The sequence below is a fragment of the Streptomyces sp. NPDC033131 genome, assembly GCF_055578365.1.
Genome location: NZ_JBVIPA010000059.1, coordinates 1 through 40,493 on the forward strand (window position 1 = coordinate 1; position 40,493 = coordinate 40,493).

Consider the following 40,493-nt stretch of genomic DNA (forward strand, 5'->3'; position numbering starts at 1 on the left):
ACAGTGGCTCCACACCTACAATCACCACCGCGGACACACCGCGCTCAAAGGCCAACCACCCGCCAGCCGCGTCCACAACCTCACGGGTCAGTACAACTAGGGCCTCTCGTCGGGAGACCCCGGCTCACCGGTCGGGCATCGGCGTGAGCAGCATGCGTCCCGCCAGGCCCACCGCCGCGTCCAGGCGTTCGGTGAACTCCTCGGCGACGTCGGGCAGCCGGCGCAGCACCCACAGGGCCCGCGCCGCGGTCCACGTCGCCTCCCGGGCGCGCTCCAGGCTCCACGCGCCGAGCAGGTGGGTGAGCGGGTCGGCGATCTGGAAGAGGTCGGGGCCCGGCATCAGCTCTTCGCGGATGCGCTCCTCCAGCGAGACGAGGAGATCGCCCACGCGGTCGAACTCGTCCTCCACGTCGACGGGTTCGCAGCCGAGCGTACGACAGGTGTCCACGACGGCGAGCGCCAGGTCGTGCCCGATGTGCGCATTGATGCCCGCGAGGGCGAACTGCAACGGGCGTACGCCGGGGTGACGGCGGAACTGGAACAGGGGCCGCCAGCAGGCCGGCGGACGCCGCCCGTCGGCCACCGCCTCGACGGCGTCCAGGTAGCGCTCCGCGAACCGCACGTCCAGCGTGATCGCGGCCCGCGCGTCCCCCAACTGCCCCGTGTCGATACGCCGGTCGACCGCCTCGGTGACAGCGAGGTAGACGCGGTTGAAGACCGCCAGGCCGTCGCGCGGCGGCAGGGTCGCGTCGAGCGCGCGCATACGGGAGATGACGCCGTCTACGGGAGTGACGACCCGGTCGAGGGGAGGAGTGAGCCGCTCCTTGGGGGTGGTGACTTGTTCGCATTGCACCATGTGGGCAGAGTCGCAGCTTTAGGCTGGCCCCGGTACCGGCAGGCCCGACGCTTCCCCAGAACGGGGGAACGAGCCCGCCGCGTAAGAGCGACAGGGGGGAACTGCACTGTGTCAGGCCAACGTGCCCAGCGCCTGGCCGCGCGCCGGGCCGAGCGCAGGCGGACCGCAGGGCGCGGCGCCATGGTGGCGGCGGCCTCCGTGGTGGTCGCGATATCGACGGCGACCGGAATGCTGTCCGCCCTCGGCGACCGGCCCGACTCCGACCAGGCGAAGCCCGAGGTGACCAGCTCGCCGTACTTCGAGCCGCTGCCCGCCCGGCCGACGCCGTCGGCCTCGCCCTCGGCGAGCGGTTCCGCCTCGCCGTCCCCGAAGAAGAAGGCCGGCCCCACGCCGTCCCGCACGAAGACGGAGACGCAGGCCAAGCGGCAGGCTCCCGCCACCTCCACCCGGCTCTACCGCTACCCCGAGTCCCAGGTGCTCGACTGGGTCCGCGCCAACGGCGGCGACCCACGCCACGCGGTCATAGAGTCCCGCATAGCCGACCAGCCCGCGGCGGTCTGGTTCGCCGACTTCACGCCGTCGACCATCACCAGCCGGGTCCGCGCGGTCACCTCCGGCGGCGGCGCGCAGGGCCGGGTCCCCGTCGTCGTGCCGTACGCCATCCCCGGCCGCGACTGCGGAGGCGCCTCGCAAGGCGGTGCCCCCGACCTCGACGCGTACGACGACTGGATCGACGCCTTCGCCGCCGGGCTCGGCTCCGACGAGGTCATCGTGATCCTGGAGCCGGACTCGGTCGCCCAGGCCGAGTGCCTCTCGTCGGACGAACGCAGCCGCCGCTTCGCCTCGCTGGCACGAGCGGGCCGCGTCCTCAAGGCCGCCAACCCCCAGGCACGGGTCTACTACGACGCCGGCCACTCCGGCTGGAACGACGCCGCGAAACAGGCCGGCCGACTGCGGCAGGCCGGCGCGGCCTCGGCCGCCTCCTCCGACGGCATCTTCAGCAACGTCTCCAACTTCCACCGCACGGCCGACGAGATCGCCTACGACCGGCAGATCCTCGACGCCATGGGCGGCCCGGCCGGACTCGGCGCCGTCATCGACACCAGCCGCAACGGCAACGGCGCCCCCGCCGACGGCGAGTGGTGCGACCCCGCCGGCCGCAAACTGGGCCGGACGCCCACCCTGAACACCGGGGAGGCGCGGATCGACGGCTACCTCTGGGTGAAACTGCCGGGGGAGTCGGACGGCTGCAAGGGAGCGCCGGGGACGTTCACGCCGTCGTACGCGTACGACCTGGCGCGCTGAGGAGGGCCTGCGCCCGGTCAGGACGTACGGCTTGATGCTCGGCCCGCCGCGCGGGCCGGTGCGGCCGGACGCGGGGACCCTGTGCCCCGCGCCCACTGGAGCGACGGTGTCAGGGCCGCGGGCCGGGAACTGCCGAGGGCCGCCGACCGACCTTCGGGCGATCGCGGTCGCCCGCGCGCAGCACGCCCGCGAACAGCACGAGACCGCACGCCAGCACCGTCACCAGACCGAACGACACCGTCAGGCTGGTCGCCTGAGCGATTCCGCCGATCGCGCTCGGCGCGACCAGCCCCGAGGTGTAGGTGATCGTCGCGACGCCGGCGATGGCCAGACTGGGGTTCGGTCCGCTGCGGCCCGCGGCGGCGAAGCACAGCGGAACCACGACGGCGATGCCGAGACCCATCAGCGCGAACCCGGCCATCGCCGCGGCCGGATGGCTCGCGAGGACGATGAGCAGTCCTCCGGCGGTGGCGAGGACTCCGCCGACGCGCACCGTGCGCACGGAGCCGTACCGGTCCACCACCTTGTCGCCGACGAGCCGGGCGATCGCCATGGTGAGCGTGAAGCCCGTGGTGCACGCGGCCGCCAGCCCCGGCGAGGCCTCCAGCCGGTCACGCAGGTACACCGCCGACCAGTCCAGGCTGGCGCCCTCAGCGAACACCGCGCAGAACCCGACCGCGCCGATGAGCAGCGCCGACCGGGGCGGCAGCGCGAACCGGGGCGGCGGCTGCTCGTCCTCGGCGGGCTGGAGGTCCAGCACCCACGCGCACGAGGCGACGCCGAGCGCGGTGAGGACCCCGGCCGCCAGCACGTGGTGTAGCCGGGCGTCCGCGCCGAGATGCGCGGCGAGGGTGCCGGCCGCCGACCCGATCAGGGCGCCCGCGCTCCACAGACCGTGCAGGCCGGACATGATCGACCGGCCCAGGCGGTTCTCGACGTCGACGCCGAGCGCGTTCATCGCCACGTCCGCCATGCCGGCGGTCGCGCCGTACACGAACAGGGCCAGGCAGAGAGTGAGGAGGTTCGGGGCGAGGGACGGCAGAACGAGGGACAGGCTCCACAGGGCGATCAGGCCGCGCAGGGCGTTCCGGGCGCCGAAGCGATGGCTGATACTGCCCGCGAGCGGCATCGCCAGCGACGCGCCGAGCGCGGGAAAGGCCAGGGCCAGGCCCAGTTGCCCCGCACTCACCGACGCGTGGTCCTGGATCCACGGGACCCGGGTCGCGAACGAACCGGTCACGGCCCCGTGCACCGCGAAGACGGCGGCCACGGCGTACCGGGCCCGCCTCACCTCGACCTCGTCGTAGACCACTTCACTCATTCTCCGGCCCCTTCAGGGTTCTCGGTCCCCACCCGCCGACCGCGTAAACTATCAGGAACCCTGCCTGATAGATAGCGGGGCAACAGGCCCCGCTGTACGGCCCCGCCGATCTGGAAGGATCCCGGCATGCCCGCATCCCCGAGCACCGCCCGGGCCATCAACGACGAAGTCGCCCTGCGTCTGCTCCAGCAGGAGGGCCCGTTGACGGCAGGGCAGTTGAAGCAGCTCACCGGCCTGTCCCGGCCGACCGTCGCCGACCTCGTCGAACGCCTCACCGACTCCGGCCTGATCACGGTGGTCGGGGAGTCGGGCGAGCAGCGGCGCGGGCCGAACGCCAGGCTGTACGGCATCGTCGCCGACCGCGCCCATCTGGCGGCCCTCGACGTCCGTACCGAGGGAGTCGCGGTCCTCGTCTCCGACCTCCTGGGCCGGGTGCTCGCCGAGGCATCCGTGCCGATCGGCGACGACACGGGCACCGGGTCCGCGGTGGAACAGGCGGTCACCCTCGTCGAGCGGGTGGCCAAGGAGGCCGGCGCCGACCGGCTGCACACCCTCGGCATCGGCGCGCCCGGCCTGATCGACCCGGCGAGCGGCGACCTCCACGACTCCTCGGGCCTGCCCGAATGGCACCGCCGGCTGGTGGCCGCGCTGCAGGAGCGCTTCCCGAAGGCCACGGTCAGCGTCGAGAACGAGACCAACCTCGCCGCCCTCGCCGAACAACGCGACGGCGCCGCCCGCGACCGGGACACCTTCGTGCTGCTCTGGCTCGGCGTGGGCATCGGCGCCGCGGTCGTCCTGGACGGAACACTGCGCCGGGGAGCCTCCGGCGGCGCGGGCGAGATCGGCTTCCTGCCCGTGCCGGGGACGGCCGGACTGCCGTCGGCGACCGGCTGCGACGGGGGTTTCCACTCCCTCGCGGGCGCCGACGCGATAGCCGACCTCGCGGCGGAGTACGGCGTCACCGCCACGTCCGCCCCCCACGAGCCACGGGCCGCGGCACTGGTCCGCGCGGCGGTGGAAGGGGTGACGGCCGGGGCGCCGGCGGCAGCGGACAGCCCGGAGAAGGGCCGGGCGGCCACGGTGGACCGCGCGCCCGGTGAAGCCTTCGCGCAGCACGGCCGCACCGCACCACGCACGCCCGCCGCCTCCGCCGACCGCTTCCTCGACGCCCTCGCCGATCGTGTCGCCCTCGGTGCCGCCGCTGTCATCGCCGTACTGGATCCCGGCTGCGTGGTGCTGGCGGGGGAGATCGGCCGGGCGGGTGGTGAGGTTCTGGCGCGTCGTGTCCAGGAACGTCTCGCCCGGTTGTCACCTCTGCCCACGGAGGTGCGGCCCAGCGCTCTGGGCGGGGGCGCGGTGCTGCGCGGGGCGCTGCTCACGGCGCGGGACCGGGCGCAGGACGAGTTGTTCGCGCCCTGGAGGGCCGGCTAGGTCCTGTCCGGCGGATCAAGTGGCAGGACATCCGCGGCGCCTCGTCGACGCAGGTGGGCGGGGCCTGGTGCGTCGAGCTACAAGGCGGAGGAGGGAGTCGGCAACCGACGACAACGCTGCAGATCGGCGTGCCAGGCCCCGCGTCCGCGGCATGATCCGCCGGACAGGCCCTAACCGAGGCGTACCGAGGTTCCGGGCGGGCGGTCACCTGACGCCGGAACGGGAGATGGGCGAGGGGACGTTCGAGGACTGCCCGGCCCGGAGGGGCCGCCCGCTTCCGGCCCGTCGCCCTCGGATACGCCCGGCCCGGCGACTCGAACGACCGCACCTCGGGCCCGCCCATGTCGTCGGCCCGTCCGTCCCACTGGCCCGCCCACCGCCAACCCGGCCGTCCGCTCCGCCACTTCGGCCACCTCGGTGGGCTGGTCCCGGACACCCGCGGGCAGCGGCAGGACCGGCGACTTGGCCAGTACCTGGAACACCTGCGCCGGCAGATCGTGGAACCGCGTGATCCGCAGCACGGTCCAGCCGATCTTGGGCGCCTCGATCTGCCGCTCCAGGCGAGCTTGGTCCGGTAGTGGCCGAACCGGCACCCGGACCACCCCGGCGATCGAGATGTGGACCAGGTGGAGCCCTTCCGCCCGCCGTGCCGCCCCGACCAGGTGCTCCGCCGCCCGCTCGCTGCAGCTTGTCGGGGTTCACTACGGCCCGTACCCGTGTGTCCCCGCCCAAGCGGTCGGCGCGCTCCTGCCGTTGGCCTCGCCCGCGATGTGCGCCCGATCCGTCGCGAGCCGCTCGAACGGGCCCGTCGCGCACCAACCGGGGAGACCCGGCGGCGGGCAAGGGCCGTCGTCACCGCCGCCGGGCCCGTCTGTGCGGGTATCCACGCAGGGCGACCCTAAAAAGGACTAGACCATTGCGTCAAGGGATGGGGACCAAGGTGAAACAGCCAAGGTCCGGCATCCGCAGCGCGGTTGAGGGCGTCACCGTCCGGCCCGAAAGTCCATCGGCGCGGCCTGTGAGCCACCCCACACCCTTCGCCCGTATGGACGTCGATCAGGCATGGCACACTGGCTCTGTACCAGAAGCAGCGCACTCCGGGGTCGGTGAAAGTCCGAACCGGCGGTTACAGTCCGCGACCCGGTCGCTTCCAGCGGCCGGTTGACCAGGTGAAATTCCTGGACCGACGGTTAAAGTCCGGATGGGAGGCAGTGCGCGGCGGGCGGGCATTCGTGCGCGCCGCCGAACCGGTTCGTCCATGGGGCGATCCCTGTCCGGCGTCGCCCCCGGTGTCCCTGCTCGTACGTGTCGTCGTCACCGACAGCCCCGGAGTCCGTGCCCGAAGAGGCAGGAGGACCCGGGAAGTGTTCACCGGAATCGTCGAAGAGCTGGGTGAGGTCACCGCCGTCGAGAACCTCGGCGACGCCTCCCGTTTTCGGCTGCGGGGCCCCGTCGTCACCGAGGGTGCGAAGCACGGCGACTCCATCGCCGTCAACGGCGTCTGTCTGACCGTCGTCGACCACGTGGGCGACGAGTTCACGGCCGACGTGATGGCCGAGACCCTGAACCGTTCCAGCCTGGGCGTCCTCGCCGTCGGCTCCCGCGTCAACCTCGAACGCCCCATGGCGCTCGGCGCCCGCCTCGGCGGCCACATCGTGCAGGGCCACGTCGACGGAACCGGCCACGTGCTGGAGCGCAAGCCGTCCGAGCACTGGGAGATCGTGAAGGTCTCCCTCCCCGCGGACCTCACGCGCTACGTCGTCGAGAAGGGCTCCATCACCGTCGACGGCATCAGTCTCACCGTCGTCGACGCCGGCCCCGACTACTTCACGGTGAGCCTCATCCCCACCACCCTCGGCCTGACCACGCTCGGCCACAAGCAGCCCGGCGACCCGGTCAACCTCGAAGTCGACGTCATCGCCAAGTACGTCGAGCGGCTGATGGGCAGTCAGGGGGCCACCCCGTGAACTGGCTGAACTCCGAGGCGTTCGTCCTGTTCGACCAGCACATCCTGTGGTCGGACATGGTCGGCAACATCCTCGGCCTGGTCGCCCTCGCCCTCGGCTGGCGCCGCTCCATCTGGAGCTGGCCCGTCCAGTTCCTGTCCGGCCTGGTCCTCTTCGGGGCCTTCTACGGCCACCTGACCGGCAGCGCCGGCAAGCAGGCCGTCGTCATGGCCGTCGCCGGGTACGGCTGGTGGCAGTGGAACCGGCACAAGGGGCAGTCCGGCGACGGCCAGATCACCCCGCGGTTCGCCACCTGGCGCGAGCGTGCGGCGATGGTGGCCGCCGCCGCCGTCGGCACCGTCGCGGTGGCCCTCCTCTTCAAGGCCTACCCGACCCTGTCCTGGGACCCCTGGCCGGACGCCTACATCTTCGTCGGCACCGTCGTCGCCATGTACGCCCAGGCCCGCGGCATGGTCGAGTTCTGGTTCGCCTGGCTGCTGGTCGACCTGGTCGGCGTCCCGCTGAACTTCGCCAACGGCTACGCCTTCTCCGGCTTCGTCTACGTCATCTACGGCGCGCTCGTCCTGTGGGGCATGCGCGACTGGTGGCTGCGCTCCCGCAAGGGACCGCAGCCCGCTCTGGAAGGAGCGCCGGCATGAGCGCGGCACCGATCCTGTACAGCACCGACGGTCTCGAGGACTTCACCCTCGACCCGATCGAGCAGGCCATCGCGGACATCGCGGCCGGCCGCCCGATCGTGGTCGTCGACGACGAGGACCGGGAGAACGAGGGCGACCTCGTCATCGCCGCCGAGAAGGCGACCCCCGAGATCGTCGCCTTCATGATGAGCGAGTGCCGTGGCCTGATCTGCGCCCCCATGGAGGGCGACGAACTGGAGCGGCTCCGGCTCCCGCAGATGGTCGACGACAACACCGAGTCGATGAAAACCGCGTTCACCGTCTCCGTGGACGCCTCCGCCGCTCACGGTGTGAGCACCGGCATCTCGGCCTCCGACCGCGCCACCACGCTGCAGCTGCTCGCGAGCGGCACGGCCGAGCCCACGGACCTCGTCCGCCCCGGCCACGTCTTCCCGCTCCGCGCCAAGCCCGGCGGCGTCCTCGTGCGCAACGGCCACACCGAGGCCGCCGTCGACCTCGCCCGCCTCGCGGGCCTGCGTCCGGCCGGCGCGATCGTCGAGATCGCCGGCGAGGACGGACGCATGCTGCGCCTGCCCGAACTGATCCCCTTCGCCCGCAAGCACGGCCTGACGATCATCTCCATCGAGGACCTGATCGCCTACCGCCGCAGCTCCGAGCCCACCGTCCGCCGCGAGGCCGAGACCCGACTGCCCACCGTCCACGGCACCTTCACCGCGTACGGCTACCGCTCCACCGTCGACGGCGTCGAGCACGTCGCCCTCGTCCACGGCGAGATCGGCGACGGCGAGGACGTCCTCGTCCGTGTCCACTCCGAATGCCTCACCGGCGACGTCTTCGGCTCCGCACGCTGCGACTGCGGTCCCCAGCTCGACGCCTCCCTGGAGCGCATCCAGACCGAGGGCAGGGGAGTGGTGGTCTACCTCCGCGGCCACGAAGGACGCGGCATCGGCCTGCTGTCGAAGCTGCGCGCGTACGAGCTCCAGGAACAGGGCCACGACACCCTCGACGCCAACCTGGAACTCGGCCTGCCCGCGGACGCCCGGGACTACGGCGCCGGCGCGCAGATCCTGGAGGACCTCGGGGTCCGCAGTGTGCGCCTGATGACGAACAATCCCGACAAGACCGACGCGCTCGTCCGCCACGGCCTCAAGGTCAACGGCCGCGAGCCGATGCCGGTACAGGCGGGCGAACACAACCTCCGCTACCTGCGCACCAAGCGGGACCGGATGGGGCACGACCTGCCCTGGCTGGACACGGCCCCCGTGTCCACCTGCGGCAACCAGTAAGCAGAAACCACGAGGAGACGCGAGACACGTGAGCGGCAAGGGTGCACCGGAACTGTCGGTACGCAACGTCGGAGACCTGCGGGTCGCCGTCATCGCGGCGCAGTGGCACGAGAAGGTGATGGACGGCCTGGTGGACGGCGCCCTGCGGGCCCTGCACGACCTGGGAATCGACGAGCCGACCCTGCTGAGGGTCCCCGGCAGCTGGGAGCTCCCGGTCGTCGCCAAGGTCCTCGCGGGCCGCGGCTACGACGCGATCGTCGCCCTCGGCGTCGTCATCCGCGGTGGCACCCCCCACTTCGAGTTCGTGTGCCAGGGCGTCACCCAGGGCCTCACCCAGGTCTCCGTCGAGACCGGCGTCCCCGTCGGTTTCGGCGTCCTGACCTGCGACACCGAGGAGCAGGCCCTGGACCGGGCCGGCATCGAGGGCTCCCGCGAGGACAAGGGGCACGAGGCGGTGACGGCGGCGGTGGCCACGGCTGCCACCCTCCGCTCAGTATCCGAACCGTGGCGCTAGCTCGGCCGGCACACGCGTAAAGTGGGCGGCACCATGTCCAATAAGACGTTTGAGGAGCTCTTCAGCGAGCTCCAGCACAAGGCCGCAACCGGCGACCCCGCCACCTCCCGCACCGCGGAGCTGGTCGGCAAGGGTGTCCATGCCATCGGCAAGAAGGTCGTCGAGGAGGCCGCCGAAGTCTGGATGGCCGCCGAGTACGAGGGCAAGGAGGCGGCTGCCGAGGAGATCTCGCAGCTGCTGTACCACGTCCAGGTGATGATGGTCGCCCGGGGCATCTCCCTGGACGACGTCTACGCCCATCTCTGAGCCGCGCCACCCACCCACTCATCGCCCCGCACGAACGAAGGAAGCCGACCTCATGCTGCGCATCGCCGTCCCCAACAAGGGTTCCCTGTCAGGACCTGCGGCGGAGATGCTGCATGAGGCCGGCTACCAGCAGCGCCGCGAGTCCAAGGAACTGCGGATCGTCGACCCGGAGAACGAGGTCGAGTTCTTCTACCTCCGCCCCCGCGACATCGCGATCTACGTCTCCTCCGGCAAGCTCGACATCGGCATCACCGGCCGCGACCTGCTGATCGACTCCGGCGCGAACGCCGAGGAGATCCTTCCGCTCGGCTTCGCCCGCTCCACCTTCCGCTACGCCACCAAGCCGGGCACGGCCAGCGGCGTGAAGGACCTGAACGGCATGACGGTCGCCACCTCCTACGAGGGAATCGTCGCCAAGCACCTCGCCGACCACGGCATCGACGCCTCCGTCGTCCACCTCGACGGCGCCGTCGAGACGGCCATAGAGCTGGGCGTCGCCGAGGTCATCGCCGACGTCGTCGAGACCGGCACCTCGCTGCGCAACGCGGGCCTGGAGGTCATCGGCGAGCCGATCATGAAGTCCGAGGCCGTCGTGATCCGCCGTGCCGGCGCGGAAGCCGATGAGACGGTCGAGCCGAAGGTGCAGCAGTTCCTGCGCCGCCTCCAGGGCGTCCTGGTGGCCCGGACGTACGTGATGATGGACTACGACTGCCGCGTCGAGCAGCTGGAGAAGGCCGTGGCGCTCACGCCGGGCCTGGAGTCCCCGACCGTCTCCCCGCTGCACAACGAGGGCTGGGTCGCGGTCCGCGCGATGGTCCCGTCCAAGGAAGCCCAGCGGATCATGGACGACCTGTACGACATCGGCGCCCGGGCCATCCTGACGACGGCCATCCACGCCTGCCGTCTCTGAGGAGCGTGGTCAGAATGTCTGAACTGCCCTCTCTTCCCGTCACATTCCGGCCAGGACGCACCCGTGCCGTGCTGCTGACCGCCGGCGTCGCGATCTTCGTGGTCATCACGACGGTCGCCATGCTGCTGGAACAGCTCAGCCCCGGCGAGCGCCTCAGCTTCGTCCTCACCGGCGCGCTCCTGTTCGGCGTGCTGTTCCAGCTGTCGCGGCCGAAGGTCGTCGCCGACGAGTCCGGCGTCACCGTCGTCAACATCGCCAGCAGGCGCCGCCTGGACTGGGCCGAGATCATCCAGGTGAACCTCCGGCCCGGCGACCCCTGGGTCTTCCTCAACCTCAGCGACGGCACCAGCCTGCCCGCGCTCGGCATCCAGCCGGGCATCGCCAAGCAGCGTGCCATCGCCGACGCGCGCACCCTGCGGGCGCTCGCCGAGGCCCACTCCACGGCCCGCCCCGAGGAAGATCAGAGCTGACTCGGGGCCGCCCACCCTGCCGCACATGCCCATGTCTTGATTAATCTGTTGGCGGAGGCGTTTTTCGCTGCGCCTCCGCCCCTGCGCGCCGCCCGGCGCCCAGGGGTTCCTGCTACGCGAGGAGTGACCCTCTCCGGCGATGGACGGATCGTCCTGTAGTACCTGCGCCGCCCCCTGCCGACATACCGCGGACTGCGATCTCGCAGACCGCGCGTACGCGGAGGCGGCGGCATCATGAGCACCCCCTTGCTGCTCCTCGGAGCCGCGTTCCTGCTGATCCTCGCCAACGGATTCTTCGTCGCGGCCGAGTTCGGCCTGGTGACGGTCGAGGCGACGGACGCCGAGAAGGCCGCCGCCGAGGGCGACCGACGGGCCCGTACGGTCGTCGAGTCCCTCAAGGAGCTGTCCTTCCAGCTCTCCGGCACCCAGCTCGGCATCACCATCACCTCCCTCGTCGTCGGCATGCTCGCCGAACCGGCGCTCGCCGAACTGCTGGACGGCCCCATCACCGCCACCGGCATCCCCACGGGTGCCGTCTCCGGTGTCGCCGTGGTCATCGGCATGCTGCTGGCCTCGGCCGTGCAGATGGTCATCGGCGAACTGGTGCCCAAGAACTGGGCGGTGTCCAAGCCCATGCAGGTCGCGCGCTTCGTCGCCGGCCCGCAGCACGCCTTCGCCCGCCTGTTCCACCCGGTGATCGCCGGGCTGAACGCGGTCGCCAACCGCCTGGTCCGTGCGATGGGCATCGAGCCCGCCGAGGAGCTGGCCTCCGCCCGTACCCCCGGCGAACTCGTCTCCCTGGCCCGGCACTCCGCGCGGGCCGGTGCCCTGGAGCAGGACACCGCGGACCTCTTCGTACGGACCCTGTCACTGGCCGAGCTGACCGCGCAGCATGTGATGACCCCGCGGGTGAAGGTCAGCGCCCTGCAGTCGACGGCCACCGCCGAGGACGTGGTCAACCTGACCCGCGCCACCGGCCTGTCCCGCTTCCCCGTCTACCGCGAGAAGATCGACGAGATCGTCGGCATGGTGCACCTCAAGGACGCCCTGGCCGTCCCCGTCACCGACCGGCTGCGCACCCCGGTACGGCGCATCGCCCGTCCGGCCCTGCTCGTGCCGGAGACCCTGCCCGTACGGCCGCTGCTCGCGCGGCTGCGCAGCGAACAGCCCATAGCCGTGGTCGTCGACGAGTACGGCGGCACGGCCGGCGTCGTCACCCTGGAGGACATCGTCGAGGAGATCGTCGGCGAGGTCCGCGACGAGCACGACGGCCAGGACCTGCCGGAACTCGCCGCCGCCCCGCCGGAGGACGGCAGGCCCGCCTGGGAGGCCGACGGCAGTTGCCGCGTCGACATCCTCCGGCGCATCGGCCTGGACGTGCCCGAGGGGCCGTACGAGACCGTCGCCGGCCTGGTCGCCGACCTGCTCGGCCGCATCCCGGCCGTCGGCGACACGACCGAACTTCCCGGCTGGCGCCTGTCCGTACGCCAGGTCGGGCACTACCGCGCCGAGCGGGTCCGCCTGGTACGGACGGCTCCCGTCGCGCTGGAGGCCGTGCGATGACCGTGCTCCAACTCCTGTTCGCCGCGCTGCTCGTGCTCGCCAACGGCTTCTTCGTCGGGGCCGAGTTCGCGCTCGTCTCCGTGCGCCGCAGCCAGATCGAACCGCTCGGCACCACCCGGGCCCGCCAGGTGCTGTACGGCCTGGAGCGGCTGCCGCAGATGATGGCGGCCGCCCAGTTCGGCATCACCGTCTGTTCGCTGACGCTGGGCGCGGTCGCCGAACCGACGGTCGCGCGCCTGCTGGAGCCCCTCTTCGAGTGGGTCCACCTGCCGCACGGCATGATCCACCCGCTCGGTTACGTCATCGCGCTCGCCGCGGTCGTCTTCTTCCACCTCGTCATCGGCGAGATGGTCCCGAAGAACCTCGCGATGGCCGCCCCGGAGAAGGCCGCGCTGTGGCTCAGCCCCGGCCTGGTCGCCTTCGCCCGCCTCTGCCGGCCGATCACCGTGGCCCTCGGCGCCTGCGCCGGGGGCATCCTGCGGCTCTTCGGCGTCGAGCCCAGGGACGAGATCGAGGCCGTGTTCACCAGCGAACAGCTCAACCGGCTGGTGGAGGACTCCGGCCAGGCCGGACTGCTCGACCCGGAGGAGCAGGAGCGCCTGGAGGACGCCCTGGAGCTGGGCTCCCGCCCGGTCACGGACGTGCTGCTGACGCGCGAGTCGCTGGTGACGGTCAGCCCCTCGGTCACCCCGGGCCAGATCGTCGAACTCACCGGGCACACCGGCTACTCCCGCTTTCCGGTGGCGGCGGAGACCGGCGCCTTCATGGGCTACCTGCATGTGAAGGACGTGCTCGACCTGGAGGACTCCGAGCGGGCGGTGCCGCAGCAGGTGTGGCGGCCGATGACCACGCTCAGGTCCGAACTGCCGCTCGACGACGCGCTCACGGTCATGCGCCGGGCCGCGACGCACCTCGCCCAGGTGGCGGACGCGTCCGGCAAGGTGCTGGGGCTCGTCGCGCTGGAGGACGTACTGGAGCTGCTGGTCGGCGAGGTGAGAGACCCGGCGCACCGGGAGGTGCCGGAGGTACGGGTCGCGGAGCCCCGGGTGAGCGGGGAGCCGGAGGAGGCACTGGCGAGCTGAGGCGCGCCGCCGCGGGCGGTCGTGCCGCTGGGGCTGATGAGGGAGGGTGGGCGCGGCGGCATGCCGTCAGTGCGGGGCCGTGCGACCCACCCCGCCCGCGCCGGCACCGGGCACCCACCCGGTCCGTCACATCGGCGACGGATCCTGCGGCCCCCGCCCCGACAGCACCTCGCCGTACGCCTGCATCAGATCCGGCAGCCGCAGCGTCGCGAGGTCGTCCCGCGTCAGCATCCCGGGATACGTCGACAGCCGAAGATCCCGGTACGCGCAGCTCTTCTCGTACAGCGTCCGCAGGAACCGCCCGTTCCCCAGTTCGTCGATCCACCCCTGATCGACCACGTGCCCGGCGATGGACCGCAGCTCGTCCAGTGCCTCCTCGTCCCACGCGTCACCGTTCTCCGTGGCCAACACCTCGCCGATGGAGGTGAGTTCGAGCGGACGGTAGGACGGGAAATCGACGCGGGTCGTGAAGCGGGACGACAGTCCGGGATTGGCGGCCAGCAGGCGGTCCATGCCCTCGGGGTAGCCGGCCAGGATCACCACGAGGTGGTCGCGGTTGTCCTCGGCGCGCTTCAGCAGCACCTGGAGCGCCTCGTCGCCGTACGCGTCCCCCTTGCCGTATCCGGAGTTGGACAGCGAATAGGCCTCGTCGACGAAGAGGACGCCGCCGAGCGCGGAGTCGATCAGCTCGTTGGCCTTCACGGCGGTCTGGCCGAGGTACTCACCGACCAGGTCGGCCCGCTGAGCCTCCACGAGATGGTCGCCGCCGAGGAGCCCGAGCGCGTAGAAGACGCGGCCGAGGATACGGGCCACCGTGGTCTTGCCGGTGCCGGAGGGACCCGAGAAGACGAAGTGCCGCTTGGGCGGCTGGACCGGCAGGCCCTGCCCGGTGCGCAGCCGAGCCATGTTCAACTGTGCGGACAGTGCCTTGACCTGGCGTTTCACCGGTTCCAGGCCCACCATGCGCTCCAGCTCGGCGAGCGCGTCCTCGAGTAACGCGGGATCGGTGGGTCCGGCGGGGAGCAACGGTGACACTGCGCCCTTCTCGCGCACCGTCGGGTCGGTGGCCGACGGCAGCGGACCGGCGGGCGGCAGGTCGGGCTCCGTGAGCCTGAGGTCGCGCCCTTCGGTGCCGAAGAGCGGGTCGAACCCGTCGGGGCCGTCCATGTCCTGCCCGGCCCCGGTGAGCGTGATCGCGGCAAGGTCGGTGGCCTCGTCGTACCCGTCGCCCTCGGAGATCGCGGCGAGCCGGGCCGAGGTGTCCATGAAGGCCGGGTCGACGCGGTGCACGGCGCGGTACAGGGGCAGGGCTGCCGCGCTGCGGCCGGTGCCCTCGTGGGCGCGTGCCAGCCAGTAGCGCAGTTCCTTGCGCTGGGGCTGCTCGCTGCGACAGCGCATCAGGGCCGCCGACAACAGCGGTTCGGCCTGCCCGTACATCTCGAGGCGGACCCGGGCCATACCGCCGAACAGTCCCGCCTCGATGCCCAGCATGGGGTCGTCGACCAGCGGGTCGGTGTGCCGGACGAGCTGTTCCCAGTCCTTGACGAGATAGGCGCGGCAGGCGTGCAGGAAGCGGACCTGGTGGTCGGCGTCGACCGGCGGCAGGCCCGCGAGGGCCCGGTCCAGCTCCGGGACGTGCCGGCCGTCCAGCCAGTGCGAGGCGTGGGCGAGGAGCAGGTCGCGCGGGCTTTCCAGCACGGGCTGCACCCACCAGCCCAGCCAGTACCAGGAGTTGAGGGTGCGCCGGTGCCGGGCGCGCTGTTCGCCGAAGCGGTCCCGGTGCCGGAACATCCTCAGCAGCGCGGTCGTCGTGTCCACGCGCAGTGCGTGCAGCCCGAGCCAGCCGTCGGCCATCCCGGGATCGATCCGCACCGCGGTGCGGAACTCCTCCTCCGCCTGCGGGTAGGCGCCCATCGTGTAGGCGTCCACCCCTCGCAGCCAGGCGAGGTCGGCCGGGGCCTCGGGGCCCTGCGTGCCGAAGTCCATCACGTCCCCCACAAACCGTGCCCCCGTTTGGTTGGCCGACGGGCCGGTGCCCGTCGACCGCTTGGTCCAACCGCTCTGCCGCGGACCGGAGTTGCAACGGTGCGCAGAGCAGCCGTCCAGGTCGCACCGAGGGCATCGTACCTGCGGTGGTGTCGCCCGCCGTAGGGTGCCGCACAGGCCGTTTGGCGAGGTGGGAGCGGAGGGGCGGACTCACGCATGGTCACCGAGCGTGAGTAAATCGTGCCTCGGGGCGTCCGAATTGGGGAGAGAGAGGGCAGAACGAAGCCCCCGATCACGGGGGAACAACCGGGGGCTTCGCGTCTGCGGGCGGCTTCGAATGGCCGCACATTCAGAACGTAAGACCTGTACGGCCCCTCGGTCAAGCCGAGTTGAAGCACTCCGGGAACTTCTCCAGCAAGGCCCTTCACAAGTTCAGCACACTGCCGACGGCCCGTCACCGTACGTGACATCCTGGTCCGAGCCAACCGTCCCGGCAGGCCCCTGAACCACCTCATATCCCTCCTGGCACTGCCGTACCAGAAGGTCGGCGAAGGGCCGCGAGGGGTCGTCGGCGAAGTGCCGTTGTTCCGCCCTGACCCACCCGGCCCAGAACTCCCGCTGTTCCTCCCCGTCCCGCGACCGCCCGCGCGCCCACGCCTCCTCGCGCGGCACCTCCATCCACAGCAGGTGGGCCAGGTGCGGACGCAGTGCCCGGCGGCCCGCACCGACGCCCTCGACCAGGATCACCGGAGCCGGCGGCAGGGCGCGCGGTGGTCCGAAGCGGCGGGTGTGCCAGTCGTAGGGCGTGTACCGGGCGCGCTCGCCGCGGCCGAGCGGTTCGATCACCTGGGACAGCAGCCGCCCGGTCCAGCCGAACAGTTCCTCGTGGCTGGCGATGTCGTCGAGGCGCAGCACCGGCGCGTCGCCCAGCTCCCGGGCCAACCGGCCGGCGAACGTGGACTTGCCGGAGCCGGCGTGCCCGTCGACGCCGATCAGGCGGACCGGCCCGCAGGACGGGGGCAGTCGGCGGAGCCGGGAGGCGAGGTCGCGGATGGCCGTTCCTCAAGGGAGCAGGGAGCGGAGGGCGGGGAGCAGGGGCGTAGGGGCGGCTTTTCTCCGTGCAGTCTAAATCGGCCAGGTCATGCCAGTGGAGGAGACCAATATTGCCGGGCGTGGCATGGCCCGAAGTGCTGGCAGGAGCATGCGGGCTGCTCCATAGTTGGCGCACAACCGTGCATTGGACCTGCCCCGACTCGAACACCTTGGGGGTCATTCCGCCCATGAGCAGAGCCGAACAGCCGTCCCGCAGAACCGTCCTGGCCGCCGCGGTCGCCGCCGCCGTGGCCGGCAGCGCGGGCCCGGCGTCCGCCGACACCGTGAGCAGTGCCGTGACCGACACAGCCGTCCGGGCCCGCCCGGTCGACAACCGTTTCTGGACCTCGTACACCGACTGGCGCGGCGGCGCCGCCAGGGGCACCCGGGCCGTCGCGGGCACCCGCCCGGGGCTCGTGATCGGCAGCCCCGTGGGCACCGTCGACTACACCGACCCGCACACCGGCAGGACGGCCGCCTGGGAGTACGCCACCTGGACGTCTCCCGTCCACGGTCTCGCCGTGCCCTCCACCGAGGTGATCGCCTCCTGGAACGCACGCACCCCGGGCGGAACCTGGATCCAGGTCGAGCTGAAGGGCACGTACTCCGACGGTACGGACACCCCCTGGTACGTGATGGGCCGCTGGGCGTCCGGCGACCAGGACATCAGGCGCAGCTCGGTCGACGACCAGAGCGACGACAAGAGCAGCATCTGGACGGACACCTTCGCGATCGACGACCCGGCCACGGGCCTGCGCCTGGTCTCGTACCGTCTGCGGCTCACCCTCCACCGCAAGCCCGGCGCGGAGGTCACGCCCACGGTCTGGCGGCTTGGCGCGATGGGCTCCGACGTCCCCGACCGTTTCACCGTCGCGGCCTCCGTCCCCGGCCTCGCGCAGGAACTGAGCGTGCCGCGCTACTCGCAGGAGATCCACGTCGGCCAGTACCCCGAGTACGACAACGGCGGCGAGGCCTGGTGCAGCCCCACCTCCTCGCAGATGATCATCGAGTACTGGGGCGGCCGGCTCTCCTCCGGGCAGCTGGCCTGGGTCGAGCCGGAGTACGCCGACCCGCAGGTGTGCCACGCGGCCCGCTTCACGTACGACTACCAGTACGCGGGCTGCGGCAACTGGCCGTTCAACGCCGCTTACGCCGCCACCTTCAAGGGCCTCCAGGGTGTGGTCACCCGGCTCGGCTCCCTCACCGACCTGGAGACGCTGATCGCGGCCGGCATCCCGGCCATAACGTCCCAGTCCTTCCTCAAGGAGGAGCTGACGGGGGCGGGTTACGGCACCTCCGGCCATCTGATGACGGTCATCGGCTTCACGGCGGCCGGCGACGTGATCGCCAACGACCCGGCCTCGCCGACCAACGAGGCCGTACGGCGCGTGTACAAGCGGCGGGAGTGGGAGAACATCTGGCTCCGTACCAAGCGGTACAACGCCAGTGGCAAGGTCGTCTCCGGTACCGGAGGCGTCTGCTACCTGTACTTCCCGGCGTCGCCGACCGCGCGCCAGCGCAAGGCGCTCGCGGCGGTGGGCGTGCGCTGAACCCGGTGCACGGACGGCCCCCGGAGCCACGGCGGGGGCCGTTCGCGTGTGACCAAGCTCTCGGCCCCGAAAGCCGCTTCCGGTGGCAAGGTGGACAGGCCGGTGGGGGGAGTCCACCCGTACGTCCGACCTCAGCGAGAAGCCATGACCGCACACTCGGCCACCGCCGCCCGCGCCCGTACCGGCGGTCCCCGCGACGACGGCCCGAAGGTCGTCGAGCACGTCATGGGCTGGACCCTCGTCGTGGTGATCGCGATGCTCGTCACCCAGCTCGGCCTGCTGTGACCTGTCACATACCGACCTGACATACTGCGGGTGTCCCGCCGCCCGTTGAGACCAGGGTTCAAATTGAATATCAGTCAACAGCGTGACGCCGCCCGTCCCCGAGCGCGCGGTACCGAGCGCTCGGTCGCACGCCGTGCCGAACTCATCGCCATCGGGCGGAAGCTGTTCGCCGACACGTCGTACGACGCACTCTCGATGGACGACATCGCCCGGCAGGCGCATGTCGCCAAGGGGCTGATCTACTACTACTTCCAGTCCAAGCGCGGCTACTACCTGGCGATCATCCAGGACTCCGTCGCCGACCTGGTCACCTTCGCGGCGAGCGGCCTCGAACTGGAGCCGGTGGACCGGGTCCACCGCACCGTCGACAGCTATCTGCGGTACGCGGAGCGCAATCAGGCCGCCTACCGCACCATCGTCAGCGGCGGCGTCGGCTTCGACGCCGAGGTGCACGCCATCCGGGACGGAGTGCGCGAGGCGATCGTCGCCACCATCGCCGAGGGGGCGTACGGCCGCGGCGACATCGCGCCGGTGCCGCGCATGGGCCTGCTCGCCTGGCTGTGCAGCGTCGAGGGCGCCACCCTCGCCTGGATCGACCGCCCCACGCTGTCCCGCGACACGATGCGCGAACTGCTGGTGAAGACGCTCGGCGGTTCGATGCGGGCCATCGAGGAGATGGAACCCGCCTATCCGGCCCCGGAGCCCGCCCGCCGCGACGACGGCTGACGGCTGAGAACCGACGACTGACGACCTGGGGCGAAGGCTCGTGGTCCTCCGCCCCAAGTCCTCGGTGTGCCGGGCTAGTTGATCGCCCTGATCAGCTCACCGTCTGTGGTGTCCCCGCTCAGCTCCCAGAAGAACGTGCCGCCCAGACTCTGCGCGTCCTTGTACTTCATCTTTCCCTTGATCGTCTTCGGGGTGTCGTAACTCCACCAGTCGCTGCCGCACTTGGCGTAGGCGGTGCCGCCGACGATCCCGGTGGGCGGGCACGAGGTCTTCAGCACCTTGTAGTCCTCGAAGCCGGCCTCGTACGTGCCCGCCGCCGGGCCGGTGGCCGTGCCGCCCGGCTTCGCCTGCGTGACGCCGGTCCAGCCGCGCCCGTAGAAGCCGATGCCGAGCAGCAGCTTCGAGGACGGGATGCCCAGGCTTTTGAGCTTGGCGATGGTGGCGGCGGTGTTGTAGCCCTCCTCGGGGATGCCCGGGTAGGACGTCAGCGGGGAGTGCGGCGCCGTCGGGCCGGCGGCGGCCCAGGTGCCGAAGTAGTCGTACGTCATGGGGTTGTACCAGTTGACGTACCGCGCCGCGCCCGCGTAGTCCGCCGCGTCGATCTTGCCCCCGGGGGTGGCGTCGGCGGTGATCGCCGCGGTGACCAGCTGCCGCTTGCCGAACTTGGCGCGCAGCGCGGCCATCACGTCCCGGAAAGAGTCCCGGCCGCTGGTGTCGCAGGTCAGGCCGCAGGCGTTCGGGTACTCCCAGTCGATGTCGATGCCGTCGAAGACGTCCGCCCACTTCGGGTTCTCGACCAGGTCGTGGCAGGACTGGGCGAAGGCCGCCGGGTCCTTGGCCGCCTCGCCGAAGCCGCCCGACCAGCTCCAGCCGCCGAACGACCAGATGATCTTGAGGTCGGGGTGGAGCTTCTTCAGCTTGAGCAGCTGGTTGAAGTTGCCGCTCAGCGGCTGGTCCGCGGTGTCGGCGACACCGTCGACGGACTCCTCGGCGGTGAACGGCTTGTCGGTGTCCGCCCAGGCGTCGCCGAGGGCGCACTTGCCGTCGGTGACGTTGCCGAAGGCGTAGTTGATGTGGGTGAGCTTGTCGGCCGAGCCGGAGGTCTCGATGTTCTTGACGAAGTACTGGCGGCCGTAGATGCCCCAGTCGGTGAAGTAGCCGACAACCTTCGAGCCGGCCGAGCCGGCCTCGGAAGCCTGGGCGGGGGCGGGCTCGTCGGCGGTGGCGGTGCCCGCACCGGCGAGCAGGGCGGCGCCGAGGGCGGCGCAGCACGAGGCGGACAGGAGTGCCCGGAACCGGGCGCGGTGGTGGAGCGGGGTGGGCATCGGGTGTCTCCTCGCAGGGGACAGGGAGGGGATCGCACGCCGATTGGCATGAACGCGGGGAAGCGTTGGAGCGAAACAGTAAGAGGACTAGACCATTCGGTCAATGGTTCGTACCAATTTTCGACAGACGTCGGACGTGCCGGAATTTCTTGAAGTAAGCGGTCGTTAACTGGTGACGGGGTGCGTCCGATCGGGCATACTCACAGCGCACAGCCGCTGGTCAGCAGCTTCCGCGACCCGGGAGTGCGAGCATCGGCCGGCACCAGTGAGACCCGGCGGAGCTGTCCCCACAACGGGCCTGTCCGCCCGTTCCCGACAGGGAGGAGAGCGTCGCCATGCCCGACCGCGCCCCGCAGCCGGTGGACCGGCAACTGCCCACGGACGAGGCCCGGGATCTGATCTCGCTCGTCCGCGACATCGCGCAGCGCGAGATCGCCCCGAGGGCGGCCGAGGAGGAGGACGCCGGACGCTTCCCGCGCGAGGTCTTCACCCTGCTCTCCGAGTCCGGACTGCTCGGCCTGCCGTACGACTCCGAGTACGGCGGCGGCGACCAGCCCTACGAGGTCTACCTCCAGGTCCTCGAAGAACTCGCCGCCGCCCGCCTGACCGTCGGCCTCGGCGTCAGCGTGCACACCCTGGCCTCGTACGCGCTCGCCGCCTACGGCACCAAGGAACAGCAGGTCGAGCACCTGCCCGCGATGCTCGGGGGCGGTCTGCTGGGCGCGTACTGCCTCTCGGAGCCGTCCTCCGGCTCGGACGCCGCCTCACTGCGGACGAAGGCGGTGCGCGACGGCCAGGACTGGGTGATCAGCGGAACCAAGGCGTGGATCACGCACGGCGGAATCGCCGACTTCTACACCGTCATGGCCCGCACGGGCGAGGAGGGCCCGCGTGGGATCACGGCCTTCCTGGTGCCCGCCGACGCGGCGGGTCTGAGCGCCGCGGCGCCGGAGAAGAAGATGGGCATGAAGGGCTCGCCGACCGCACAGGTCCACTTCGACGGGGTCCGCGTCCCCGACGACCGGCGTCTCGGCGACGAGGGCCAGGGCTTCGCGATCGCCCTGGCCGCGCTCGACTCCGGGCGGCTCGGCATCGCGGCCTGCGCGATCGGCCTGGCCCAGGCGGCGCTCGACGAGGCGGTGGCCTACGCGACCGGACGGCGCCAGTTCGGAAGGCCCATCGCCGACTTCCAGGGGCTGCGCTTCATGCTCGCCGACATGGCGACCCAGATCGAGGCCGGCCGGGCGCTGTACCTGGCGGCGGCGCGACTGCGGGACGCGGGCCGGCCGTTCGCCAAGCAGGCGGCCATGGCCAAGCTGCACTGCACCGACACGGCGATGAGGGTGGCCATCGACGCCGTCCAGGTCCTCGGCGGGTACGGCTACACCGCCGACTTCCCGGCCGAGCGGTACATGCGCGAGGCCAAAGTCCTGCAGATCGTCGAGGGCACCAACCAGATCCAGCGGATGGTCATCGCCCGTCATCTCGCGGGTCCTGAGACGCGCTGAACTGGCCCGACGTCACCTGGGGCGCCGCGAGCCTGGCCCACTCCGGGTCGTGGCGCCCCGGCAGGGTGCGGCCGCGGTCGGCCCAGGCGCGCATCAGATCGCGGTAGATGGGCGGGTCCTGGACCTGTGGCGGCGCCAGCGGAACCGATTTTGCGGATGCGGGAACCGGCGCCGGAACGAACATGCGGCGCTGACGCCCGGTCGCGCTGGGTGTGGGGGTCATACCAGGGCAACGCGGAGGCCCGCGGACAGGTCACCGGTCCCCGGATTCGGGCGTGAGTTCGCGACCGTCCGGGGAGGCGCGACTCCCTGACTCGACGGCACCCCGACACCCCCCGGTCCAGGCACACCGAACCGCGCCACGGCGCTCTGCGAGCCGTGGCGCGGCTCGGTCACGGGGCGGGATCGAGGCCGCTCAGGCGGCCTGGCGGCGCATGACGGGCACCCGGATGGGACGGGAGCCCGGTCCGCCGACGTGCGAGAAGGGCTGCGTCCGCCAGTCGAGTCCCTGAGGGAGCGTCAACAGCAGGGCGGTGTGCTGCTCCTGGGGCTCGGCCGACTCGTCCGCCGGGCGGGCGTCGGACGCCTTGCGGCCGGTGCCGGTGCAGACCGTGAGCCCGAACGGGTTCCACGGCGAGGCGCACAGCGCGTGCTCCGGCAGGACTTCCTCGTCCGCCAGCAGAGCGATGGGCTGCGCGCAGTCCGGGCAGACGACCCGGTACATCTCAAAGGTGTCGTAGGCGTCGAGTTCGTCGTCGAGTTCGTCGGGTTCGACGCCCTCCGGCTCGGGTTCGACGACCAGCTGCGGCCGCTTGGGTGCGGTACGACCAGGGCGCTTAAGACTCTGCATTGAATTCTCCCCCTCGGGCTGGGCCGTGAAGGCGCTGCGGCCTCGACCACAGCAAGCACTTCCCGTCCCGTCTCGGCGGTAATCACGAGAGCATCACGGAGCCGGTCAGGGACGTGTGGTCTTCGTCACATGCCATCCGCAGGTGCCCGAGGCGGCCGCTTTGTCCCCCGGATGGCGCACCGGCCACCCCCTGCGGCGTCACGAACCGGGCATGACCTGCGCCGCTCAGGTATCGGAGGAGATCAGGCGCACTGTAGGTTCTTGCGCCATGGAGGAGCTCGACCGGCAAATCGTGCAGCTGCTCGTCAAGGACGGGCGGATGAGCTACACAGACCTGGGCAAGGCCACCGGCCTGTCCACCTCGGCCGTGCACCAGCGGGTGCGCCGGCTGGAACAGCGCGGGGTCATCCGCGGCTACGCCGCGGTGGTCGACCCCGAAGCCGTCGGCCTGTCCCTGACCGCCTTCATCTCCGTGAAGCCTTTCGACCCCAGCGCCCCCGACGACATCGCGGAACGCCTCGCCGGCGTCCCCGAGATCGAGGCCTGCCACAGCGTCGCCGGCGACGAGAACTACATCCTCAAGGTGCGGGTCTCCACCCCGCACGACCTGGAGGAGCTGCTGGCCCGGCTCAGGTCGCTGGCGGGGGTGTCCACGCGGACCACGGTGGTGCTCTCCACGCCGTACGAGGCACGGCCGCCCCGGATCTGACGGACCTGCGTCCCGGGCTCCCCGGGCGAGGCGCGAAACTGTCCCTCATGAGTGAACGCACCGCCGAACCGACCACCGTCCTCCTGCGCCGCGGCGAGGTGCACAGCCCCGCCGATCCGTTCGCGACCGCGATGGTCGTGGAGCGCGGCCAAGTCGCCTGGGTCGGCTCCGAGGGCGCGGCCGACGCCTTCGCGGACGGGGTCGACGCGGTGATCGACCTGGACGGGGCGCTGGTCACCCCCGCGTTCACCGACGCGCACGTGCACACCACGTCCACGGGCCTCGCCCTCACCGGCCTCGACCTGTCCGACGCACCGTCCCTCGACGCGGCCCTCGCCCTCGTACGGGACTTCGCCGCCGCCCGCCCGGACGACCGCGTCCTGCTCGGCCACGGCTGGGACGCCGCCCGCTGGCCCGGCGGCCGCCCTCCGGCCCGCGCCGAACTCGACGCGGCCACCGGTGGCCGCCCGCTGTACCTCAGCCGGATCGACGTGCACTCGGCGGTCGTCACGACGGCCCTGCTGGACCTGACCCCCGGCCTCGACGCCCCGGACGCCCCGCTGACCGCCGACGCCCACCACGCCGTACGCGCCGCCGCCCTCGGCGCCGTCAGGCCGCAGCAGCGCACCGAGGCCCAGCGCGCCGCCCTCGCCCACGCCGCGTCGCTCGGCATCGGGACCGTGCACGAGTGCGCGGGGCCGGAGATCTCCTCCGAGGAGGACTTCACGGGGCTGCTCCGGCTCGCGGCCGAGGAGACCGGACCGCGGGTGGTCGGCTACTGGGCCGACCAGGACATCGACAAGGCCCGCGAGTTGGGCGCGATCGGGGCGGCCGGTGATCTGTTCGTGGACGGCGCCCTCGGCTCCCACACCGCCTGTCTGCACCAGCCCTACACCGACGCCGGCCACACCGGCACCGCCTACCTGGACGCCGCCGCCGTCGCCGCGCACGTCACCGCGTGCACCGAGACGGGCCTCCAGGCGGGCTTCCACGCGATCGGCGACGCCGCCGTGACCGCCGTCGTGGAGGGCGTGCGCGCCGCCGCGGAAAAGCTCGGCCTCGCCCGTGTCCGGGCCGCCCGACACCGCGTCGAACACGCCGAGATGCTCACGCCCGAGACGATCGCCGCCTTCGCGGAGCTCGGCCTCACCGCGTCCGTGCAGCCCGCCTTCGACGCGCTGTGGGGCGGCGAGGAGGGCATGTACGCCCAGCGCCTGGGCACCGAGCGGGCCCGCACCCTGAACCCCTTCGCGGCCCTGCTGCGGGCCGGCGTCCCGCTCGCCTTCGGCTCCGACAGCCCGGTCACGCCCCTCGACCCCTGGGGCACGGTCCGCGCGGCCGCCTTCCACCGGACCCCCGAGCACCGCGTCTCCGTGCGTGCCGCGTTCACCGCGCACACCCGCGGCGGCTGGCGGGCGGTCGGACGGGACGACGCGGGGGTCCTGGTGCCGGGCGCACCCGCGGACTACGCCGTCTGGCGCACCGAGGAACTCGTGGTCCAGGCCCCGGACGACCGGGTCGCCCGCTGGTCGACCGACCCCCGCTCCGGGACCCCCGGACTGCCCGACCTGACTCCCGGCCTGGACCTCCCCGTGTGCCTGCGCACCGTGGTGGGCGGACGGACCGTGTTCGTACGGCCGGGCGAGTGATCTACCGGGGTGGCGCACCGCCGATCGGTCGTCGCCGCCCCTCCTCGCGACCTGCGTATCCTCCGCGCTGACCAGGGCTTTGACCGAAGAGGCACAGGTGAAACGGCTGTTGACAGCCGACGGCAGCGGGCCGGTAGGTTCGGCCGAGTCCACCACCGGACGCCCGACCGGGGAACGTCCGCGCACTCGCCGCCGCGCCGCTGGGTCAGGGACGGTGTGCCGCACCGGGGCACCGCCACTGGGAGCCAGGCCCAGCGCCCGCGCCACGACGAGGGAGCGTTCCGGCCGGTCGGGGAGGTGTGACCCGGGTGGGGCCCGGGCGCTCAGTAGACAACGGCTTTCGGTCGATCCGCAGCCAGCGGGTCCCAGGTCGGCCCGAAGGGCGCCGGGCCCCCATCCGCAGCACGCACAGCCGTCGACGCCGTACGCACAGTCCCGAAAGGCGCACTCTTACCCCGCTTTTGTGGAAACGACACCACCATACTTACGTCCTGTCACGTCATCGCAGGCGGCGGCCACTATGGTGGACCTCTGCGTACGGACTTGAAGGGGCAGCAGTGAACGACGGCGACGGGACTCTCGCGGCACAGGACCGGGGGAGGGAGTTCGGCCCGCTCGGCACGGCGTTGGTGATCATTCCGACCTACAACGAGGCGGAGAACATCAAGGCCATCGTGGGCCGGGTGCGCAAGGCGGTCCCCGAGGTGCACGTTCTCGTGGCCGACGACAACAGCCCCGACGGCACGGGCAAGCTCGCCGACGAACTGGCCATCGGGGACGACCACGTGCAGGTCCTGCACCGCAAGGGCAAGGAAGGCCTGGGCGCCGCCTACCTGGCAGGCTTCCGCTGGGGAATGGACAACGGCTACGGCGTCCTGGTCGAGATGGACGCCGACGGCTCCCACCAGCCCGAGGAGCTGCCCCGCCTGCTGACCGCCCTCAAGGGCGCCGACCTGGTCCTCGGCTCCCGTTGGGTGCCCGGCGGCCGGGTCGTGAACTGGCCCAAGTCCCGCGAGTACATCTCCCGCGGCGGCAGCCTCTACTCCCGCGTCGCCCTGGACCTGCCGCTGCGCGACATCACGGGCGGCTACCGCGCCTTCCGCCGCGAAACCCTCGAAGGCCTCGGCCTCGAAGAGGTCGCCTCCCAGGGCTACTGCTTCCAGGTGGACCTCGCCCGCCGCGCGGTCAGGGCCGGCTACCACGTCGTCGAGGTGCCCATCACCTTCGTCGAGCGCGAGCACGGCGACTCCAAGATGAGCCGCGACATCCTCGTGGAGGCCCTGTGGCGGGTCACGACGTGGGGCGTGGGGGAGCGGGTCGGCAGGATCGCGGGCCGGGGCAAGCCCTCACAGCCGTAGTCGCGGAGTTCACAGCCCCGGTTGATCGTCCCCTTATCCCGTGCTGAGCCGGGCCCAGGCACACTGGAAGCATGACGACTGGCGCTCCGACTCCCACGCACCCCGCCCGGCCCCGGCGCTCCCGGCTGCTCACCTACCTGCCGCTGGGCGTCGCCGCCTGGCTGGTGCTGGAGATCTGGCTGCTGACCATGGTCGCCGGCGCGACCGGCGGGATCACGGTGTTCCTGCTGCTGCTCGCCGGCCTCGTGCTCGGCTCGGTGGTCATCAAGCAGGCGGGCCGGCGCGCCTTCCAGAACCTGAACGAGGCGCTGCAGCGAGGCGGAGCCCCGTCGGGTTCGAACAGCAGCGGCAATGGCCTCATGATGCTCGGCGGCCTGCTCCTGATGATCCCCGGCCTGATCTCCGACGCGCTGGGGCTGCTCCTGCTGATCCCGCCGGTGCAGCAGGCTCTCGGCCGCTACGCGGAGCGCACCGTCGACCGCAAGCTCCGCGAGGCCACCCAGGGCACCCTGGGCGGTGCCTTCCAGCAGGCCCGCATGCACCGCCCCGACGGCAAGGTGGTCCAGGGCGAGGTCATCAGGGACGAGCCCAGGGACGCGCCGCAGGGCCCGCGTCCGCCGCTGACCCACTGAGCGGTCCGGGCGCCGCCGTGCACCGGGCTGTGCGGCGGCCGCACCGCAACGCGAAACCGCGGGCGCCGTACGTGAACTCACGTACGGCGCCCGCGGTTGCTTGGTGCGTTTGTTCGTCCGCCCAGACCCCGAAGGGACTACGCCGACTTCCGGCTGTCTCGCGGATGGACCGCAATGTTCATCGCGCCGGAGCGAAGAACTGCCAGGCGCTCCTCGAGGACCTCTTCGAGTTCCTCGCGGGTGCGCCGTTCCATCAGCATGTCCCAGTGTGTACGCGCGGGCTTGGCCTTCTTTTCCTCAGGGCCGTCGCCGTCTACGAGGAGTGCCTGGGCCCCGCAGACCTTGCACTCCCACTCCGGCGGAATCTCCGCCTCGACCGAGAAGGGCATCTCAAACCGGTGCCCCTTCTCGCATGCGTACTCCACGGCCTGGCGCGGGGCCAGGTCGATGCCGCGGTCCGTCTCGTAGCTGGTCACCACGAGGCGCGTGCCGCGAAGAGCTCGCTCACTCATGAATCGTGCCTCCCGGGCTTGTCGCCCACAGGACAGGTGTCGCTGTCGTCGTCATCCGGTCAACGTCCGGTCGGCGGTAAAGATTCCCGTTCCGGGTCCCGTCCCGGGCAATGGTCGCCGTCGTAGCCGCCCTTGTTGTACCCACCAGTGCCCGGTTTGTCACATCTGCTAACACATGTGACACAGCGTTTCGGCATCTTTGACGCGCAGTAACGGTACGCCTGGCAGGCCAAACGCGTACACTACAGCGCTTTCGTGTTGAACGCTAAATCCTTTCGGGAATCGGATTGCCCGCGTCGCCGATCGCCCGTCGTACCGGAACCCGTGCCAGCAGCACGAACCCGATGACGAAGAAGGCCACCAGCGAGATGATCGCGTCCCGGTAACTTCCGGTCACCTGGTAGGTGATCCCGAACAGCAGCGGGCCCAGCCAGCTCATGCCCCGGTCGCTCATCTCGTATGCCGAGAAATATTCGGCCTCCTTGCCGGGTGGCACGAGATGGGAGAACAGCGACCGGGACAGCGCCTGGCTGCCGCCGAGGACGAGGCCGATCCCGGCGGCCAGCACGAAGAACCACCCGGGCGCCCCGGCCGGCAGGAAGTACCCGGCGCCCAGGGTCACCGTCCACGCGACCAGCGAGCCCAGGATCGTGCGCTTCGCGCCGTAGGTCCGGGCAAGTCGCCCCATCGTCAGCGCGCCCGCCACGGCCAGCACCTGGACCAGCAGCACGGCGCCGATGAGCGTCGACTGCCCGAGGCCGAGCTCCTCGGAGCCGTACACCGACGCCTGGGAGATCACGGTCTGGATGCCGTCGTTGTAGATGAGGTACGCCAGCAGGAAGGCGAGGGTGTGCGGATGGCGGCGCATGTCGCGGACGGTCGCGGCGAGCTGGCGGAGGCCGGGAGCGGTCCCCTCCGGCGCGGCCTTGGTGTCGGAGCGGCGATCGCGCAGCCGCCGTAGCGGAATGAGGGCGAAGGCCCCCCACCACAGGCCGGCGGAGGCCAGGCAGATCCGGACCGCGGCGCTCTCCGAGAGGCCGAAGGACTCGTGGCCGGTGTAGAGGACGAGGTTCACGACCAGGACCAGTGCGCCCGCCGCGTATCCGAAGGCCCAGCCCCGGGAGGAGACGGCGTCGCGTTCCTCGGGCGGGGCGATCTGCGGCAGGTAGGAGTTGTAGAGCATCATCGCCACGGACTGCGCGGCGTTCGCGACGACCAGGAGGGCGCCGCCGAGGAGATAGCGGTCGCCGCCGAGGAAGAACATGCCCGTCGTCGCCGCGGCCCCGGTGTACGCGGCGGCCGCCAGGAGGGGCTTCTTGCGGCCGGTGCGGTCGGCGGCGGCGCCCACCAGGGGCATCACCAGCACGGCCACGACCACCGACAGGGAGACCGAGTACGCGAAGAACGACCCGGCGCGCACCGGGATCCCGAGCGGATGCACGAAGCCGTCCGCGTCCGCCGCCGACTTGGCGACCGAGGTCAGATACGGGCCGAGGAAGACGGTGAGCACGCTCGTCGAGTAGACGGAGCAGGCCCAGTCGTAGAAGTACCAGCCGCGCTGCTCGCGCCGCCGCTCGGCGGCCTCGTCCGCCGATCCCGCCCGCACGGTGTCGGTGCCCACCCGTGCCCTCGCTTCCCCGTGAAGGTGCCGCGCGCGGACGGGCGGCCCGAGGGCTTCCGGGGTGTCAGACCCAGACGCCGCGGTCCTCCATCACCCTGCGCAGTGTGTCGATGTGATCGGTCATGATGCCATCGACACCCAGGTCCAGGAGCCGGTGCATGCGTTCCGGCTCGTTCACCGTCCACACGTGCACCTGCAGCCCGAGCGCGTGGGCGGTGCGCAGGAAGCGGTGGTCGACCACCTGGATGCCCGACTGGATCTCCGGCACCTGCGCGGCGACCGCGGAGCGACGCACGGCCGCAGGCAGCCCCCAGGAGCGCAGCCGCAGGTTGAGGACACCGCGGGTGCCGTACGACGTCGCCAGGCGGGGGCCGGCCAGTCGCTGGGCGCGCACCACACGCGCCTCGGCGAACGAGCCGAGGCAGATCCGGTCCCAGGAGTTCGTGCGTTCGACGAGTTCCAGGAGGGGGAGCAGCGCCGACTCCGCCTTGACGTCGATGTTCCAGCGCGCCTCGGGGAAGGTCTCCAGAATCTCCTCGAAGAGGGGCACCGGTTCCTCGCCCGCCACGCGCGCGTGCCGTACGTCCTTCCAGGGCAGGTCCGCGATCAGGCCCGCCCCGTCCGTCACCCGGTCCAGGGTCGCGTCGTGGAAGGCGACGAGCCTGCCGTCGGCGGTGGCGTGGACGTCGGTCTCCAGATAGCGGTAACCCGCCTCGACCGCGCGCCGGAACTGCAGCGCCGTGTTCTCCAGACCGTCCGCCGCCCCGCCGCGGTGGGCGAAGGCGATCGGGCCCGGATGGTCGAGGTAGGGGTGGCGTATCCGCGAGGTCACGGTCGAAGTATCGCCTGCCGGGGTTGCCCGGTGGCAACGACCGCGCTGCCGTCGGATGCCGGCCGGACGGCGAAGACGCGCAGGAAGACCTGGGCGAGCGGGCCGATCGACACCGCGTACAGCAGAGTGCCGATGCCGATGGTGCCGCCCAGGGCGAAGCCGGTCACGACGACCGCCACCTCCACGGCCGTCCGCATCAGACGGACCGAGCGGCCCGTGCGCCGGTGCAGGCCGGTCATCAGCCCGTCCCGCGGGCCAGGTCCGAAGCGGGCCGAGATGTACAGGCCGGTGGCCACCCCGTTGAGCAGGATCCCTGCCAGCAGCAGCGGAACGCGTACGGCGAGGGTGTGCGCCTCGGGGACGGCGGCGAGCGTGCCGTCCAGGGCGATGCCGACCACGAAGACGTTGGAGACGGTGCCGAGGCCGGGGCGCTGACGCAGCGGGATCCACAGGAGCAGCACCGCCGCGCCCACGATGACCGACACGATGCCGATCGTCAGGCCGGTGAGCGCGGCCAGCCCCTGATGCAGCACGTTCCAGGGCTCCAGGCCCAGACCGGACCGGAGGAGCAGCGTCGAACTCGCCCCGTAGAGCCCGAGACCGACGTACAGCTGGATCAACCGTCGCCCGGTACGGCTCGGGCTCTTCGTGGACAAGAGGTCCCCCTGGGGTGTGGTGGCAGTGGCCTGATGCATGACACCCTGTGGCTTGGGTGGAAACATCATCCATGGCCAATTCGGGGAAGGTGGACTGATTTCCATGGCGCAGTGGACCTCGGCAATGGGTGCCACACAGCTCGCCCGGCTGCTCAACTCCCAGCAGGACCGTCCCGCCGGCCCGGGCACACGCCGCCCGCCCGCCTACCGCGCGCTGGCCGACGGCATCCGGCTGCTGGTGCTGGAGGGCCGGGTGCCGGTCGCCGCCAGACTGCCCGCCGAGCGCGAACTGGCGCTGTCCCTGTCCGTCAGCCGTACGACGGTCGCGGCGGCTTACGAGGCGCTGCGCGCAGAGGGATTCCTGGAGTCCCGGCGCGGCGCCGGCAGCTGGACGGCGGTGCCGGCCGGGAACCCGCTGCCCGCGCGCGGCCTCGAACCCCTGCCTCCCGAGGCCCTCGGCTCGATGATCGACCTCGGTTGCGCGGCGCTCCCCGCCCCCGAGCCGTGGCTGACCCGAGCCGTGCAGGGGGCCCTGGAGGAGCTGCCGCCGTACGCCCACACGCACGGTGACTATCCGGCCGGGCTTCCCGCGCTGCGCGCGATGATCGCCGAACGGTACACGGCACGCGGGATCCCGACGATGCCCGAGCAGATCATGGTCACGACCGGCGCGATGGGCGCGATCGACGCGATCTGCCATCTGTTCGCCGGGCGCGGTGAGCGCATCGCCGTGGAATCGCCCTCCTACGCCAACATCCTCCAGCTGATGCGGGCGGCCGGTGCCCGGCTCGTGCCCGTCGCGATGGCCGAAGGGCTGACCGGCTGGGACATGGGCCGCTGGCGGCAGGTCCTGCGGGACGCCGCGCCCCGGATCGCGTACGTCGTCGCCGACTTCCACAACCCGACCGGCGCGCTCGCCGACGAGGACCAGCGGCGGCAGCTGGTGGAGTCCGCGCGCTCGGCCGGCACGGTGCTGGTCGCCGACGAGACGATGAGCGAGCTGTGGCTGGACGAGGACATCGCGGACGTGATGCCGCGGGCCATGTGTGCCTTCGACCCGGCCGGCTCGACGGTCGTCACGGTCGGCTCGGCCAGCAAGGCGTTCTGGGCGGGGATGCGGATCGGATGGGTGCGCGCCGCTCCCGACGTGATCCGCAGCCTGGTCGCCGCCCGCGCGTACGCCGATCTGGGTACCCCCGTGCTGGAGCAGCTGGCGGTGAACTGGCTGTTCAGCACGGGTGGCTGGGCGAAGGCCGTGGACGTGCGACGACGTCAGGCCAGGGACAACCGGGACGCCCTGGTGGCCGCCGTGCGGCGGGAGTTGCCGGACTGGGAGTTCGAGGTGCCGAAGGGCGGGCTCACGCTGTGGGTGCGGACGGGCGGGCTGTCCGGGTCACGGCTCGCCGAGGCGGGTGAACGGGTGGGCGTGCGGGTGCCGTCGGGACCGCGGTTCGGGGTGGACGGGGCGTTCGAGGGGTATGTGCGGCTGCCGTTCACCGTGGGCGGTGCGGTGGCGGAGGAGGCGGCGGCGCGGCTGGCCGCGGCGGCGCGGCTGGTGGAGAGCGGGGGATCCGGGGGTGGGGAGGCGCCCCGTACGTTCGTGGCGTGAACGGGGTCGGGTGGGCGCCGGAGGGACTGCGCCCACCCGCGGCGCCCCGGCGGCGGCGTGACCGCCCGGCTACGGAGCTTTCGCCGCCATGGCCTCTGCCGGCACCGGCTCCTCGGGCACGGCCTCCGTCGGTGCGGCCTCTGTCGATACCGCCTCCGTGGGTGCGGACTCTGCCGGTGTCACCTCCGTGGGTACGGCCTCCGTGGGTACGGCCTCCGTGGGTACGGCCTCCGTCGGTTCCGTCGGTGCGGCCTCCGTCGGTACCGCCTCGGTGGGCACCGCCTCCACCGCTCCCCCCTCCGGCACATGCTCGCCGTCCGCCGGTGTCGTCCGTGGGGGGAGCAGGGCGAGGACCGCCTGGCGGTCCGCCTCGCTCGTCGCGTCGTCGTAGGGGTCCGGGGTGGACGGGACCTGCAGCCGGTGGACCGGGCCCGCGCCGAGGCGGGCGTAGCCGCGGCCGGGCGGGACGTGGGTGACCGGGGTCGTGTGCGGGGGCGCGCCCAGGACCGCCTCCAGCTGGTCGGCCGTGGCCGGCCCGAGCACGACACGCGCGCGTGTGTGCTGGCGTACGGCGTCGCTCAGGGCCTCCGCGCTGTCGAACTGGTCGGCGACGACCACCGTCACGTTGGCCGCGCGGCCGTGCCGCAGCGGAAGCTGGAGCAGGACCTGCGGATCCTCGCGGCCGTCCGCGGCGGCCACGTGGGTGAAGGCGCTCGGCCGGTCCAGGAGGATCCACAGGGGGCGTTTGGTGTCGTCCGGCGGTGGGTCGCCCGCCTGCCGGGCACTGTTGACCGCGATCAGCCGGCGCTCCGTCTCCGCGGCCGCCCACTCCAGGCTCGCCAGCGCCCCGGCCAGCCCGCACTCCACCGCGAGGACGCCGTCCCGGCCGGTGAGACAGGCGTACTCGCCGGTGCCGCCGCCCTCGACGATGACGAGGTCGCCGTGCTGGAGGGCCTGCAGGGCGATGGAGCGCAGCAGTGTGGAGGTGCCGCTGCCCGGCTGGCCGATGACCAGCAGGTGCGGCTCGGTGGAGCGGATGCCGGTGCGCCAGACGACCGGCGGTACGTCACGCCGTTCCTCACTGTGGGTGAGGGGGAGTGTGCGCCGGACCTGGGTGGGGTCGGTGAAGCCGAGGACCGTCTCGCCGGGGGACGTGACGAAACGCTGGGCGGCGATGTCGGTGGGCAGGGGGGCGAGGGCCGTGACGGTGAGCTGGTTGTCCTGCTCGTCCCAGGCGAAGTGGTACTCCCGGTCGCGCCCCGACTTGGCGTGCAGCAGATGCTCGATCCGGGCCCGGGACTCGGCCTCCCCGTCCGTGAAGTACGCCGGGTAGTGGATCAGCAGGTGCGTGATGCGGCCGCTGTCGTCGAAGTCGTACGCGGTGAAGGCCTTCTCCCACTCGCCGCCGTGGGAGTACAGCGGGGCCGGGTCCTCGGCGGCCGAGAAGTACGGCACCAGAGCCTCGTACAGCGACTGGAGGCGCTGGATCTGGGACTCGTCGGGGCCGTCGGGCTCCGGCTCCCCGCGGTCCCGGCCCTGCCATGCTGCCGCCGCCATCAGGGTGATGACGGCGAGCAGCGGGCCGTACGGCGCGAGCGCCACGACCAGGACCACCGACGCCACCAGGAAAAGCAGCGGTCCGCGCTTGTCCTTGGGGGTGTCGGCCCACTTGCGCCGCCCGGCCGAGGCCAGCCGGCGCAGACCACGGGTGATCGTGATCAGCGGATGGAGGACGTCGGTGGCGCTGTCGGCCGCCGTCCGGGCCAGCTCCCGGCTCCGGGCGATCTGCGCGCTGCCTGTGCTCAGGATGCGGGGGAGGGGGCGCCGGGCCACTGCTGTCTCCTGGTGGTGCGTACGGGTGGTGGTGCGTACGGACGTGCGGGCGTCAGAACTTGATTCCGCCGAGGAGGCTCGCGAGGCTCTCGCCGCCTGCCTTGATGCTCGGGGCGATGGCGGTGCTCGCCAGGTAGAAGCCGAAGAGTGCGGCCACCAAGGCGTGGGAGGCCTTGAGTCCGTCCTTCTTGAAGAAGAGGAAGACGATGATTCCGAGCAGGACCACACCTGAGATGGACAGGATCATTTGCGTTCTCCTGGTTCGTGGGGACAGTCACCATGAGTACTTCCAGGATCACAGCATGTATCCATACGATAAAAGGTGCAACAGGGTGAATTTCCGACGATTTCCCCCAGGTAGCGGAGTCGTCTTGGCCCGGTTGGGCAGGCTCTTGCGCCCGACCGGGCCTGCGGTGATCTTTACCTCCGGCACATCGGGTCATGTGCGGCGCGAGCCAGTACCCTGGCGATTCACCTGAACGGTTGCACTGAGAGGCGGACCGGCCGATGACTGAAGCCCCCGGCCCCGAGGTCGTGGAGCTGGCGACCAAGATCTTCGATCTGGCCCGGCAGGGGCAGACCGAGGCGCTCGTGGCGTACGTCGACGCGGGCGTTCCGGTCAGCCTCACCAACGACCGCGGCGACTCCCTGGTGATGCTCGCCGCCTACCACGGCCACGCCGACACCGTGCGTGCCCTGCTCGCCCGCGGCGCCGAGGGCGACCGGATCAACGACCGGGGACAGACCCCGCTCGCCGGTGCCGTCTTCAAGGGCGAGGAGGAAGTGAGCAAGGCGCTTCTGGAAGGCGGTGCCGACCCCGCCGCGGGTACGCCGTCGGCCGTCGACACCGCACGGATGTTCGGCAAGACGCAACTGCTCGAACTGTTCGGCACACACTGATACAGCCGCTCTGACCAGGGCGGACACGGAAAACGGGGGAGGCGGTAACCGGCCGCCGAAATTTCGGTCGCGGTAGATGGAACTGCCGGGTCATCATGACGTCGTGATTCACGGACGTGATGGCCGGGCAGGTGATGCCGCACCGCGCGGACCGTGATGCGGTCCGCATGGGCCACCGACGAGAGGCAGAGGAAGATGGCTTACAGCAAGCAGGAAACGGCGGGCGCCCCGACGTGTTGTCACGCGGCCAGGTAATGCACGTCCCCGGTTGCGTCGACGCTTGATGTGAGGCTGTTTCCCATGTTCGATCCGGTCATAGCGCCCAGCGGCACGCTGCTCGGCCTGCTCCAGCGGGGCCGCGGCGACGGCACACTGCACGCGCTCACCGCACCGCGCGCCGAAGCGCTCGCGGCGCTGAACCACTGTGTTCTGCGTGATCCCCGCCACGACTGGCAGGTGGAGAACCGCTCCCTCTACTACGCCCGCCTCTACCTCGACCTGAACGGCGAGCTGGACGAGATCGAGGCGCACCTCTTCGATGTCGAGGACGTCTTCGACACCGAGGAGTCCCGCACCGGGCTCACCCTCGCCGTGCTCGGCCACCTCGCCTCGTACGGCAGGCGGGACGCGCTCGCACTGCTGCGCAGGTACGCCGCCTCGGGCGCCAACTGGGCCTGGGCCCTGGACGAACTGGCGCTGCGCGACGACGACGCCGGACTGCGGGCCCTCGCGGCCCCCGTCCTGGCGCGCTTCGCGACCGACGCCGAGGGCGAGGCCGAGCTGGCCGCCGTGGTGCGGGACGCCTTCGAGCCGCGGCCCTGGCGGCTGTGGGCAGACGATCCGCGCGAATCCATCGCCACGCGTGTGCGTGCCGCCCACGAGGCGGGCTCCTTCGACCGCTGGCAACGGCAGATGCGACCAGCCGGGCCCCGTCCGGGGTGGAGCGTGCGGGCGGTCTTCGAGTGGGCCCAGCAGGGCGTCGAGCGCGGTGCCGCGCTCCATGTCCCCGCCGCCCGCTGCCTCACGGCCGTCGCCGGGCCCGAGGACCGGCCGGAGATCCTCCGGGCCGCCCAGGACGGCACCGACGGCGCCCGCTGCACCGCTTTGCGCTATCTCGCCGACAGCAATGATCCGGAGGCGTTCCACCTGATCGAGGTCGCCGTGGTCACCGGCCCGGCGGCCGTGGTGGAAGCCGCCGTGGACGCCTTCGAACGCATGCGCAGTATCGCCGCGGTGGACCGGGCCCGCGGCTGGGCCCGCCGGCCCGACCCCCTCGGTGCCGCAGCCGCCCGGATGCTCGCCTGCCGGGGCGGAGCCCAGGACAGCGAACTCGTCCTCGCGGCCCTCAGGGAGGCGGTACGGGGCGAAGGCCCCGACGCGCCGACCCTGTGGACCCTCGTCGACGGTACCGGGCGCCTCGGCATCGCCTGCGCGGCCCCCGTGCTCCGGCACGTCTACCGCGAGACCGCCTCGTCCCATCTGCGCGGCCGGGCCGCTCGCGCCCTCGCCGCCACCGACCCCTCCTTCGCCACCGGCTTCGCCGTCGAGTGCCTGTGGGACTGCGAGGAGACCACCCGTGAGATCGCCGCCCGGCATGCCGAGACCGGTGACGCCCGGGTCGTGGAACGACTGCGCAGGCTCGCCGCCGATCCGGCCGAGGAGGCCGAGGTCCAGACGGCGGTACGCAGCCGGATCGGACCGGACGCGCCCGCCATGTGAACGGTCGGTGACCCGCGGGTCAGGCGGGCATGGACGCGGTCCGACCTGCTCGGGTGTGCGGTGCAACGCTCACACGACGTTCCTCGTCCGGAAAGATCCACGTTGACGCGGCCACGTCCAGCCCGGCGAGAACATCGGTATGCGTGTCGTCATCGTGACCGAATCCTTTCCCCCCGATGTGAACGGCGTGGCCCACTGCGCGCTCCAGACCGCCCGGCACCTCGTAGACCGCGGTCACCTTCCGCTCGTCGTCGCGCCGGCCACCGTGGCCGGCAGCGGGCCAGACGCCCTCGCGCCGTGCCCCGTCATCCGTGTCCCCTCCCTCCCGCTCCCGGGCTACCCCCAGGTCCGCGTCGCCCTTCCCAGCCGGCGCGTGGCCGCGGCGATCGCCGAGCACCGTGCCGACGTCGTCCACCTGGCCGGCCCCTTCGTCCTCGGCGTCCGCGGCATGGCCGCCGCCGCCCGGCTCGGCATCCCCGCCGTCGCCGTCTACCAGACCGACCTCGCGGGATACGCCCGCACCTACCTGGGCGCCGGCGAGGCCGCCGCCTGGCGCCGCATCCGCTCCGTCCACTCGGCCGCCGACCTCACCCTCGCCCCCTCCAGCGCCGCCCTGCACGACCTGGAGACCCACGACGTGCCCCGGGTGCGGCTGTGGCGGCGCGGCGTGGACGCCGCCCGCTTCCGCCCCGGACTGCGAGACGAGGCGCTGCGCCGCGAACTCGCCCCGAACGGCGAGCTGATCGTCGGCTACGTCGGCCGGCTCGCCCCCGAGAAGCAGGTCGAGCTGCTGGCCGGCGCCTGCGGCCTGGACGGCGTCCGGGTCGTGGTCGTCGGCGACGGGCCGAGCCGGCCGAGCCTGGACCAGGCGCTGCCGGGCGCGGTCTTCCTGGGCCGCCGCACCGGCGACGAACTCGCCCGGATCTTCGCCTCCTTGGACGTCTTCGTCCACACCGGCCCCTTCGAGACCTTCTGCCAGACCGTGCAGGAGGCCATGGCGAGCGGTGTGCCCGTCGTCGCGCCCGCGGCCGGCGGTCCGCTGGACCTGGTCGCCCACGGGCGCACCGGGCTGCTGGTCCCGCCGAGCGACCCGCACGCCGTACGGGACGCGGTGTGGTCCCTGGCCGCCGACCCCGGCCTGCGTACCGCGTTCGGCGCCGCCGCGCGCGCGACGGTCGAGGGACGCACCTGGGCGGCCGTCGGCGACCAGCTGATCGGGCACTACGAGAGCGTGCTCGCCGCGCGGAAGACGGTGGTGGCGGCATGAGCTCGTTGCGGATCGTGCGGCTGGCCAACTTCGTCGCACCGGCCTCGGGAGGTCTGCGCACCGCGCTGAGTGAGCTCGGCAAGGGCTTCAAGGCGGCCGGGCACCAGCCGGTGCTGATCGTGCCCGGTGATCGCGCGAGCGACCGGGAGACCGAGCAGGGCAGGGTGATCACCCTGCCCGGTCCGCTGCTGCCGGGCACGGGCGGATACCGCGTCCTCACCGACAGGCGGGGCGTGGCGCGGCTGCTGGAGGAGCTGGCCCCCGACCGCCTGGAGGTCTCCGACCGTACGACGCTCAGGTGGACCGGCAAGTGGGCGCGGCGGGCCCGGGTCCCGGCCGTGATGGTCTCCCACGAGACCGCCGACGGCGTGCTGCGCACCTGGGGCCTGCCTGAGGGCGCCGCCCGGCGCGCCGCGGACGCCCTCAACGTCCGTACGGCACACACGTACGCGCGCGTGGTGTGCACCACGGAGTTCGCCGAGCGGGAGTTCGTGCGGATCGGGGCGCGCAACGTCGTACGGGCGCCGCTCGGCGTCGACCTGGTGCAGCGGCACCCCGCGCTGCGCGACCCCGGGCTGCGTGCCCGGCACGCGCGGGTGGACGAGGTGCTGCTGGTGATGTGCTCCCGGCTCTCCGTGGAGAAGCGGCCCGGCACCGCGCTGGACGCCCTGGAGGCGCTGGTACGGCGGGGGAGGCGGGCGGTGCTGGTGGTGGCCGGGGACGGGCCCCTGCGGCCGCGGCTCGAACAGCGGGCGCGGGAGCGCGCGTTGCCGGTGACGTTCCTCGGGCACGTCGCCGACCGCGCGTCGCTGGGCGGGCTGCAGGCGTCTGCCGACGTGTGCCTGGCGCCGGGGCCCGCCGAGACGTTCGGGCTGGCCGCCCTGGAGGCGATGGCCTGCGGCACGCCCGTCGTGGCCAGCGCCTCGTCCGCACTGCCGGAGGTGATCGGCTCCGCAGGGGCCGTCGCGGCCGACCACGGGGGCGCCTTCGCGGACGCGGTGGACATGCTTCTGGACCGGCCCGTGGAGGAGCGGCGGGAGGCCGCACGCGCGCGTGCCGAGTGCTTCGGGTGGGACACGGCGGTCGCCGCGTTCCTCGACGCGCACGACGCGGTGGCCTCCGTCCGGCCCTTCGCGCCCGGAGGCGTGACATGAGACCGCTGCGGTTCGTCGCCCTCGGCGACTCCCTGACCGAAGGTGTGGGCGATCCCGTCGGCGAGGGGTGGCGTGGCTGGGCCGCGCTGCTCGCGGGCGGGCTCGCCGCGGAGTCCTCCGGATCCGCGGAGGGCGTGGAGGGCGTGGAGGGCGTGGAGGGCGTGGAGGACGTGGAGGACGTGGAGGACGTGGAGGACGTGGACTGCGCCGAGGCCGCTGCGGCCGTCGCGTCCGTCGCGTGCGTTGCGTCCGTGGAGTTCGCCAACCTCGCGGTGAGCGGGGCGCAGACCCGTGACGTGCTGGAGAGGCAGCTGCCCGCCGGGCTGGCGCTGCGGCCGGACCTCGCGTCCGTCGTCATCGGGGTCAACGACACCCTGCGCTGCACCTTCGACGTCCGGGACGTCGCCGCGCGCCTCGACACGGTGTACTCGGCCCTCACCGGGCAGGGAGCGGTCCTGCTCACGGCCTGCCTGCCGGACCCCGGGGCGAGGCTCGGGCTGCCGGGTGCCCTGGCGCGTCCGCTGGCCCGGCGGCAGCGGGCGGTCAACGCCGTGGTGCACGCGCTGTCCGAGCGGTACGGGGCCGTGCATCTGCACGCCTGTGAGGGGGCCTGGCTCATGGACCGCGCGATGTGGAGCGCGGACCGGCTGCACCCCGGCGAGCGGGGGCACCGGCAGCTGGCGGTGCGCTTCCACGCGCTGCTGGCGGAACGCGGCCTCGCGACGGGGAGCGCCCCTTCGCCCGAGCCCGAGCTCCCGGCGCCCACCAGGTCGGCGAGCCTGTGGTGGCTGGCCACCGCCGGCACCGGCTGGGTGGCCCGGCGGTGCACCGACCTGCTGCCGCAGCTTCTGACACTCGCCGCGGACGAGGTGCGCCATCGCGCGCGAGGGACGAGCGCCCGGCTCGATCTCCGGGCCTCCGCGGCGGTGTCCGCGGCGCTCGCCGCACTGTCGGTGGCGGATCAGCAGCCGGACGCCGCTTAGGGGTCCTTTCACTATGCCCGTCCGGGTCGCGCGGCCTGGCACCGCACCTCGCCGCGTTGCCGAAACGCCCACGTGGCTCCTCCCCCAC

At 72.1% G+C, this 40,493-nt stretch carries 38 protein-coding genes and 1 riboswitch; of the genes, 25 read left to right on the plus strand and 13 right to left on the minus strand.

What is annotated here, in order from left to right; translation table 11 throughout:
• Positions 1-124: 124 nt before the first annotated feature.
• Positions 125-856 (minus strand): DUF5995 family protein, encoded by a 732-nt coding sequence (locus ACZ5XS_RS41245; RefSeq protein ID WP_468660364.1) that lies wholly within the window; start codon positions 854-856, stop codon positions 125-127.
• A gap of 180 nt (positions 857-1,036) precedes the next feature.
• Here ACZ5XS_RS41245 and ACZ5XS_RS41250 point away from each other — a divergent pair, with 180 nt between their 5' ends.
• Positions 1,037-2,161, plus strand: coding sequence for a glycoside hydrolase family 6 protein (locus tag ACZ5XS_RS41250; protein WP_468660424.1), 1,125 nt, complete (start codon positions 1,037-1,039; stop codon positions 2,159-2,161).
• 109 nt (positions 2,162-2,270) lie between these two features.
• Here ACZ5XS_RS41250 and ACZ5XS_RS41255 read toward each other — a convergent pair whose 3' ends face one another.
• Complete coding sequence (locus tag ACZ5XS_RS41255) at positions 2,271-3,482, minus strand: MFS transporter (protein ID WP_468660366.1); 1,212 nt, start codon at positions 3,480-3,482, stop codon at positions 2,271-2,273.
• A gap of 126 nt (positions 3,483-3,608) precedes the next feature.
• Between ACZ5XS_RS41255 and ACZ5XS_RS41260 the strand changes: the two genes are divergently transcribed.
• From ACZ5XS_RS41260 to ACZ5XS_RS41305, 10 genes are all read left to right on the plus strand, one after another.
• Entirely contained in the window at positions 3,609-4,913 is a 1,305-nt protein-coding gene (locus ACZ5XS_RS41260) for an ROK family transcriptional regulator (RefSeq protein ID WP_468660368.1), read from the plus strand.
• 1,088 nt (positions 4,914-6,001) lie between these two features.
• Positions 6,002-6,132, plus strand: a riboswitch (FMN riboswitch).
• Positions 6,133-6,277: 145 nt separating this feature from the next.
• On the plus strand, positions 6,278-6,880 hold the full coding sequence (locus tag ACZ5XS_RS41265) for a riboflavin synthase (protein ID WP_468660370.1): 603 nt from the start codon (positions 6,278-6,280) through the stop codon (positions 6,878-6,880).
• Positions 6,877-7,518, plus strand: coding sequence for a nicotinamide mononucleotide transporter family protein (locus tag ACZ5XS_RS41270; RefSeq protein ID WP_468660372.1), 642 nt, complete (start codon positions 6,877-6,879; stop codon positions 7,516-7,518). The genes ACZ5XS_RS41265 and ACZ5XS_RS41270 overlap by 4 nt, the downstream gene beginning before the upstream one ends.
• Positions 7,515-8,804, plus strand: a complete 1,290-nt coding sequence (locus ACZ5XS_RS41275) for a bifunctional 3,4-dihydroxy-2-butanone-4-phosphate synthase/GTP cyclohydrolase II (RefSeq protein WP_468660374.1) — start codon at positions 7,515-7,517, stop codon at positions 8,802-8,804. The genes ACZ5XS_RS41270 and ACZ5XS_RS41275 overlap by 4 nt, the downstream gene beginning before the upstream one ends.
• A 28-nt stretch (positions 8,805-8,832) precedes the next feature.
• Complete coding sequence (gene ribH, locus ACZ5XS_RS41280) at positions 8,833-9,318, plus strand: 6,7-dimethyl-8-ribityllumazine synthase (protein ID WP_468660376.1); 486 nt, start codon at positions 8,833-8,835, stop codon at positions 9,316-9,318.
• Positions 9,319-9,351: 33 nt separating this feature from the next.
• A complete protein-coding gene (locus ACZ5XS_RS41285) occupies positions 9,352-9,624 on the plus strand; it encodes a phosphoribosyl-ATP diphosphatase (protein ID WP_217239573.1) in 273 nt (90 codons plus the stop codon).
• A 52-nt stretch (positions 9,625-9,676) separates the two neighbouring features.
• Positions 9,677-10,534, plus strand: a complete 858-nt coding sequence (hisG, locus tag ACZ5XS_RS41290; protein WP_468660378.1) for an ATP phosphoribosyltransferase — start codon at positions 9,677-9,679, stop codon at positions 10,532-10,534.
• 14 nt (positions 10,535-10,548) lie between these two features.
• The gene (locus ACZ5XS_RS41295; RefSeq protein WP_468660380.1) at positions 10,549-11,004 is read left to right on the plus strand and encodes a PH domain-containing protein; all 456 of its coding nucleotides are present in this window, start codon (positions 10,549-10,551) and stop codon (positions 11,002-11,004) included.
• A gap of 234 nt (positions 11,005-11,238) precedes the next feature.
• Positions 11,239-12,567 (plus strand): hemolysin family protein, encoded by a 1,329-nt coding sequence (locus tag ACZ5XS_RS41300; protein WP_468660382.1) that lies wholly within the window; start codon positions 11,239-11,241, stop codon positions 12,565-12,567.
• Positions 12,564-13,649, plus strand: a complete 1,086-nt coding sequence (locus ACZ5XS_RS41305; RefSeq protein WP_468660384.1) for a hemolysin family protein — start codon at positions 12,564-12,566, stop codon at positions 13,647-13,649. Before ACZ5XS_RS41300 ends, ACZ5XS_RS41305 begins: the two co-directional genes overlap by 4 nt.
• A gap of 126 nt (positions 13,650-13,775) precedes the next feature.
• Here the strand turns inward: ACZ5XS_RS41305 and ACZ5XS_RS41310 are convergent, their stop codons facing one another.
• Both ACZ5XS_RS41310 and ACZ5XS_RS41315 read right to left on the minus strand, forming a co-directional pair.
• Positions 13,776-15,635: an AAA family ATPase gene (locus tag ACZ5XS_RS41310; protein ID WP_468660386.1), complete on the minus strand. Its 1,860-nt coding sequence runs from the start codon at positions 15,633-15,635 to the stop codon at positions 13,776-13,778.
• A gap of 432 nt (positions 15,636-16,067) precedes the next feature.
• Positions 16,068-16,688 carry a uridine kinase family protein gene (locus ACZ5XS_RS41315; protein WP_468660426.1) on the minus strand — a complete coding sequence of 207 codons (621 nt, stop codon included), beginning with the start codon at positions 16,686-16,688 and terminating at the stop codon, positions 16,068-16,070.
• 227 nt (positions 16,689-16,915) lie between these two features.
• On the opposite strand from ACZ5XS_RS41315, the gene ACZ5XS_RS41320 reads away from it, so the two are divergent.
• The 3 genes from ACZ5XS_RS41320 (at position 16,916) to ACZ5XS_RS41330 (ending at position 19,288) form a co-directional block, all read left to right on the plus strand.
• Positions 16,916-18,277: a peptidase C39 family protein gene (locus ACZ5XS_RS41320; protein WP_468660388.1), complete on the plus strand. Its 1,362-nt coding sequence runs from the start codon at positions 16,916-16,918 to the stop codon at positions 18,275-18,277.
• 144 nt (positions 18,278-18,421) lie between these two features.
• Positions 18,422-18,562, plus strand: a complete 141-nt coding sequence (locus ACZ5XS_RS41325; RefSeq protein WP_217239566.1) for an SCO1431 family membrane protein — start codon at positions 18,422-18,424, stop codon at positions 18,560-18,562.
• 63 nt (positions 18,563-18,625) lie between these two features.
• Positions 18,626-19,288, plus strand: a complete 663-nt coding sequence (locus ACZ5XS_RS41330; RefSeq protein WP_468660390.1) for a TetR/AcrR family transcriptional regulator — start codon at positions 18,626-18,628, stop codon at positions 19,286-19,288.
• A gap of 74 nt (positions 19,289-19,362) precedes the next feature.
• Here the strand turns inward: ACZ5XS_RS41330 and ACZ5XS_RS41335 are convergent, their stop codons facing one another.
• Positions 19,363-20,613 carry a glycoside hydrolase family 18 protein gene (locus ACZ5XS_RS41335; protein ID WP_468660392.1) on the minus strand — a complete coding sequence of 417 codons (1,251 nt, stop codon included), beginning with the start codon at positions 20,611-20,613 and terminating at the stop codon, positions 19,363-19,365.
• A gap of 335 nt (positions 20,614-20,948) precedes the next feature.
• Between ACZ5XS_RS41335 and ACZ5XS_RS41340 the strand changes: the two genes are divergently transcribed.
• Positions 20,949-22,121, plus strand: a complete 1,173-nt coding sequence (locus ACZ5XS_RS41340) for an acyl-CoA dehydrogenase family protein (protein WP_468660394.1) — start codon at positions 20,949-20,951, stop codon at positions 22,119-22,121.
• Here the strand turns inward: ACZ5XS_RS41340 and ACZ5XS_RS41345 are convergent.
• Positions 22,084-22,344 carry a hypothetical protein gene (locus tag ACZ5XS_RS41345; protein ID WP_468660396.1) on the minus strand — a complete coding sequence of 87 codons (261 nt, stop codon included), beginning with the start codon at positions 22,342-22,344 and terminating at the stop codon, positions 22,084-22,086. The two genes, ACZ5XS_RS41340 and ACZ5XS_RS41345, sit on opposite strands and share 38 nt — an antisense overlap.
• Positions 22,345-22,536: 192 nt before the next feature.
• Complete coding sequence (locus tag ACZ5XS_RS41350) at positions 22,537-22,971, minus strand: hypothetical protein (RefSeq protein ID WP_468660398.1); 435 nt, start codon at positions 22,969-22,971, stop codon at positions 22,537-22,539.
• A 268-nt stretch (positions 22,972-23,239) separates the two neighbouring features.
• Between ACZ5XS_RS41350 and ACZ5XS_RS41355 the strand changes: the two genes are divergently transcribed.
• The 4 genes from ACZ5XS_RS41355 (at position 23,240) to fxsA (ending at position 27,319) form a co-directional block, all read left to right on the plus strand.
• The gene (locus ACZ5XS_RS41355; protein WP_468660400.1) at positions 23,240-23,680 is read left to right on the plus strand and encodes an Lrp/AsnC family transcriptional regulator; all 441 of its coding nucleotides are present in this window, start codon (positions 23,240-23,242) and stop codon (positions 23,678-23,680) included.
• 47 nt (positions 23,681-23,727) lie between these two features.
• On the plus strand, positions 23,728-25,329 hold the full coding sequence (locus tag ACZ5XS_RS41360) for an amidohydrolase (protein ID WP_468660402.1): 1,602 nt from the start codon (positions 23,728-23,730) through the stop codon (positions 25,327-25,329).
• Positions 25,330-25,886: 557 nt separating this feature from the next.
• Positions 25,887-26,687: a polyprenol monophosphomannose synthase gene (locus tag ACZ5XS_RS41365; RefSeq protein ID WP_468660404.1), complete on the plus strand. Its 801-nt coding sequence runs from the start codon at positions 25,887-25,889 to the stop codon at positions 26,685-26,687.
• Between the two features lie 71 nt (positions 26,688-26,758).
• On the plus strand, positions 26,759-27,319 hold the full coding sequence (fxsA, locus tag ACZ5XS_RS41370; protein ID WP_468660405.1) for an FxsA family membrane protein: 561 nt from the start codon (positions 26,759-26,761) through the stop codon (positions 27,317-27,319).
• A 137-nt stretch (positions 27,320-27,456) separates the two neighbouring features.
• On the opposite strand, the gene ACZ5XS_RS41375 is transcribed toward fxsA, so the two are convergent.
• The 4 genes from ACZ5XS_RS41375 to yczE form a co-directional block, all read right to left on the minus strand.
• Positions 27,457-27,831 (minus strand): RNA polymerase-binding protein RbpA, encoded by a 375-nt coding sequence (locus ACZ5XS_RS41375; RefSeq protein ID WP_003977404.1) that lies wholly within the window; start codon positions 27,829-27,831, stop codon positions 27,457-27,459.
• Positions 27,832-28,096: 265 nt separating this feature from the next.
• Entirely contained in the window at positions 28,097-29,452 is a 1,356-nt protein-coding gene (locus tag ACZ5XS_RS41380; RefSeq protein WP_468660406.1) for an MFS transporter, read from the minus strand.
• Between the two features lie 64 nt (positions 29,453-29,516).
• Positions 29,517-30,284: a glycerophosphodiester phosphodiesterase gene (locus ACZ5XS_RS41385; protein ID WP_468660407.1), complete on the minus strand. Its 768-nt coding sequence runs from the start codon at positions 30,282-30,284 to the stop codon at positions 29,517-29,519.
• The gene (yczE, locus tag ACZ5XS_RS41390) at positions 30,281-30,979 is read right to left on the minus strand and encodes a membrane protein YczE (protein ID WP_468660409.1); all 699 of its coding nucleotides are present in this window, start codon (positions 30,977-30,979) and stop codon (positions 30,281-30,283) included. Before yczE ends, ACZ5XS_RS41385 begins: the two co-directional genes overlap by 4 nt.
• 64 nt (positions 30,980-31,043) lie before the next feature.
• Here yczE and ACZ5XS_RS41395 point away from each other — a divergent pair, with 64 nt between their 5' ends.
• Positions 31,044-32,549, plus strand: coding sequence for an SCO1417 family PLP biosynthesis transcription factor (locus ACZ5XS_RS41395; RefSeq protein ID WP_468660410.1), 1,506 nt, complete (start codon positions 31,044-31,046; stop codon positions 32,547-32,549).
• 69 nt (positions 32,550-32,618) lie between these two features.
• Here the strand turns inward: ACZ5XS_RS41395 and ACZ5XS_RS41400 are convergent, their stop codons facing one another.
• Positions 32,619-34,382 (minus strand): ATP-binding cassette domain-containing protein, encoded by a 1,764-nt coding sequence (locus ACZ5XS_RS41400; protein WP_468660412.1) that lies wholly within the window; start codon positions 34,380-34,382, stop codon positions 32,619-32,621.
• 52 nt (positions 34,383-34,434) lie between these two features.
• Positions 34,435-34,629: a hypothetical protein gene (locus tag ACZ5XS_RS41405; protein ID WP_015661880.1), complete on the minus strand. Its 195-nt coding sequence runs from the start codon at positions 34,627-34,629 to the stop codon at positions 34,435-34,437.
• 260 nt (positions 34,630-34,889) lie between these two features.
• Here ACZ5XS_RS41405 and ACZ5XS_RS41410 point away from each other — a divergent pair, with 260 nt between their 5' ends.
• From ACZ5XS_RS41410 to ACZ5XS_RS41430, 5 genes are all read left to right on the plus strand, one after another.
• A complete protein-coding gene (locus tag ACZ5XS_RS41410) occupies positions 34,890-35,282 on the plus strand; it encodes an ankyrin repeat domain-containing protein (protein ID WP_468660414.1) in 393 nt (130 codons plus the stop codon).
• 300 nt (positions 35,283-35,582) lie between these two features.
• A complete protein-coding gene (locus tag ACZ5XS_RS41415; RefSeq protein ID WP_468660416.1) occupies positions 35,583-37,001 on the plus strand; it encodes a HEAT repeat domain-containing protein in 1,419 nt (472 codons plus the stop codon).
• A 139-nt stretch (positions 37,002-37,140) separates the two neighbouring features.
• Positions 37,141-38,268, plus strand: a complete 1,128-nt coding sequence (locus tag ACZ5XS_RS41420) for a glycosyltransferase family 4 protein (protein WP_468660418.1) — start codon at positions 37,141-37,143, stop codon at positions 38,266-38,268.
• Complete coding sequence (locus ACZ5XS_RS41425; protein WP_468660420.1) at positions 38,265-39,422, plus strand: glycosyltransferase; 1,158 nt, start codon at positions 38,265-38,267, stop codon at positions 39,420-39,422. Before ACZ5XS_RS41420 ends, ACZ5XS_RS41425 begins: the two co-directional genes overlap by 4 nt.
• Complete coding sequence (locus ACZ5XS_RS41430) at positions 39,419-40,405, plus strand: SGNH/GDSL hydrolase family protein (RefSeq protein ID WP_468660422.1); 987 nt, start codon at positions 39,419-39,421, stop codon at positions 40,403-40,405. The genes ACZ5XS_RS41425 and ACZ5XS_RS41430 overlap by 4 nt, the downstream gene beginning before the upstream one ends.
• Positions 40,406-40,493 lie beyond the last annotated feature (88 nt).

What these genes read in the sequence shown, in the direction of transcription:
- ACZ5XS_RS41395 (WP_468660410.1), top strand. Translation starts at nt 31,044, where the DNA reads ATGGCGCAGTGGACCTCGGCAATGGGTGCCACACAGCTCGCCCGGCTG.
- ACZ5XS_RS41310 (WP_468660386.1), bottom strand. Translation starts at nt 15,635, where the DNA reads ATGGACTTCGGCACGCAGGGCCCCGAGGCCCCGGCCGACCTCGCCTGG.
- ACZ5XS_RS41375 (WP_003977404.1), bottom strand. Translation starts at nt 27,831, where the DNA reads ATGAGTGAGCGAGCTCTTCGCGGCACGCGCCTCGTGGTGACCAGCTAC.
- yczE (WP_468660409.1), bottom strand. Translation starts at nt 30,979, where the DNA reads ATGCATCAGGCCACTGCCACCACACCCCAGGGGGACCTCTTGTCCACG.
- ACZ5XS_RS41410 (WP_468660414.1), top strand. Translation starts at nt 34,890, where the DNA reads ATGACTGAAGCCCCCGGCCCCGAGGTCGTGGAGCTGGCGACCAAGATC.
- ACZ5XS_RS41250 (WP_468660424.1), top strand. Translation starts at nt 1,037, where the DNA reads ATGGTGGCGGCGGCCTCCGTGGTGGTCGCGATATCGACGGCGACCGGA.
- ACZ5XS_RS41355 (WP_468660400.1), top strand. Translation starts at nt 23,240, where the DNA reads ATGGAGGAGCTCGACCGGCAAATCGTGCAGCTGCTCGTCAAGGACGGG.
- ACZ5XS_RS41345 (WP_468660396.1), bottom strand. Translation starts at nt 22,344, where the DNA reads ATGACCCCCACACCCAGCGCGACCGGGCGTCAGCGCCGCATGTTCGTT.
- ACZ5XS_RS41420 (WP_468660418.1), top strand. Translation starts at nt 37,141, where the DNA reads ATGCGTGTCGTCATCGTGACCGAATCCTTTCCCCCCGATGTGAACGGC.
- ACZ5XS_RS41305 (WP_468660384.1), top strand. Translation starts at nt 12,564, where the DNA reads ATGACCGTGCTCCAACTCCTGTTCGCCGCGCTGCTCGTGCTCGCCAAC.
- ACZ5XS_RS41245 (WP_468660364.1), bottom strand. Translation starts at nt 856, where the DNA reads ATGGTGCAATGCGAACAAGTCACCACCCCCAAGGAGCGGCTCACTCCT.
- ACZ5XS_RS41335 (WP_468660392.1), bottom strand. Translation starts at nt 20,613, where the DNA reads ATGCCCACCCCGCTCCACCACCGCGCCCGGTTCCGGGCACTCCTGTCC.
- ACZ5XS_RS41285 (WP_217239573.1), top strand. Translation starts at nt 9,352, where the DNA reads ATGTCCAATAAGACGTTTGAGGAGCTCTTCAGCGAGCTCCAGCACAAG.
- ACZ5XS_RS41430 (WP_468660422.1), top strand. Translation starts at nt 39,419, where the DNA reads ATGAGACCGCTGCGGTTCGTCGCCCTCGGCGACTCCCTGACCGAAGGT.
- fxsA (WP_468660405.1), top strand. Translation starts at nt 26,759, where the DNA reads ATGACGACTGGCGCTCCGACTCCCACGCACCCCGCCCGGCCCCGGCGC.
- ACZ5XS_RS41260 (WP_468660368.1), top strand. Translation starts at nt 3,609, where the DNA reads ATGCCCGCATCCCCGAGCACCGCCCGGGCCATCAACGACGAAGTCGCC.
- ACZ5XS_RS41325 (WP_217239566.1), top strand. Translation starts at nt 18,422, where the DNA reads ATGACCGCACACTCGGCCACCGCCGCCCGCGCCCGTACCGGCGGTCCC.
- ACZ5XS_RS41255 (WP_468660366.1), bottom strand. Translation starts at nt 3,482, where the DNA reads ATGAGTGAAGTGGTCTACGACGAGGTCGAGGTGAGGCGGGCCCGGTAC.
- ACZ5XS_RS41295 (WP_468660380.1), top strand. Translation starts at nt 10,549, where the DNA reads ATGTCTGAACTGCCCTCTCTTCCCGTCACATTCCGGCCAGGACGCACC.
- ACZ5XS_RS41405 (WP_015661880.1), bottom strand. Translation starts at nt 34,629, where the DNA reads ATGATCCTGTCCATCTCAGGTGTGGTCCTGCTCGGAATCATCGTCTTC.
- ACZ5XS_RS41275 (WP_468660374.1), top strand. Translation starts at nt 7,515, where the DNA reads ATGAGCGCGGCACCGATCCTGTACAGCACCGACGGTCTCGAGGACTTC.
- ACZ5XS_RS41320 (WP_468660388.1), top strand. Translation starts at nt 16,916, where the DNA reads ATGAGCAGAGCCGAACAGCCGTCCCGCAGAACCGTCCTGGCCGCCGCG.
- ACZ5XS_RS41415 (WP_468660416.1), top strand. Translation starts at nt 35,583, where the DNA reads ATGTTCGATCCGGTCATAGCGCCCAGCGGCACGCTGCTCGGCCTGCTC.
- hisG (WP_468660378.1), top strand. Translation starts at nt 9,677, where the DNA reads ATGCTGCGCATCGCCGTCCCCAACAAGGGTTCCCTGTCAGGACCTGCG.
- ACZ5XS_RS41360 (WP_468660402.1), top strand. Translation starts at nt 23,728, where the DNA reads ATGAGTGAACGCACCGCCGAACCGACCACCGTCCTCCTGCGCCGCGGC.
- ACZ5XS_RS41350 (WP_468660398.1), bottom strand. Translation starts at nt 22,971, where the DNA reads ATGCAGAGTCTTAAGCGCCCTGGTCGTACCGCACCCAAGCGGCCGCAG.
- ACZ5XS_RS41300 (WP_468660382.1), top strand. Translation starts at nt 11,239, where the DNA reads ATGAGCACCCCCTTGCTGCTCCTCGGAGCCGCGTTCCTGCTGATCCTC.
- ACZ5XS_RS41340 (WP_468660394.1), top strand. Translation starts at nt 20,949, where the DNA reads ATGCCCGACCGCGCCCCGCAGCCGGTGGACCGGCAACTGCCCACGGAC.
- ACZ5XS_RS41425 (WP_468660420.1), top strand. Translation starts at nt 38,265, where the DNA reads ATGAGCTCGTTGCGGATCGTGCGGCTGGCCAACTTCGTCGCACCGGCC.